Annotated in this window: 62 protein-coding genes; 56 read left to right on the top strand and 6 right to left on the bottom strand. The window is 56.2% G+C overall.

Going from position 1 to position 51,410, the window contains the following annotated elements; genetic code table 11:
* Positions 1–422: 422 nt before the first annotated feature.
* A protein-coding gene (locus ACWKX3_RS20535; RefSeq protein WP_454542355.1) for an IS3 family transposase occupies positions 423–1,531 on the bottom strand; the annotation gives its coding sequence in 2 pieces (ribosomal slippage) (positions 423–1,279 and positions 1,279–1,531; 1,110 coding nt in all).
* Between the two features lie 89 nt (positions 1,532–1,620).
* Between ACWKX3_RS20535 and ACWKX3_RS20530 the strand changes: the two genes are divergently transcribed.
* The gene (locus ACWKX3_RS20530; RefSeq protein ID WP_454542354.1) at positions 1,621–1,782 is read left to right on the top strand and encodes a hypothetical protein; all 162 of its coding nucleotides are present in this window, start codon (positions 1,621–1,623) and stop codon (positions 1,780–1,782) included.
* 66 nt (positions 1,783–1,848) lie between these two features.
* On the opposite strand, the gene ACWKX3_RS20525 is transcribed toward ACWKX3_RS20530, so the two are convergent.
* Both ACWKX3_RS20525 and ACWKX3_RS20520 read right to left on the bottom strand, forming a co-directional pair.
* Positions 1,849–2,826 (bottom strand): Rpn family recombination-promoting nuclease/putative transposase, encoded by a 978-nt coding sequence (locus ACWKX3_RS20525; protein WP_454542353.1) that lies wholly within the window; start codon positions 2,824–2,826, stop codon positions 1,849–1,851.
* Between the two features lie 115 nt (positions 2,827–2,941).
* Complete coding sequence (locus tag ACWKX3_RS20520; RefSeq protein WP_454542352.1) at positions 2,942–3,544, bottom strand: recombinase family protein; 603 nt, start codon at positions 3,542–3,544, stop codon at positions 2,942–2,944.
* Between the two features lie 364 nt (positions 3,545–3,908).
* Here ACWKX3_RS20520 and ACWKX3_RS20515 point away from each other — a divergent pair, with 364 nt between their 5' ends.
* Both ACWKX3_RS20515 and ACWKX3_RS20510 read left to right on the top strand, forming a co-directional pair.
* Complete coding sequence (locus ACWKX3_RS20515) at positions 3,909–4,529, top strand: ParA family protein (RefSeq protein ID WP_017694172.1); 621 nt, start codon at positions 3,909–3,911, stop codon at positions 4,527–4,529.
* A gap of 52 nt (positions 4,530–4,581) precedes the next feature.
* A complete protein-coding gene (locus ACWKX3_RS20510) occupies positions 4,582–4,812 on the top strand; it encodes a plasmid partition protein ParG (RefSeq protein ID WP_454542351.1) in 231 nt (76 codons plus the stop codon).
* A 32-nt stretch (positions 4,813–4,844) separates the two neighbouring features.
* On the opposite strand, the gene ACWKX3_RS20505 is transcribed toward ACWKX3_RS20510, so the two are convergent.
* Complete coding sequence (locus tag ACWKX3_RS20505) at positions 4,845–5,045, bottom strand: hypothetical protein (protein WP_454542350.1); 201 nt, start codon at positions 5,043–5,045, stop codon at positions 4,845–4,847.
* A 497-nt stretch (positions 5,046–5,542) separates the two neighbouring features.
* On the opposite strand from ACWKX3_RS20505, the gene ACWKX3_RS20500 reads away from it, so the two are divergent.
* From ACWKX3_RS20500 to ACWKX3_RS20415, 18 genes are all read left to right on the top strand, one after another.
* The gene (locus ACWKX3_RS20500; RefSeq protein ID WP_454542349.1) at positions 5,543–6,220 is read left to right on the top strand and encodes a DNA methylase; all 678 of its coding nucleotides are present in this window, start codon (positions 5,543–5,545) and stop codon (positions 6,218–6,220) included.
* Positions 6,220–6,441 (top strand): hypothetical protein, encoded by a 222-nt coding sequence (locus ACWKX3_RS20495; protein ID WP_022652245.1) that lies wholly within the window; start codon positions 6,220–6,222, stop codon positions 6,439–6,441. Before ACWKX3_RS20500 ends, ACWKX3_RS20495 begins: the two co-directional genes overlap by 1 nt.
* Positions 6,442–6,451: 10 nt before the next feature.
* Complete coding sequence (locus ACWKX3_RS20490) at positions 6,452–6,871, top strand: DUF1380 family protein (RefSeq protein ID WP_454542348.1); 420 nt, start codon at positions 6,452–6,454, stop codon at positions 6,869–6,871.
* A 52-nt stretch (positions 6,872–6,923) separates the two neighbouring features.
* Entirely contained in the window at positions 6,924–7,703 is a 780-nt protein-coding gene (locus tag ACWKX3_RS20485) for a hypothetical protein (RefSeq protein WP_454542347.1), read from the top strand.
* A 404-nt stretch (positions 7,704–8,107) separates the two neighbouring features.
* Positions 8,108–8,614 carry an antirestriction protein ArdA gene (locus ACWKX3_RS20480; protein WP_454542346.1) on the top strand — a complete coding sequence of 169 codons (507 nt, stop codon included), beginning with the start codon at positions 8,108–8,110 and terminating at the stop codon, positions 8,612–8,614.
* Positions 8,598–8,963 carry a hypothetical protein gene (locus ACWKX3_RS20475; RefSeq protein ID WP_454542345.1) on the top strand — a complete coding sequence of 122 codons (366 nt, stop codon included), beginning with the start codon at positions 8,598–8,600 and terminating at the stop codon, positions 8,961–8,963. Before ACWKX3_RS20480 ends, ACWKX3_RS20475 begins: the two co-directional genes overlap by 17 nt.
* Before the next feature lie 458 nt (positions 8,964–9,421).
* Positions 9,422–9,652: a DUF905 domain-containing protein gene (locus tag ACWKX3_RS20470; RefSeq protein WP_008324190.1), complete on the top strand. Its 231-nt coding sequence runs from the start codon at positions 9,422–9,424 to the stop codon at positions 9,650–9,652.
* A gap of 73 nt (positions 9,653–9,725) precedes the next feature.
* Positions 9,726–11,735: a ParB/RepB/Spo0J family partition protein gene (locus tag ACWKX3_RS20465; protein WP_454542344.1), complete on the top strand. Its 2,010-nt coding sequence runs from the start codon at positions 9,726–9,728 to the stop codon at positions 11,733–11,735.
* Positions 11,736–11,777: 42 nt separating this feature from the next.
* Positions 11,778–12,209 carry a conjugation system SOS inhibitor PsiB gene (psiB, locus tag ACWKX3_RS20460; RefSeq protein ID WP_096968534.1) on the top strand — a complete coding sequence of 144 codons (432 nt, stop codon included), beginning with the start codon at positions 11,778–11,780 and terminating at the stop codon, positions 12,207–12,209.
* Positions 12,206–12,934 carry a plasmid SOS inhibition protein A gene (locus ACWKX3_RS20455; RefSeq protein WP_454542343.1) on the top strand — a complete coding sequence of 243 codons (729 nt, stop codon included), beginning with the start codon at positions 12,206–12,208 and terminating at the stop codon, positions 12,932–12,934. The genes psiB and ACWKX3_RS20455 overlap by 4 nt, the downstream gene beginning before the upstream one ends.
* Positions 12,931–13,167, top strand: a complete 237-nt coding sequence (locus ACWKX3_RS20450; RefSeq protein WP_454542342.1) for a hypothetical protein — start codon at positions 12,931–12,933, stop codon at positions 13,165–13,167. The genes ACWKX3_RS20455 and ACWKX3_RS20450 overlap by 4 nt, the downstream gene beginning before the upstream one ends.
* A gap of 2 nt (positions 13,168–13,169) precedes the next feature.
* A complete protein-coding gene (locus ACWKX3_RS20445; RefSeq protein ID WP_200114527.1) occupies positions 13,170–13,667 on the top strand; it encodes a MucR family transcriptional regulator in 498 nt (165 codons plus the stop codon).
* Positions 13,668–13,736: 69 nt separating this feature from the next.
* Positions 13,737–13,871, top strand: a complete 135-nt coding sequence (locus tag ACWKX3_RS20440; RefSeq protein WP_454542341.1) for a hypothetical protein — start codon at positions 13,737–13,739, stop codon at positions 13,869–13,871.
* Positions 13,872–14,294: 423 nt separating this feature from the next.
* Positions 14,295–14,690, top strand: coding sequence for an ammonia monooxygenase (locus tag ACWKX3_RS20435; RefSeq protein WP_454542340.1), 396 nt, complete (start codon positions 14,295–14,297; stop codon positions 14,688–14,690).
* A 60-nt stretch (positions 14,691–14,750) separates the two neighbouring features.
* A complete protein-coding gene (locus ACWKX3_RS20430) occupies positions 14,751–15,044 on the top strand; it encodes a hypothetical protein (RefSeq protein ID WP_454542339.1) in 294 nt (97 codons plus the stop codon).
* Positions 15,045–15,090: 46 nt separating this feature from the next.
* On the top strand, positions 15,091–15,435 hold the full coding sequence (locus ACWKX3_RS20425) for a hypothetical protein (protein WP_454542338.1): 345 nt from the start codon (positions 15,091–15,093) through the stop codon (positions 15,433–15,435).
* Between the two features lie 85 nt (positions 15,436–15,520).
* The gene (locus ACWKX3_RS20420) at positions 15,521–15,784 is read left to right on the top strand and encodes a hypothetical protein (RefSeq protein WP_454542337.1); all 264 of its coding nucleotides are present in this window, start codon (positions 15,521–15,523) and stop codon (positions 15,782–15,784) included.
* A 156-nt stretch (positions 15,785–15,940) separates the two neighbouring features.
* Positions 15,941–16,657, top strand: coding sequence for an N-6 DNA methylase (locus ACWKX3_RS20415; protein ID WP_454542359.1), 717 nt, complete (start codon positions 15,941–15,943; stop codon positions 16,655–16,657).
* A gap of 195 nt (positions 16,658–16,852) precedes the next feature.
* On the opposite strand, the gene ACWKX3_RS20410 is transcribed toward ACWKX3_RS20415, so the two are convergent.
* Positions 16,853–17,023, bottom strand: coding sequence for a hypothetical protein (locus tag ACWKX3_RS20410; RefSeq protein ID WP_165586833.1), 171 nt, complete (start codon positions 17,021–17,023; stop codon positions 16,853–16,855).
* A 249-nt stretch (positions 17,024–17,272) separates the two neighbouring features.
* Between ACWKX3_RS20410 and ACWKX3_RS20405 the strand changes: the two genes are divergently transcribed.
* Complete coding sequence (locus tag ACWKX3_RS20405; protein WP_454542336.1) at positions 17,273–17,803, top strand: antirestriction protein; 531 nt, start codon at positions 17,273–17,275, stop codon at positions 17,801–17,803.
* Between the two features lie 46 nt (positions 17,804–17,849).
* On the opposite strand, the gene ACWKX3_RS20400 is transcribed toward ACWKX3_RS20405, so the two are convergent.
* Positions 17,850–18,326 (bottom strand): transglycosylase SLT domain-containing protein, encoded by a 477-nt coding sequence (locus tag ACWKX3_RS20400; protein ID WP_273908413.1) that lies wholly within the window; start codon positions 18,324–18,326, stop codon positions 17,850–17,852.
* Between the two features lie 430 nt (positions 18,327–18,756).
* Between ACWKX3_RS20400 and traM the strand changes: the two genes are divergently transcribed.
* The 34 genes from traM (at position 18,757) to ACWKX3_RS20230 (ending at position 51,322) form a co-directional block, all read left to right on the top strand.
* A complete protein-coding gene (traM, locus tag ACWKX3_RS20395; RefSeq protein ID WP_454542335.1) occupies positions 18,757–19,149 on the top strand; it encodes a conjugal transfer relaxosome DNA-binding protein TraM in 393 nt (130 codons plus the stop codon).
* Positions 19,150–19,337: 188 nt separating this feature from the next.
* Positions 19,338–20,027, top strand: a complete 690-nt coding sequence (locus ACWKX3_RS20390) for a PAS fold family protein (protein WP_454542334.1) — start codon at positions 19,338–19,340, stop codon at positions 20,025–20,027.
* Between the two features lie 86 nt (positions 20,028–20,113).
* Positions 20,114–20,338 (top strand): TraY domain-containing protein, encoded by a 225-nt coding sequence (locus ACWKX3_RS20385; protein ID WP_008324165.1) that lies wholly within the window; start codon positions 20,114–20,116, stop codon positions 20,336–20,338.
* Positions 20,339–20,394: 56 nt separating this feature from the next.
* Positions 20,395–20,745, top strand: a complete 351-nt coding sequence (gene traA / locus ACWKX3_RS20380) for a type IV conjugative transfer system pilin TraA (protein ID WP_090393214.1) — start codon at positions 20,395–20,397, stop codon at positions 20,743–20,745.
* A 150-nt stretch (positions 20,746–20,895) separates the two neighbouring features.
* Entirely contained in the window at positions 20,896–21,201 is a 306-nt protein-coding gene (traL, locus tag ACWKX3_RS20375; RefSeq protein ID WP_454542333.1) for a type IV conjugative transfer system protein TraL, read from the top strand.
* Between the two features lie 14 nt (positions 21,202–21,215).
* A complete protein-coding gene (gene traE / locus ACWKX3_RS20370; protein ID WP_454542332.1) occupies positions 21,216–21,782 on the top strand; it encodes a type IV conjugative transfer system protein TraE in 567 nt (188 codons plus the stop codon).
* The gene (gene traK / locus ACWKX3_RS20365) at positions 21,769–22,512 is read left to right on the top strand and encodes a type-F conjugative transfer system secretin TraK (protein WP_259143129.1); all 744 of its coding nucleotides are present in this window, start codon (positions 21,769–21,771) and stop codon (positions 22,510–22,512) included. Before traE ends, traK begins: the two co-directional genes overlap by 14 nt.
* Positions 22,499–23,893, top strand: coding sequence for an F-type conjugal transfer pilus assembly protein TraB (traB, locus tag ACWKX3_RS20360; protein WP_090393208.1), 1,395 nt, complete (start codon positions 22,499–22,501; stop codon positions 23,891–23,893). The genes traK and traB overlap by 14 nt, the downstream gene beginning before the upstream one ends.
* A 21-nt stretch (positions 23,894–23,914) precedes the next feature.
* Complete coding sequence (traV, locus tag ACWKX3_RS20355; RefSeq protein WP_454542331.1) at positions 23,915–24,454, top strand: type IV conjugative transfer system lipoprotein TraV; 540 nt, start codon at positions 23,915–23,917, stop codon at positions 24,452–24,454.
* 119 nt (positions 24,455–24,573) lie between these two features.
* Positions 24,574–24,798, top strand: coding sequence for a TraR/DksA C4-type zinc finger protein (locus ACWKX3_RS20350; protein ID WP_454542330.1), 225 nt, complete (start codon positions 24,574–24,576; stop codon positions 24,796–24,798).
* A gap of 3 nt (positions 24,799–24,801) precedes the next feature.
* Entirely contained in the window at positions 24,802–24,984 is a 183-nt protein-coding gene (locus tag ACWKX3_RS20345; protein ID WP_337258545.1) for a hypothetical protein, read from the top strand.
* Positions 24,968–25,372 carry a hypothetical protein gene (locus ACWKX3_RS20340; protein WP_454542329.1) on the top strand — a complete coding sequence of 135 codons (405 nt, stop codon included), beginning with the start codon at positions 24,968–24,970 and terminating at the stop codon, positions 25,370–25,372. The genes ACWKX3_RS20345 and ACWKX3_RS20340 overlap by 17 nt, the downstream gene beginning before the upstream one ends.
* A complete protein-coding gene (gene traP, locus ACWKX3_RS20335; RefSeq protein ID WP_280030571.1) occupies positions 25,362–25,925 on the top strand; it encodes a conjugal transfer pilus-stabilizing protein TraP in 564 nt (187 codons plus the stop codon). The genes ACWKX3_RS20340 and traP overlap by 11 nt, the downstream gene beginning before the upstream one ends.
* Positions 25,918–28,548, top strand: a complete 2,631-nt coding sequence (gene traC, locus ACWKX3_RS20330) for a type IV secretion system protein TraC (protein ID WP_454542328.1) — start codon at positions 25,918–25,920, stop codon at positions 28,546–28,548. The genes traP and traC overlap by 8 nt, the downstream gene beginning before the upstream one ends.
* Entirely contained in the window at positions 28,545–28,892 is a 348-nt protein-coding gene (gene trbI, locus ACWKX3_RS20325; protein WP_454542327.1) for a type-F conjugative transfer system protein TrbI, read from the top strand. The genes traC and trbI overlap by 4 nt, the downstream gene beginning before the upstream one ends.
* Positions 28,889–29,539: a type-F conjugative transfer system protein TraW gene (gene traW / locus ACWKX3_RS20320; protein ID WP_454542326.1), complete on the top strand. Its 651-nt coding sequence runs from the start codon at positions 28,889–28,891 to the stop codon at positions 29,537–29,539. The genes trbI and traW overlap by 4 nt, the downstream gene beginning before the upstream one ends.
* A gap of 2 nt (positions 29,540–29,541) precedes the next feature.
* On the top strand, positions 29,542–30,522 hold the full coding sequence (traU, locus tag ACWKX3_RS20315) for a conjugal transfer pilus assembly protein TraU (RefSeq protein ID WP_454542358.1): 981 nt from the start codon (positions 29,542–29,544) through the stop codon (positions 30,520–30,522).
* A gap of 15 nt (positions 30,523–30,537) precedes the next feature.
* Positions 30,538–31,167 carry a type-F conjugative transfer system pilin assembly protein TrbC gene (gene trbC, locus ACWKX3_RS20310; RefSeq protein WP_454542325.1) on the top strand — a complete coding sequence of 210 codons (630 nt, stop codon included), beginning with the start codon at positions 30,538–30,540 and terminating at the stop codon, positions 31,165–31,167.
* Entirely contained in the window at positions 31,164–33,017 is a 1,854-nt protein-coding gene (traN, locus tag ACWKX3_RS20305) for a type-F conjugative transfer system mating-pair stabilization protein TraN (RefSeq protein WP_454542324.1), read from the top strand. The genes trbC and traN overlap by 4 nt, the downstream gene beginning before the upstream one ends.
* A 31-nt stretch (positions 33,018–33,048) precedes the next feature.
* Complete coding sequence (gene trbE, locus ACWKX3_RS20300; protein WP_090393185.1) at positions 33,049–33,237, top strand: conjugal transfer protein TrbE; 189 nt, start codon at positions 33,049–33,051, stop codon at positions 33,235–33,237.
* A gap of 30 nt (positions 33,238–33,267) precedes the next feature.
* Positions 33,268–34,017, top strand: a complete 750-nt coding sequence (traF, locus tag ACWKX3_RS20295) for a type-F conjugative transfer system pilin assembly protein TraF (protein ID WP_454542323.1) — start codon at positions 33,268–33,270, stop codon at positions 34,015–34,017.
* 16 nt (positions 34,018–34,033) lie between these two features.
* Entirely contained in the window at positions 34,034–34,282 is a 249-nt protein-coding gene (traQ, locus tag ACWKX3_RS20290) for a type-F conjugative transfer system pilin chaperone TraQ (RefSeq protein WP_454542322.1), read from the top strand.
* Positions 34,272–34,826, top strand: a complete 555-nt coding sequence (trbB, locus tag ACWKX3_RS20285; RefSeq protein ID WP_071667443.1) for a type-F conjugative transfer system pilin assembly thiol-disulfide isomerase TrbB — start codon at positions 34,272–34,274, stop codon at positions 34,824–34,826. Before traQ ends, trbB begins: the two co-directional genes overlap by 11 nt.
* Positions 34,819–35,247, top strand: a complete 429-nt coding sequence (locus ACWKX3_RS20280; RefSeq protein ID WP_454542321.1) for a conjugal transfer protein TrbF — start codon at positions 34,819–34,821, stop codon at positions 35,245–35,247. The genes trbB and ACWKX3_RS20280 overlap by 8 nt, the downstream gene beginning before the upstream one ends.
* Positions 35,234–36,604, top strand: coding sequence for a conjugal transfer pilus assembly protein TraH (gene traH / locus ACWKX3_RS20275; RefSeq protein ID WP_096198068.1), 1,371 nt, complete (start codon positions 35,234–35,236; stop codon positions 36,602–36,604). The genes ACWKX3_RS20280 and traH overlap by 14 nt, the downstream gene beginning before the upstream one ends.
* Positions 36,604–39,468 carry a conjugal transfer mating-pair stabilization protein TraG gene (gene traG / locus ACWKX3_RS20270; RefSeq protein WP_454542320.1) on the top strand — a complete coding sequence of 955 codons (2,865 nt, stop codon included), beginning with the start codon at positions 36,604–36,606 and terminating at the stop codon, positions 39,466–39,468. Before traH ends, traG begins: the two co-directional genes overlap by 1 nt.
* A 22-nt stretch (positions 39,469–39,490) precedes the next feature.
* Positions 39,491–39,922, top strand: a complete 432-nt coding sequence (locus tag ACWKX3_RS20265) for an entry exclusion protein (protein WP_454542319.1) — start codon at positions 39,491–39,493, stop codon at positions 39,920–39,922.
* A 74-nt stretch (positions 39,923–39,996) separates the two neighbouring features.
* Positions 39,997–40,797, top strand: a complete 801-nt coding sequence (locus ACWKX3_RS20260) for a hypothetical protein (protein ID WP_454542318.1) — start codon at positions 39,997–39,999, stop codon at positions 40,795–40,797.
* A gap of 118 nt (positions 40,798–40,915) precedes the next feature.
* Positions 40,916–43,075, top strand: a complete 2,160-nt coding sequence (gene traD / locus ACWKX3_RS20255; protein ID WP_454542317.1) for a type IV conjugative transfer system coupling protein TraD — start codon at positions 40,916–40,918, stop codon at positions 43,073–43,075.
* On the top strand, positions 43,075–48,315 hold the full coding sequence (traI, locus tag ACWKX3_RS20250) for a conjugative transfer relaxase/helicase TraI (RefSeq protein ID WP_454542316.1): 5,241 nt from the start codon (positions 43,075–43,077) through the stop codon (positions 48,313–48,315). Before traD ends, traI begins: the two co-directional genes overlap by 1 nt.
* A gap of 1 nt (position 48,316) precedes the next feature.
* A complete protein-coding gene (gene traX / locus ACWKX3_RS20245; RefSeq protein ID WP_454542315.1) occupies positions 48,317–49,054 on the top strand; it encodes a type-F conjugative transfer system pilin acetylase TraX in 738 nt (245 codons plus the stop codon).
* Positions 49,055–49,120: 66 nt separating this feature from the next.
* Entirely contained in the window at positions 49,121–49,804 is a 684-nt protein-coding gene (locus ACWKX3_RS20240) for a fertility inhibition protein FinO (protein ID WP_454542314.1), read from the top strand.
* A gap of 33 nt (positions 49,805–49,837) precedes the next feature.
* A complete protein-coding gene (locus ACWKX3_RS20235) occupies positions 49,838–50,629 on the top strand; it encodes a DsbA family protein (RefSeq protein ID WP_454542357.1) in 792 nt (263 codons plus the stop codon).
* 147 nt (positions 50,630–50,776) lie between these two features.
* Positions 50,777–51,322 (top strand): phospholipase D family nuclease, encoded by a 546-nt coding sequence (locus tag ACWKX3_RS20230; protein ID WP_454542313.1) that lies wholly within the window; start codon positions 50,777–50,779, stop codon positions 51,320–51,322.
* Positions 51,323–51,410: the final 88 nt, after the last annotated feature.

The raw sequence follows: 51,410 nt of genomic DNA, 5'->3' as shown, positions 1-51,410 counted from the left end.
CAGCATACTTTAGATTTATAATTCATTGATAAAAAAGTAAATGACCATTTAAATTGACTGCTAAACAGCCTTTACTGTTCCGTTACTCCCCAAACCCCTATTTCAACAAAAAATCCATTTTAGGTTTTCTTTCTGACAAATAGCTTTCCTGCCACATTAGTTGATCAACTAATGTGGCAGTTACCTTGTGGGAACTGATGAAACGCTGTGCCCGGTAGATCATCAGTGCCGGCTGAACTTTGTTACTGTGTCTTAAAATTTGCGGAAACCGGCCTGGCCGGAGGCCTACCGATAAAGGGTCGGTTTGGATATAGAGAATTACTGTACGGTAAGCCTGAGTTTTGAACAGACTTGCCTGTGGAAATAGGGGGTATCCCCGCGCTATAGGGTGCTACCAAGGGATTGTGTAGTCCCTCCGGTTTTTAGTACCATCGCCAGTTAGAGTCTCCGGCCAGTTTTTGCCTTGCATAGATAACCGGCGGTAGATTGCCAAGTGAACTATGTGGGCGTTCCTCGTTGTATTCCGTCCGCCAGTTTTCTGTTAATTCTCGCACTTCAGACAGCGTTCGGAACAGATACATGTCGAGTATTTCCGTTCGTAATGTCTTATTAAACCGTTCGATAAATCCGTTCTGCATTGGCTTACCCGGCTGAATAAAATCCAGTATGACTCCATGCCGTTCGGCCCATTCCGACAGGGCTGCGGCGGTGAGTTCCGGTCCATTGTCGCTTCGGATAAACGCCGGGTAACCTCTTTCTGCGCTGAGTCGTTCCAGAATGCGCACTACGCGATGCGCCGGGATATTTAAGTCCACTTCGACTGCCAGCGCTTCCCGATTAAAATCATCGACGACATTAAACAATCTGAATCGCCTTCCATCCATCAGCGCGTCACTCATAAAATCCACTGACCAACAGTGATTCATGTTAACGGGGACCGCCAGAGGCTGCGGATTCCGGTTGGGTAAGCGTTTTTTACCCTTGCGTCTGAGGTTTAGTTTTAACCAACGATATATTCGGTAAACGCGTTTCTTATTCCACGATAACCCCGTCTGGCGCAGTTTGTTGAACATCAGGCCAAATCCATAGGCCGGATAATGATGCGCCAGGTTTTGTAGCGCCTCGATGACCGGAATATCCCGTTCGGCATTCGGGCGATAATGTAAAAGGCTTCGGCTAATACCGATAATCCGGCACCCGCGTCGCTCGCTGGCCTGATGTTCCGTCATGACATAGTGCACCAGTTCGCGTTTATCGGGGACCGTTAAAGTTTTTTTGCGATGACGTCCTTGAGGATCTCATGGTCCAGGCTCAAAGAGGCGTACATCTGCTTTAATCGCCGGTTTTCCTCTTCCAGCTCTTTCATGCGTTTGATATCCGAGGACTCCATGCCGCCATATTTGGATTTCCAGTTGTAGTAGCTGGCTTCTGAAACCCCATTCTCACGGCAAACATCCTTCACATGTCGACCGCCTTCAACTTCTTTCAGGACTCGCAGGATCTGGGATTCGGTGAAACGTATTTTCTTCATAGCGCACCTCCATTGGTTGTATTTTAACCAGAGGACTCTATTAAGCGGTAAGACTAAATTCTGGGGGGACTACACAGCCATCGGCGTCGGTGAACAGCATCTGTCTGCTGAAAAGCGCGCTGGATATCGGTTTTAATGATGACGGGACGCAGGTTGTGCCAGTGCCGGTCAGAATTGGCGGCCGCGCCGAGGGACTTAATGCGCTACTGAAAAGCTGTGGCTGGGAGGCCGTCAGTAACGACGATCACTAGAAACTGGTGACCATCAGCGCTGGTTGAGCAGTAAAGAACGGGTCGCCAGCAGGCAACCCGGTAGTGTCAGTGGGTGATGCGCTGCAGATCTTCTTCAGTCAGACCGGTCATGGCCATCACTTTATTGCGATCGATGCCGCTCTGCAGCATCGTACGGGCAATTTTCAGGGTCGCTTCGCGCTCGCCTTCAGAGCGTCCTTTCTCGATGCCGCGCTGTTCGCCAAGCTGGATACCCTTCTCGAGGCCTTTCTCGAGGCCTTTCTCCAGCCCTTTCTGTTCCAGTCGTTGTGCAATAGTCATTAAAATCTCCTCGTGTTGCGGTGACCGGCGGGCCAGTTCCTGCAGGAATGCCTCGGGTCTGGCCGTGTCTCCCGTCTGCAGCATCCAGTTCATCAAAGTGACCAGTTGCTCATCGGTAGTGTAACCCGCAATCAGCAGGGTGACCAGATGTTCGGTCAGCTCAGCCAGGTCGCGGGTTTGTGCGTGCTTCAGCATCAGTTCCAGCAGGGCCATCCGGCGGTGCTTCATGATTTCATCGTCATCGATAGCGCCAACATCGATGAGGGGAAAATCACCGGTATACAGTTTTTGTGCTGTTCCCGGGCTGGCAAACAGCTCCGTCCAGTTCAGCGTATATGGCCAGGGGCTGCCACGGCCGTGTGAAAACAGCAGCGGAATAACCAGCGGCAGCTGCTCATGACCGGCATCCAGGTGTTTCTGCATGGCGGCAATGGAGTACCGCATGAGTCTGAACGCCATATGCCTGTCCGGGCTGCTCTGGTGCTCAATGAGCGTATAAATGTATCCCTCACCCCCGGTGGTCTTCAGGGAGTACAGCACGTCGGCAAAATAGGTTCGCAGGTTTTCCTCAATAAAGGAGCCAGACTCCAACTGCAGGGTGGTCAGGTCGCACAGCTGCAGCAGTTCTGCGGGCAGATGCAGAGCCAGAAAATCCCGGGCGGTATCTGTATGGGTCAGGAAGGTTTTAAACAGCCCGTCATGGGGAACTGGTGACTTCCCGCCCTTTCCTTTTCTGCCTGACATTCCGCGTCTCCGTTGGTTTAAGTGTGGTCATCTGGCAGTATTATACCGGAGCTGAGGTCCTGGTACCTTCTGTTTCACAGGGGGCCGTTCCGGGGTGGTTCGGCCCCCTCTCCTGTTATTCCGGTGACACCGGGCTGACCGCATCGTCACGCAGTCGCATGATGGTCTGCCTTGAGGTTCCAAACTGGCGGGCAACGGCGCTGATACTGGCCCCTGCCTTCAGTTGCTCAAGCGCGGTCTGTCGCTGTTCGTTATTCAGCGCCGGTGGCCGACCAAACCGTTTCCCGGCGGCCCTGGCCCTTGCCCTTGCCAGGCCGGAATGCGTGCGCTCAATCAGCAGGTCCTTCTCAAACTCCGCTACCGCCGAAATGACCTGCATGGTCATCTTTCCGGCCGCGCTGGTGAGGTCCACGCCGCCCAGCGCGAGACAGTGTACGCGAATATCCGACTCTGCCAGCTGCTCCACGGTCTTCCGCACGTCCATTGCGTCACGGCCCAGGCGATCAAGCTTGGTCACTATCAGCACATCGCCATTTTCCATGCGGTCAAGTAACCGGTCAAAGCCGGGCCGTTCACTGGCGGCAACCGAACCGCTGATTTGTTCCTCAATCAGGCGCTGGGGTTTAACGGTAAAACCGGCTGCTTCAATTTCCCTGCGCTGGTTTTCAGTTGTCTGTTCCAGTGTGGATACACGGCAATAAGCAAAAGCTCGTGACATGGCGTAATCTTCTGTACGAAATGGGTGTACGAATTATAACCCATGTACGAAACTAATTTCACTAAGTTTTGGACAGGTACTGTAAGGGGGGTACGAAAACGGTCATTTTTGTACATGCCGTTAATACTGCCAGACAACCGCAAAAGCTGTAGCGTACTTTCATAGCCAAGACATCCCTTCAAATTTTGATATATCGTAAGTTTTAGTTGTTTTTACTCATTTGAGTTTTTTACTCAGCAATCGTCAAAGTGAGTAAATGAGTTTTTGTGTAAATGTGTGTTTTTGCTTTTACTCATTTAACTGAGATGGTAAACTCAAAAACTCAGAAGAGTAATTAAGTAAATACACAAAGGAGTTTTTGAGTATGAAGGTGATTTCTTTTCTTAACCCTAAAGGCGGTTCAGGTAAAACCACGGCAGTAATCAATGTGAGTACTGCAATGGCTCGAGCGGGATACAACATCGCAGTTGTGGATACAGATCCTCAGATGAGCCTGACAACCTGGAGTAAATCTGGGAAGGCTGCATTTGATGTGTTTACAGCCGCTTCTGAAAAAGATGTATATGGCATTAGGAAAGACCTTACTGAATATGATTTTGTCATCGTTGATGGTGCCGGTTCGCTTTCCGTTATTACATCTGCTGCGGTAATGGTCAGCGATCTTGTTATCATTCCGGTTACTCCCAGCCCGCTTGATTTTTCTGCAGCAGGAAGCGTTGTCACTGTCCTTGAAGCGCAGGCATATAGCCGGAAAGTTGAAGCTCGTTTTCTCATTACCCGAAAAATCGAACAGGCAACCATGCTTAGTGTTCTAAAAGAAAGCATCAGGGACACTGGAGTTAAATCGTTCCGCACGGCTATTACCCAGCGTCAGATTTACGTCAAATCGATTCTTGATGGTGACAGCGTGTTCGAGTCTAGTGATGGAGCTGCTAAAGGTGAAATCGAAATCCTTACAAAAGAGATAGTTAGCATTTTTGAGTAATTGTGTTTTTACTTATATACTCAAATGAGTAATTGATGATGGGAGTAAATATATGGCACTTGAAAAAGCCCATAGTGGTAGCAAAAAAATGACATTCGGTGAGAACAGAGACCTCGATAGGGTGGTTTCTGCGCCAGTCCTATCAGGAAAAGTTAAGCGTGTTAACGTCAATTTTGATGAGGATAAACACACCAGATTTAAAGCCGCCTGCGTGCGAAATGGAACTTCAATAACGGATGTCATCAACCAACTTGTAGATGGTTGGCTTAAAGAAAATGAATAACCGCCATTTAAGCAGTAATGTACATCGGACTGTCAGTGTCGAGGGATACTGCTGGTGTCCTCTTCAGGCTGTGGGGCGCGACCAGGCGCATTGAACGTGATGGTGATGATCTTTCTGGCCAGCCCCTCATCGGAAAGAGCATCATCCACACTGACATCACGAATCAGTGGACTTTCTTCTTCTATATGTTGGGCAATATCCCGCAGCCACTCTGCCAGCATTTGTCTGTCCATCCTTTTTCGCTCCGGTTGTCTACAGTCAGCACCAACATACCACATCAGGAAAAGTGAAGTTTGCGCGGTGATTAAAAAACAACCACTCTATCAGGTGCGCTGTCATCCGTGCAGGTAGCGACCTGGGCGGAATACCCCCATTTTATACACAGGATTGCCCACCGAAATTGTGGACAGCGACGATGATAATAACGATGTCGCTGCGCTCCTCATTCATGCCGTTCAACGGTGACCGCCGTGCCGCTACTGTAGCCGGGCCGCTGTGCAGAAAAGGGAGGCTTCGCCACCATCCTCACCCGGTCGCAGTGATTTCAAAATGCATTTTCCGCTGTCTTCCCGTCGTTCTCCGGCTCAATTTTCGCCGTCAAACCGTCCAGTCAGCGTCAGCTTTTATCTGCGCTGCGGCTTGCGGTGGTGCCCTTGTCTGCTCCGCTTTTCGCCCGGCTGTCGTATCGGCACGGCGTAACTGGCGCCGCATTTGAGAAAGGAGAACTACCATGTCCCGATTTATCCAGGGTAATTGCGTCCATATCATGTCCGGCTTTCCGGATAATGCTGTCGATTTCATTCTGACTGACCCGCCATATCTCGTCGGTTTTCGTGACCGTCAGGGGCGTACCATCGCCGGCGATAAAACCGATGAATGGCTGCAACCTGCCTGCCATGAGATGTATCGCGTGCTGAAAAAAGACGCGCTGATGGTGAGCTTCTACGGCTGGAACCGCGTCGATCGCTTTATGGCCGCCTGGAAAAATGCGGGATTCAGCGTTGTTGGTCATCTGGTTTTCCCTAAAACCTACACATCGAAGGCCGCATATGTGGGCTATCGCCACGAGTGCGCCTACATCCTTGCAAAAGGCCGTCCGCCCCTGCCGCAAAACCCGTTGAATGACGTGATTGCGTGGAAATATTCAGGCAACCGGCACCACCCGACAGAAAAACCCGTAACCAGCCTGCAACCGCTGATTGAGTCCTTCACACATCCCGGCGCGATTGTGCTCGACCCCTTTGCCGGCAGTGGCTCCACCTGCGTGGCCGCCCTCCAGGCTGGCCGCCGCTACATCGGTATTGAACTGCTGGAGCAGTATCACCGTGCCGGACAGCAACGTCTCGCCGCCGTCCGGCGCGCCATGCAGTACCCGGCCGCTAACGACGAGTTCCCGGAGGCCGCGTAATGAACTATGCAGGACACGAAAAACTCCGCGCAGAAGTGACGGAAGTCGCCAACAGCATGTGTGACCTGCGGGCGACGCTGAACGGGATGGAGCACCGCTATCGCTTTGATTCTGATGTGCTGGCCGAACGCCTGACCCGTCAGACCCTTTTTCGCATTAATGCCCTGTTTATGGCGGCATACAACGAAATTCTTGAGCTGGATGCCTGCTTTAAGGACTAAGGAGAAAAACATGTACGGAACCTGTGAAACCCTCTGCCGGTTGTTAGGTGAGCTGTATCCCGCAGAAACCCCGCTGAACCTCATTGTCTGGTCCCCGGCGGATATCGAAGCGCTGGCCGACGGAATGGAATATGCCGTTTCGGAACAGGACACAAGGGCGGTACTGGCGCGTATGGACGCCATACCGGAAGAACAACAGCTTGAGTCGGGCGTGTCTGCCAGTGCGGTGATGGATCTGATTGAACAGGTGAAACAGGCCGTTCCGGCGGTAATGGTGCCTGCTGACCTGCTTGAAACCCTGCTGATAACCGCTGAACAGGCGTTGTGGCACAGGGAATGGTCCGCCCGGGATGAGAACCATCCGTTGCCGGAAAGTGTTACCCGTCGGCTGGCTGATGCGGCGAAAGTTCGCGCCTTACTGAAAAACTGAAATCTGCACGCCGCCCGGGCGGCGTGTACTGACCCCGTTCAGAGGACCCATTATGCAGGAAACCACCACGTTAAACGCCCTTGTGATGCGCCGTGCGCGCGATTTGATTGCTGATTATGGATGGCCTGACCATACCGATGTTGATCAGCGTGATCCGGTCAATAAACCGGGCTGGATAAGCATTTATGCCCGTCTGGATGCGGCAAATATTGTTCATCTGCTGCCTTTGCTTTGTACCGGTGACGTACCCGCAGAGCTGCAAAGTGCCATGACAAAAATAGCCGGGACGCCAGCGCAGATTATTTTATCCGGCAGCCGCTATGCCGACGCGCCGCAGCTTCCGGAGGACGGAACACAGATAGCGTTCCCCTGGACCGGGGAATGGCTGACGGAGCCGGAGATTCAGGCTGTAACGGATTGCCTGTCTCGCGCCGTGCGGGATGTCTCCCGGCAGGTATGGGAGGATGCGCGCCGGATAAAGGCGGCGCTGACCACGCGCGGGGAAACGCTGTTTTATCGCCAGACCCGAAATTTCCGTCTGGTTGTGAAGGAAAACGATATGCCCTGCTGGCTGGACGATGACGACAATTTACCGGTGGTGCTCGATGCCATCCTGAACAAAGGGGCACGCTACAGCAGCGTCGAGATCTTTGTTATCAGCGACAAAGTGGATCAAATCCTGGCATGTGGCCAGATGTGCGATGTGCAGCGTATTCCGGGCGAGCCTCCGCGCCGGTGGATGGATTTAACCCTGTTACATGAGGTCATGGCAGAAGCGCGTGCAGAAATAAGTCTTGTCCGCAATGCCCTGTCAGCAATCCGGCCAGTGTAGCGAACAGCAGGGGGCGGCGGCCCCCTGAATCAACATCGAAGGATAATGATGTCGCTGGCTCCGCTTATACGGCTCTTCCTCCACGTTGTTCCGGCTTCGCGGTGAGTAGTGTCCGATGCGGCCTGCGGCAAACGCCGTGCCTCTACTGTAGCCGGGCCGCGGCTGATGCAAGGGAAGCGTAAACGCCGTCACCTTCACCCGGTCGCAGTTTAATTCATACGTTATCCGCCGTCTTCCCGTCGTTTTCCGGCTCATTTTTCGCCGTCAAACCGTCCAGCCTGCTCCTGCTTTTTTACTGCGCTGCGGCTTCGGTGACGCCCTTGCATCCTCCGCTTTTCGCCCGGCTGTCGTGTCGGCACGGCGTAAGCCGGAACTCAGACAACATCGACTATGGAGGATTTTTTATGCGCACTACGATCACCACACCGGCTGTTTATGTGGGTACGTATCACAAATACAACTGCGGCAGCATTTTTGGCAAATGGTTTGACCTGACGGAGTTTGACGGCAGGGAGGATTTTTACGAGGCCTGCCAGGCGCTGCACGCCGATGAATGGGACGCAGAATTTATGTTCCAGGACTGGGAGGGCATTCCGTCGCAGTTCGTCTCTGAAAGCTCCATTGACTGGGATTTTATCGCCGCTTACAAACGCGCCGAAGAAGAGGGCAGGGAAGCCGCGTTTATCGCCTGGGCGGAGTATACCGGCGAGTGTGACTATGACGCGTTTGATGATGCGTATCGCGGCGAGGCGGAAAGTGAGGAAGAGTATGCGCAGGAGATGGTTGACGATAACGGCCTGCTGAATGAGGTGCCGGAGCCGCTGCGCAGCTACTTCGATTTTGAGGCGTATGCCCGGGATTTGTTCAGCAGCGGCTATGTGTTCCATGACGGTTATGTCTTCAGTGACTGATTTTCCCCGGCAGGCGGTTCAGCCGCCTGTCAGTCCGCGCGCAAAACCCTGGCAGGCTCTGCCTGCCGGCGAAGTACGCCGCGCCTGCGGCGCCGCGTATCTCCGCCAGTGTCTGATGTACCTGTGGTGTCAGGGCATGAATACCGGTGTGCTGCAGCTGGTCGGCGTTATTTCTGTTCCGGTGATAATTTCTGCGTTGCCGTTGCCGTTGCCGTTGCCGTTGCCAATAGTGGTCATACCGATGGCGTACTGGCTGATATTGCTGTTCTGTCGGTATTTCTTCCTGTTGTGTCTGCCTGTGGGCGACTTCCCTGACGGGAACCGGCGCTGTCGTAAACGGAGCCGGTAAACCGTCTCCGCCCTGTCGGGCTTCCATCGCACTGCCGCAGGGTCAACATCACGCTTGCGGCATCCGTAAACGGATGCGCCGCTCTCACCAGCCCGGCGGTAATGCTGCCGGGCCTCTTCGGGGCAACGCCGTTTCGCGCCCGCGCGTTCCGCCGTTGCGGCGGGTTCCTGCTCATCTTCTCCTGGTCATTTCACCCCTCTGAGTCCTTTCGCCGGGGCTGAGACAAGCACAGTCGCTGTCAGTTGTCCAGGGTAAATGGCACGCGGTAAACCGCGCCCTGGACATCCGCCATCGCCCGCGCTGGTTTACGCCCCTGCGGCGAACGGCTCTCAAACGGGTGAAGGTAACAACCAGCGGGAGCGTTCAGCAGGTCCCCGCAAAACGTCAAAACCGCGGCCCCGGCAACTCAACGGGTGATGGTTTTTTAAAAGCAAAACAGATTCTGAAGGAGGATCAACATGAGCGAGGCGCTGGCGGTTTTACCCGACGACACCTTTACCCGCGAACAGGCTGAGGTCGTTGCGGCGCAGTACACCAACGTGGCAATTGAGGACGATCAGGGTACACATTTTCGTCTGGTCGTTCGTCAGAACGGCGTAATGGTCTGGCGCGCGTGGAATTTTGAAGCGGATGCCGGGAAATGGCTCAACCGTTACATCGAACGTTACGGTATTCGTAAACAGCAGTAAATAAGAAGGTGCCCTGCCGGAGCGCGAACTCCGCAGGGTCGGACAATCATCAATATCCAGTGAGGTATCAACTATGTCAGTAACCGATGTTAAAGCAAAAGCACCCAAAAAAGCGAGCAGCAAAAAAATTACGAAGGCACAGGAGGCTGCCCTGAAGGTCGCCCTTGAGGCCGCTGCGGTCGAGTACGTTCCGCTGTCCGATCTCGTTAAATCCCCGCTGAACGTGCGCACCATCCCCTATTCCGTGGACAGCGTTCGCGGTCTGGCCGACTCCATCGAGACGCTCGGACTGCTGCAGAACCTGATTGTTCACACCCTCGCGGACGGACAATCCGGCGTGGCCGCAGGTGGCCGCCGCCTGACTGCCCTGCAACTGCTGGCGCAGGAAGGGCGTCTCGCTGCTGACCATACCGTTATGGTGAAGCGTGTTTCCGACGACATTGCCGCCCTTGCCTCCGTCGCCGAGAACGAGCAGCGCGCCGCCATGCATCCCGCCGAGCAGATTGCAGGTTTCCGTACGCTGGCAGGGCAGGGCAAAACCCCCGCGCAGATTGGCGACGCGCTCGGCTTCGGCTCCCGTCACGTGCAGCGCATGCTGAAGCTGGCAAACCTCGCCCCGTCCCTGATGGAGAAGCTCGCGCAGGACGAACTGACCGTTGAGCAGTGTCAGGCGCTCTGTCTCGAGGACGATCCTGCCCGTCAGGTTGAGATATTTGAAAGCGTGAAGGCCAGTTGGTCGAACGCGCCCGCACACCTGATTAAACGCGCCATTACCGAAACCGAGATGCGCACCGACAACACCAAATTCCGGTTTATCGGGCGCGAAGCGTATGAGGCGGCTGGGGGTTACGTCCGTGAAGATCTGTTCAGCCAGGACGAGGGCGACGGTACGGCTGACAGTGTGCTGGTTGAGCGTCTGGTGCAGGAAAAGCTGGAGCGTATCGCGCAGGACATTCAGCAGCGGGAGGGCTGGGCATGGAGTCGCGGACGCGCAGCCCGCATCTGGTACCACGGCGAAGACGGTAAGGAGTTCGTGCAGCCTGTTGAACCCGATCCGGTGTACACCCCTGAGCAGCAGCAGCGTCTTGATGCGCTGCGGGAGCAGTACGATACATATGACAGCGTTTGCGACGAGTCGGATGCGATCGAAGCGGACATCCTAGCCATTCAGGCGGCGGCAGAAGCCAGCGCGTGGACTGACGACATGAAGTCAGGCGCGGGAGTGATGGTCAGCCTGTACGAAGGGCAGGTGTATGTGCAGCGCGGTGTGCGCCTGAAAGCGGATATGCCGGAAGAAACCGAAACCAGCAGCGTAACGGTGCCGTTCACCTCGCGCCAGCCCGACGCCGCAGAGGGGATCAACGTTCCGCTGCTCACGAAAATGACCTCCGAGCGTACGCTGGCAGTACAGGCGGCGCTGATGCAGCAGCCAGAAAAGGCGGTGGCGCTGATGGTCTGGCGCATGTGTACCTGCGTATTTTCAGGCTGTCTGAACACGACGCACCCGTTCCGCATCAGCCTGACCGTGTCCCACGGCAGCCTGACGGAGAACGCCCCGTCCGGTAAGGATGGCGCAGCGTTTAACATCCTGATGACCGAACGGGCAAGGCTGAAAGCCCTGCTGCCGGAAGGGTGGGAGAAGGACTTCACCACCTTCTTTGCCCTTGACGGCGGGGTATTGATGTCGCTGATGGCCTTCTGCACGGCCTGTTCCGTTGACGGGGTACAGACCCGCGATATGGGGCACACCTCCCGCAGTACCCTCGATACGGTCGAGGCGGCAATCGGCTTCCACCTGCGGGACTGGTGGCAGCCGACGAAGGACAATTACTTCGGCAGCCTGAAACATCCGCAGATTGTCGCCTCCCTGAAAGAGGCGGGGCTGACGGGCGCGGCGGGTGACGCGGATAAGATGAAGAAGGGCGACGCCGCAGCACATGCGGAGCACTTTATGCAGCACACCCGCTGGGTTCCTGCGTGGCTGAAAGGACCGGAGCCAGCGACTGAATCCGGTGCTGACGACGCTGTTTCCGATACCGACAGCACTGACAACGAGACCACCAACACGGCACACGCCGCCTGATAACGGAGAGCCGCCCTGCGGGGCGGCAATAAGGAGATACCCATGCAAACTGTTCTGACCCCCGATGTGCTGAAGACCATGTCCCCTGACGAGATGGAGGACTGGCGCGACAGCGGCGAGGACTACCGCCGCGAACTGACCCACGCCGTGATGCGTGACCTGTCCTGCCCTGAAAACTGGGACATGAACGGCGAGTACCGCAGCGAGTTCGGCGGGTTCTTCCCCGTACAGATACGCTTTACCCCCTCGCACGGCAATTATCATATTGCGGTGTGCAGTCCCGGTGCCATCAGTCCCGTCTGGATGGTGGTGTTCGTTCCCGCCAGCGGTCGCCCGTTCTCCGTCATTCGTACCCTGAGCGGCTACCAGCCGGAGCTTGTCAGCCACACCGTCAGCCTGACGGCGCGTCTCGATGCGGACGGATACAGTCAGGCCAGCATCATCAGTATTCTGGCAGCGGAGGGGGCAGCATGATACCTGCGAACCTGTCACTGGTTCCCTTCAGCCCCGAGCGCCGCGCCGCGATGGAGGCCATCGCTGAGGTTGAACGCCGGCGGTCGCGCGGCGCGGTGTCCACGATGTATCCGTATGCCAGCGCCTTTTTCCGGCGACTCACGGGCAGCACGCGCATCACTATCAGGGAAATCCATTATTTTGCGCCGGTGCTGACTGCGCGGGAGCTGCGGGGCAGCAGGGACAGCTGGCTCAGTGCCATCGATGCGCTGATTGAAAGCCGCGGGACGTGTTGCTGGCTGCCGCTTCCTGTCGGTGCTGGTCAGCGCCTCTTTCCGGAGGTGGCCTTTCAGCAGACCGAGCGGGTTCGCTGTCAGGACGCGCTGCGGGATGAAAAATACACCCGCCAGCGCCGAAAAGAACAGTGTCAGCGTGAGCGGGCGTACCAGGCGCTGGCGGGGCAGGCGGAGATTGAGCTGGCCTTTCATACCCCGGAAACGGTCAGTAGCTGGAGCGCGCGGTGGTCGGGGACTGAACTGCGCCAGTACGACCTGGAGGAGATGTTCTGGCGCTGGAGTGAGCGCTTTCCTTCCCTGTCGGCTCTGGATCGGGATGAATTTGCCCGCGAACCGCTCTGGAGCATGGTGTTCGAGGCCGGATTGCTGACCGATGAGGCTTCCATTCCCGTACGACAGCTGGAGCACTGGATGGTACCGAACAAGCTGACGTTCCGGGAGGGGACATGAGCAGGAGAGCAAATCCGTACGGGCAGGAGCTGAAAATTGCCCGCAGTCAATGTAAACGCCTGAAGACGATGATAAACAAGCTCACCGATATGTCGGTTGAGTGGGATGGCCTGAGTGGTGGTCTGGAGTGCGACTTCAACATGCTGGCCGAAGAAGTGGAGAAGCAGCTGGACGTACTTGATACGCAGATTACCGACTGGGCTGAGGGATACGGCGACGGCAGGGAGGTGTAGTGATGGCAACAGAACGGAATACGCGGGGGAACATCGTCTGCAGGGAGTGCGGCAGGGCGTTTTCTTTCCTGGCTCCGCATCTGCGTATGACGCATGAGATGTCGGTAAGCGAATATCGCGAGCGCTGGGGTATAGCGAAACATGTCCCGCTTGCCAGTGCCGAACACTCAGCCAGATGCCGGGACAACGTTATCAGACGTATCCGGAGCGGTGAACTGGACCCTGACCTGCAGGTCAGGATGATGGCGGAAGGGTACGCCAGGAAAAAAGACCGAAGCAGCCCCTCAGCACTACAGCAAAAGTCGTCCTCCAGAACGGCGACCATAAACCGGATATGGGAAACCTCCCCTGCCGTGAAAAGGGTCAGCGCAGAGATCCGGCGGGAGGCCGTGCGCAGAATGAAGACCCGCAACGAAACGGGTGAAAAGGTGCGGAGTATTGCCGATGAACTGAACCTGTCCCTGAGCTGTCTGTATCGCTGGCAGGCTGAAGATGGCTGACGACCTGTCGGGATTTTTTTGCACACATGCTTTTCGGATAACATCATTAAATGTCTGCGCAGAATGCCGGTGCTGGACACTTTTCTGGTTAACAGCTTGCTGCTGCGGGTTGATGTGCTGGATAAAAAGCGGTATACGCTGGCGGGTCTGGCTAATGAACTGGCTGTTTTCACCGAAACAGCAGCACACGGGCGTCGTCCCTGACGGGACACGGCTGTCGTGAACAGAGCCAGCAAGCTGTCTCTACCCTCCGGGCGTCCATCCTGACGCAACGTCAACCCCCTGCGCTTGCTGCGTCCGTAAACGGACGCGCCGCTTCACCCTGTCGGCGGTAAAACTGCCGACAGTCCTCTGACGCCCCGTCGTTCCGCCGTGTCGGGTGTGTTCATCCTCTCCTCATACCTCTGGTGAGCCCTCTCCCGTTAAGTCCCCGGGCGGAGGGCTTGTCGTAGCACCGTCGTGTCGTCATCCGAAGGGTGAAATGAACTCCGCCAAAACTTTTTGCGAAGGACCGCAAAAACTTTTGTCTCCGCCCTTCTCCTGCCGCCCCGCCGTTGCTTCTTTGCCCTTTGCCGCCAGGGAACTCACCGAGAGATGGATTAACCACCAGACAGGAGGAAAAGCAGGATGAACACACTGAACGTCAACGTCAAAACCGCCACCAAAGAATCTTCCGAAAGATGGGGTTCAGACCCAGAAGCGCGTCTGGCCTGCGTTATTGCAGAGCAGAAGTCATTCCTGCTGGAGCTGTGTCAGGTCTGGAACCTGCAACTGTCAGAGGACGACGAGGCGGAAGAAGTCTGCAACATCCTGTGTGCCATGAGCAAAAACGTCTGGAACGAGGGTGTGATGGACTGGCATACCGACAAGCCCCTTCTCTCATTCCACATTGTCCAGCCTTGGCTACAGGCTAAGGCTCAGGCGGTGCGGTTATACGGAGAAACAGGACGGGCGGCATGGGCGTATGCAGACAAGAGCCTGAAAGACTGTATGGCCTTTGAATGCGCCATGCTCTGCGAGTAAGCACCCTTAAATGTCAGCCACGGCGGCAGGGGATGCCGCCAGTCACAACGGAGAAACATCATGAACATCAGCAACGGTAACATGAACAGCACATTCAGCTTCGACGCATGGGAGAAAAGCGCGCTCAGCGAGCTTGATACCCTGCAAAACCTCGTCAGTAAAGCCCTCATGAAATACCAGAGCAATACCGACAAAACGGCGCTGGGCGAGTCTGCAAATCGCTATATGGGCGAACTCAGAACCGCTGTAACACGCATCCTGAAAGCCACGCCAGCCATTCAGCAGAAAGTCGATGACATTGCCGACATGCTGCACCTGATGGCGCATTTTTCCGGCATCACGTTCGACGAATAACCACCACGGCGAAACATTAACGCCATTAACCAGAAGGAGATAAATCATGCACTTGAATCTGACCGAATCCAGCGCAGAAGCGGGTATTTACGCGACCAGTGAGGCGGAACGCGAATACTGGCTGAGCCGCGAAAGGTCATACGTAACCGCGCCCGTCGAAATCGACGTTCACGCCTTCCATGATGCACTGGGGCTGATGTACCCGATGAACTGGCGCAGCAGTGAGAATGGCGAGTGTGAAACCTTCATGCTGGCGGAAATGGTCTGCGGCAATGTTACCGAAATCTACGCGCGGATCGGTATCCGTTATTACCGGATGCGTGACTACAGCAACCTTGACCACGCGGAGATTCTGGCACGCGTTAAGGAGGGAGAGCAGCGCCAGAAATGAGAAAAGCAGGCTTTCGCCTGCCTTGACCCGCCGGATTAGACGCCTTGGAACGATTAATCCGGCCTTCACCAAAAGGAACAAACCAATGCAATTCAGTGAAGTTTCGATTGTTACACCGACTGCCCTGTATGTCCAGATCTGCGAGGCGGAAAATCAGCCGCCTAAAAAGCAGGTGCGGATTAAGCGCGGCGAAATCGCACCAGAGGCACTCAGCACAGAAATGCGGGCGCTGGGGAGACATATCGCAAAGTGCCGCAGAAAGGGGCGTGCCGTTCGCATTCCTGCCATGCGCGGAAGCGAGTGGGGGCAGGTGTTACGCACGCTCGAACTGAAGCGGGCATTTAACTGATAACTGAGCCGCTCCTTACGGGGCGGCATTTAAGGAGGAACGATGTCTCAACTCAGTTTTGCCAGCTTCTTTGACCAGGCGAGAGAAGCCGCACCCTTAACACCCGCTAAACCCTTATTGCCCACCGTGAATGCGCAGCCGATACCGCACCGGATGATGACAATCGACCAGGCACGCCGCAAGTTTATCAGCGTGTTCAGGGATACCGCCCGCAGCCTGCGCCGCTGGGAGGTGTTCAGCGACTTTATAACGCTGGCCGCCAGCGAGCTGGATATGGCGCGGATAAGAACGCCGGAGAATATTGAGCAGAGCCGCAAAATCTGCGCGAAGTACAGCGAGAGCGATATCAGCAACCTGCATACGCTTTTCTGCCTGATGGTCTGCGCACTGGAGGCCAAATTCCACGACTTCCTCGGCGCGATCTTCATGGAGCTTGAGCTTGGCGACGACCGCAACGGACAGTATTTCACGCCGTATCACGTCCAGTCACTGCTGGCGAGGCTGCTGATGCCGGACGTCGACGAAACGATACGCCGTGAGGGGTTTGTGACAGTCAGCGATCCGGCAAGCGGTGCGGCGGGAATGATTGTGGCGTATGCGGAATATCTACTGGAGGCGGGCTATAACCCGTCTGAACATATGTTCGGAAGCTGCATTGATATCGATCCTGTTGCGGCCGATATGGCGTTTATTCAGCTTTCCCTGCTGGGTATTCCTGCCGAGGTGGTCACGGGCAATACGCTGACGATGCAGTTAAACAGGGTGCGGTATACGCCGGTGTACTACATCAACAACTTTGGAAAGCGGCTGGACGATCAGCGCCGTATCAGTGCCATGCGCGAATTTTTGCGCGGTATAAATGAAGCTGCATAACCATCCAGAAGGGCAGGGAAGTATCCTGCCTTTGGTGGCATCAAAGGCCGCGCGCCTGCGGCGCAGAACAAGCAGGCTGCGCTGTCGCGCTGCCTGCGTTATTCCGGCGCGAGGTTGTCTGAAGTTCCTGTCTTTTGGTCAGCTGATTACTATTCTTCATTCTCCTGCTGGCGATGGTCTTTATTATTCTGGATATTATCCTTTCTTCTCCGGGCGTCGTCCCTGAAGGGACACGGCTGTCGTGAACGGAGCCGGTAAACCGTCTCCGCCCTTCGGGCGTCCATCCTGACGCAAATTCAAATTCACGCTTGCTGCATCCAGAATGGATGCGCCGCTTTCACCGTGGCGGTAATAAATTACCTCCACTCTGAAGCCCGTAACGGTAATTCGTCTTACGCCGATTTTCCATTACGGGATGTGTGCATTCTCCTGGTGTGACTATCGCCCGATTTCATCAGTTCGCGGAGGGCTGCTTTTAGCATCAGCCAGAAAGGAAATAAAGGGGTATATAAACGCTGCGCGCCCCTTTATTTCCTTTCTGTCAGCTGCTCATTGCCCTTCGCCGCTCAGTGATGAAGTCGAACGATGTAATAACCCAATGAGGAGAAAACCAGAATGCACACATTAAACGTCAAAACCGCCACTCGTGAATCAGCCGAACAATTTAAAATCGATGAACGCCAGCGCTACTCAGTTACAGATGGCGATGAGCGTCTTGATTTTATTCCTGCGCTCTTTTTTACGCCTTATGCTGATAACATGATTGCCAGCTGGTTACTTCAGCATTCAGATTATGATGGCGGTTTCTGGAATTACTGGATTATTCCGCAGGGCACTGGCGGAAACGTGGCTCCGAACTGTGTCAGATTCACCACCGCACAAACAGGATATATCGCACCGGAAGGAGAACAGCGCTATAACATGGTTGTTCCTGGTAATTACTTTGAAGCAGAGGTCAGTGCTGATGCTGCCGGAATTATTGCCACACTGATGATTATGAACTGGTTGTCCTGGCAGGTCGCAGATATGGGGCCTGAATATGCGAAAGTCTGTAAACACCTCGTCGCTCGTCAGGATGCACTGAAAGACTACATCAGTATCATAAAACACCCTGAAGCTCATTTGATTTACCGGGCTATTGATTGACGGGTTAAAGACAGGATGGAAAAAAGACCTCAATACGAGGTCTTTTTTATTGTTTTGAGAGAGTCTGCCCTGAGTCTTTATTCTTCTTTATCGCCCGGTATGTTGCCTCAATTTTTCTGGCATAGACATATCTTCTCTGCGCCTGTTCTTCTGTTTTCCGGAAACCTGCATTATACGCTCCCACGGCCTGCCAGTTGACTCCCCACTTTTTGAATGCAATTGCAAGATAGTAGGCCCCTGTGTAGATATTCATACATGGGTCGGAAATAAGATGCTCCGGTTTTATTCCATAACGAGCCAGTTCGTTAAAATGCTGGGAGTCCACCTGCATAAGTCCTGAGCCATAGCCCGAAACAGGATTGTAGCCTTTAACATCTGTACGGAAGTTCGATTCATTCCAGGATATTGCCCGAAGCAGATCTGGATCTATATGATAATCCCTCCCTGCCAGTTCAAAACAATCAGCAGCGTTCAACATTCCAGAAAAAGCCAGCGTTAAAAACGTAAGAGCAATCCGTTTCATTTCTTCCCTCCGGGCACCATGCCGGAAATACGTTAACCCATCCCAGAACCAGACTCAACTAATATGCACTCCTCACCACCAAAAGCAGCACACCCCACGCAAAATTAAAATTTTGCTGATTGGCTTTCTAAAAGAGTAGGTTAGATAAAAAGTAATGTGAAATAATTTATTTTAATGTGTGTAAACGACTCGGTAGGGAGTTTTATTCGACTCGATAAAAACTCTAATGAGAGTCATTTGTGACTATTTTTAATAAATCCATTGAGTTATGACTACGGCGAGTCTATATTCGACTCGTGAGTTTTTACAGTTTGTGTCGGCATTCGAGTCGTCTGTTTTCCGGCAGAGAGTCTGTGCCGAGTCGTGCATTTTTAGCTTTCCTAAATATTCTGATGTACAAAATTTTGGATGTATAAATAAGGAGAAAGTTATGGCCAGAGTTCAGGTCTATGTAAGCGATGAAGTGTCAGAGAAAATAAGAGTAATCGCTGAAAAACGTCGCGCTGAAGGAGCGAGAGATAAAGATGTAAGTTTTTCGAGTATTGCATCAATGCTGCTCGAACTTGGTCTTCGTGTTTATGAAGCGCAAATGGAAAGAAAAGAGTCTGCCTTTAATCAGGCGCTCTATAATAAAACCATACTTGAAAATGTAATGAAAACTCAATTTATTGTCAGCAAGCTTCTGGCGATGGAGTCGCTGAGTCCGCATCTCGCAGGAAATGAAAAATTTGATTTCAGGGAGATGGTTACGTGTATACGTGAGGACGTGCAACAGATTGTTGGAAACTTCTTTCCGCAGGAGGAAGATTCTCAAGAAAATTAGCTGAAAATATTTGATAAATAGGATTTAGATCTGCTGTTTTTGAGTGACTTTGGCGTCAATGATTGATATATATTATGCAGACATAAGTAAAATTTGATGCCCGCCATTTTGTTTGGCGGGTCGCCGGTACACCGGGCTAGACCCCCGAGTGTACCGACTATACACAGAAACCTGATAAGGAGGCTTCAATGCACCCGCGCGATCCTAGAGATCTCTCCGAACCAAGTCAATCACTAGATGATATTGTTAAGCGTTTTGATGCGCTCTATAAGTACTCACCTTTGCCTTTTTGCATTCGAGATCAATCCAGAAACCCCATATATAAAAATGATGCATATTTAGATTTTTTTCATCCATTATCAAAGTGTTTTTCAGGTGTCAGTTTTGATCCTGATGAAGTTGAGCTTGATTTGTCGACAATTGAGTTGGAGGCCTTTGTTATGGGGCCAGATACAGCTATTTGTAGAACTTTTAATTTTAACGGTGAGTTTTATCAGTTACGTGTTGAAATTCGTATGGTAGATAATGAATTATATGCTTTCTGGTTTATTAATTACTTCCCGGATTATCAAGCTTTATTCAATACTTCGAATAGGCTAAAAAGTGATGAGTTTGATTTTGATGTTTTTTTATCAGGGTTGACTAATAAAAAGATGATTACATTGTGTTTTTCAATTCTTGGTTTTCAACTTCATACGATGGCGCAATATTTAGGTGTCTCTGAAAAAGCAATTTCAAGCAGGCTTTCTAGTGTGAAGAATGAGCTTGCGAAATATTTTACTGATTATGATGACTTCAGATTCTACTGCATGAGAATGGACGTATACAGAAAGGTGAGAATGGTTGTTCTTAAAGTTTTGAATGTTAAATTTATGTAAAAAATATAGTGGAATTTTTCGCGTATTGAATAAATTGTATTCAATGTGTCACTATCCTGACGCAGGAATATGTTGAGAGGGAAAACATGATTAGACGTCACAGGCTTCGTGGCCCAACCGTAACTATGTCGATCTACCTTGACCCACAAACCGATCTTCTTATTTTGAAGGCGAAAGACAGAAGTGGTCGTTCTAAATCAGCTGAAGCGCTGATTCGGTTACGTGACCACCTGGAAAAATTCCCTGATTTCTATAACTCTGAAATGGCGGAGGTGATCCCAAACAATCTTGAACCCAAGTCACAAAACTAGTTTTTAGGATTTTTATTTCAACAAATCTATCCGGTGTAATTAAAGGATTAATGAATATGACTGATGTGTCTGTTATTAACGCTGTACCCGCGACCCCTGCAAAGAAAAAATTCAGCAAAGTCGCGTTACTCAAAGCGCTGAAGTTTGCCCTGCCTGTCGCAGCCATTGCTGCGTTTTTCCCTGAAACGGTTCTGGCCTCGACTGCGGGTAAAGATCTGATGTCCAGCGGCGATGCAACCGTTAAAGGAACATTTGGTAAAGATTCCAGCGTGGTTAAGTGGGTTATTCTTGCCGAAGTCCTGGTTGGGGCCGTGATGTATATGACGACCAAGAACCTCAAGTTCCTGGCGGGCTTTGCGATCCTGTCCGTATTCGTCACTGTAGGTATGTCTGTCGCAGGATACTGATATCCAGAGACAGCCGTTCAGAGCCACTTCCGACTATTAAATTCCGGTTTAATTCTGAATGCCCTTCACGAGCATTCACGGGAGGGCTTTGCCTGTAATCCGGCTGGCAGGTATTTCCATACTGCCAGCTGTACCGGAGACGGAACATATATGGCGAATGAATCTCTCAAAAAATATCGCTTTCCTGAAACCCTGACGAATCAGAGCCGCTGGTTTGGCCTTCCTGTGGATGAACTTATTCCGGCCATTGTCTGCCTGGGGTGGGGATTCTGGACCCTGCATTATATCCCCGGAATTATCGCTGCCGTACTGGCCTATCTCGGAATAAAAAAGCTCAAGAAAGGGCGGGGCAGCTCATGGCTGCGGGACCTGGTCTACTGGTATATGCCGACCTCACTGCTGAGGGGGATATTCCATGATGTACCCGACTCATGCTACCGCCAGTGGATTAAATAGACAGGAATAATCAGATGGAACACGGAGCACGATTAAGTACACAGCGGGTTATTGCCATCGGCTTTATTGCCATGGGGGTGGTTATTCTGGGGAGTATCACCACCAACGTTATTCAGGCCGTCAACAACTACCGCCTTCAGAATGAGCAGAAGTCTATCGTCACGCCAATGCTTTTCAACGCGCCGTTTGCCGTGTCGCAGAATCAGGCGGATGCCTCCTACCTGCAGCAGATGGCCCTGTCGCTTATCGCCCTTCGCCTGAATGTCACCCCGGAAACCGTTGATGCCTCTCATGAGCAGCTGCTGGCCTATGTCAAACCCGCGGCGCAGAACGAGCTGAAAATCAGGCTTGCCGAGGATGCGCAGCGCATTAAGGACAACAACGTCAACTCGTCTTTCTATATGACCAGCGTGAAGGTTTATCCGGCAAGCAGCCGCGTGGACGTGCGCGGTCAGCTGAAAACCTGGATAGGCGACTCGAAACCGTATCCCGAGCTGAAACAGTACGTTCTTAAATTTGAGCGCGAGGACGGCATCAGCTGGCTCAGCCACTTCGGAGAAATCACCGATGAACAAAAATAGTCGCCGTGCGCTGCTTGCGTTGATGATGCTCGCTTCCGGTCAGACGGTCGCCGCACCCACTGCGCTTTCCGCCACGATTGTTCCGCTGACGAACGGCGGGCAGGCCAGCATCGCGGTCAGCAACACCGACCCGAACCTCTTTACGGTCGCAGGTGACCGCGTGACGGCCCTGACCAGCCTCGACGGTGAGCTGACGCGGCAGGAGCAGACGGCAAGCGGCGGTGTGATTGTCAGCACCCTCAACAAAAAGCCCTTCACGTTCATTCTGGAAACCGAACGCGGCCTCAACTTCTCGGTACAGGCCGTGCCACGTGCGGGCGCGGGGCGAACCATCCGGCTGGTCAGCGAGCTGTCCGGTACGGGCGAAGCGGCGCGCACCTGGGAGGAGTCTTCTCCCTATGAGGCCACGCTGGTTTCCCTGAGCCAGCATCTGCTTGGCGGGAAGCTGCCGTCCGGCTGGCAGGCTATTCCCGTCACGCATGAAGCCCTCGTCGCGCCCGCCGGACTTTCTGCAGTCCCGGAGCGCGTCTGGGTGGGCAATCACCTTAAGGTGGTGCGCTTTCGCGTCACCAACAATACCGGGATGGCCCGTAACATCGCGGAAAGCGACTTCTGGCAGAGCGGTATTCGCGGGGTGCTGTTCGGTGAAGCCTCGCGTCAGCTGATGGCGGGCGGTGCCCTGCAGGTCTTCATTATCAGCAGCGGAGGTGCGGCTGATGGCCAGCATTAATTCAGTGGTGAAGCGCAAGCAGTTTATCTGGCTGGGTATTGTGCTGGCGACCGTGGGTGTGGTGGGCGGCGGCGGCTGGTATCTGGCGGATGCGCGTTACGAGGGGAGCAGCGATGCGGCAGCAGCCGACGAGCCTGCGCCCGATATGACCGGTGTGGTGGACAGCACCTTTGACCAGAAGGTACAGCAGCATGCCACGACCGAGATGCAGGCTACCGCCTCCGAAATGCAGAAGCAGTATGCCGAAATGCGCCGCGAGCTTGAGCTGCTCAGTAAGGGGCAGGCAGGCTACCAGCACCAGATAGACAAGCTTAACCAGGACAACGCGGCGCTTTCCGCTCAGGTCAGCGCGCTGGGGGCAAAACCCGTCACCGCATCGGGTGAGCCGGCACCGCAGCCGCCGTCTCCTGCACCGGGTCCTGAGGGTGAGCCGCAGCCGACCGGTTTCCCGCCGCAGACGGGGGCCGTCCCGCCGCCGACGGCGTTCTACCCGGGTAACGGCGTCACGCCGCCGGCGCAGGTGCAGTACCAGCCCATCCCCGTGCCCAACCAGCTGCGCCGGCAGTCTTTTGCCCGCAGCGACGAGAGCAAAGGTCCGTCCCTGCCGTACATCCCGTCAGGCAGCTTCGCCAAATCGATGCTGATTGAGGGGGCTGACGCCAACGCTTCCGTAACCGGTAATGAGTCCACGGTGCCGATGCAGCTGCGCATTACCGGCAGGGTGGAAATGCCCAACAGCAAAAGCTACGACCTCACCGGCTGCTTCATCGGGCTTGAAGCCTGGGGCGACGTGTCCAGCGAGCGCGCCATCGTGCGTACCCGCAACATCAGCTGCCTGAAGCACGGCGTCACCATCGACCAGCCCATTGCCGGACACGTCAGCTTCCGGGGGAAAAACGGCATCAAGGGCGAGGTGGTGATGCGAAACGGCAAAATCCTCGGCTGGGCATGGGGCGCTGGTTTTGTTGACGGCATCGGTCAGGGCGTGCAGACCGCGTCCCAGCCCTCGGTCGGACTCGGCGCTACGGCATCCCTCGGCGCGGGTGACGTGATGAAGATGGGGATTGGCGGTGGTGCCTCCAAAGCCGCCCAGACTCTCAGCGACTACTACATCAAGCGCGCAGAGCAGTACCACCCCGTCATCCCGATTGGGGCGGGTAACGAAGTGACCGTTGTCTTTCAGGACGGTTTTCAGCTGAAAACCATTGAAGAGCTGGCGCACGAGAATGACAGAAGCAAGGCGGAGGGCGACGAACGCAGTCCGGTTCCGCCACCGTCAGTCCCGCAGGGCGGCATGAATGGGTTCAGTACCGACCAGATGCTCAACCAGCTGGGCAGACTTAACCAGAGCCAGTTTATGCCGAAGGCCGACTCACAGTAACCCCACGTAAAGGAACCGCAAATGAACAAGACAGTGCCTGTTGCGCTCACGCTGGCCAGTCTCCTGACGCTGTCGGGATGTGCCGGTACAACGAGCGATTTTGAGTGTAACGCGACGACATCCGATACCTGCATGACCATCGAGCAGGCCAATGAGAAAGCCAAACGACTGGAGGAGGCCAGCGCGGTAAAGCCGGGGGCGACATCGCTGCCACGCCTGGCTGAGGGTAATTTCCGGACCCAGTCCGTGCAGCCCCTTACGCTGGCGGCTGAACCGGTGCATGCCGTCGCATCCAGAAATACACCGCTGGCGGGTACACCGACTCTCCCCCGCCCGCAGCCGCATTCGGCCTCGCGGGCGCCGCTCTCCACGGTCACGCCGGTTGTTGCGCCTCCGCCAGGGCGCGAGTCCATCGTGGACCCGAGGCCGCTTCGCGTCGGTGAAAAGACGGCCGGGCTGTGGATCGCGCCCTATATCGATACGCAGGACGTTTATCACCAGCCGACGCGGGTGTTTTTTGTTGTGAAACCGTCAGCGTGGGGAGCCCCGCGCGTTAACTGAGTCCTGAACCGCCACCGCGTGTGGCACCCATTTTAACAATCTGTCGTTATCACGCGTGCCCTGAAACGTGAAAAGGGATGGGCGGTAGCGTGTCCGGACAGTGTGAGCAGGGAGCGTTGATGGCAGACGAACTCGATCTCCTGCAGCAGCAGGACGAATTGCTGAACCAGCTTCATATACAGGCCGCGAGGCAGCGGTCCTGCCTGCAGGGAAAAAGCCGCAACCGGTGCGAATGCTGTGGTAATCGCATCCCCCTCAGGCGGCAGCAGGCCATCCCGGGCGTGCAGACCTGTACGGAATGCCAGCGGGCTTTTGAAATACGACAAAAACAGTATCTGAGGTGACCGATGAGTAAAGCAATCACTGAGCAGGGCAATTTTATGGTCCCGGGCTGTACGGGAAGCGGTAAGACGGTTTTCTGCGCTCAGATGGTACAGGCGCTTCTGTCAGGACAGCGTTCTGACGGCGGGCGCAAAGGCATTGAGAAAAATGACAACGATTCAGGAGAGCGCCATGACAACCAGGGATAACGGTGGTCCGGGGAAAACCCGTCACCTTAACGATATCGCGGCCAGCTGCGAGGCGCTGGGGATGCGTGTCATCTGTGTTAATGCCGCAGAACGCGACTTCTGGCTGTCAGCGTCTCAGCAGTGTGCTACCGCCCTCGACGGGAAGGCAGGGATTTTTCAACACATAATGCAACGGCAGCGTGGGCACTGTCTGTTCCTGGGTAAAGCAGGTTCAGGTATGAGCGTAACAAAACAGCAGATGACCCGGATTTTTCTGGCGAAATCTGACGTCAGCCAGATTAAGGCGCTGTACAGCGATGAGGACGGGGAGAGGCTGGCGGAGGCTATCAGAAACAACTGCAGCGTCTGGTTTCCGCTGAATCCCGGAGGTAACGGGAATGATGCTTAAGTTTCTGTCCGTTCTGCTGTATTGCCTTCGATGGCTTGCCTGGGCTTTTCACTATCTGATTGTCTGGCCTGCCGCCACGCTGATGCTGCTGGTTGCCATGCTTTTGTGGATGGAGAACACCACGCCCGGAGAGGCGATGGCGCAGGAGATTATGTCCGTCACGCACAGCGTCAGCAGTGGCGAGTTCCGTATTGCCGCCTGCCTTGATGAACCTTTACAACCCGTTATACCGGCTACCCCGCCGGACAAGCCTGTGCAGATTTTTGCAGGTGGCCCTTCTGCCGTTTGCCAGGACAGAGGCAGCGACATCACCGATGCTAAAGGATATGCCGCTCATGTTGACGGGGCGCTGAGTCCGCTTAAGTTGTTGTGGATTGTGATGGCCATTGTGTTTTCAGGGGCGGCGCTGCTTATGGGATGTCGTCCGTATTTCTGCCTGTACGGTCAGATGCGCTCAGCGCGTTTTCGCTACGGTATCCCCGCCAGCCGCCCGGCCCCTGCGACGGAAGCGGTAAAAACGGCCGACAATAAAAAGGAGGGGGATCATGAGTAATCCGCTGGACTCCGTCACCCGCACGGTCAACTCGCTGCTGACGGCGCTGAAGATGCCCGATGCGTCCTCTGAGGCGAACGATGTCCTCGGGCAGATGCGCTTCCCGCAGTTCAGCCGCGTGCTGCCGTACCGCGACTACGATGCGGAAACCGGCCTCTTCATGAACGAGAAGACGATGGGCTTTATGCTGGAAGCGCAGCCCATCAACGGCGCAAACGAAACTATCGTGTCGTCGCTGGAAAACCTGATGCGCACCAAGCTGCCCCGCGAAGTGCCGGTGGCCGTTCACCTGGTGTCCAGCCATCTGGTGGGTCAGGATATCGAGTATGGCCTGCGCGAGCTCTCCTGGACGGGGGAAAAGGCCGATACGTTCAACGCCATCACTCGAGCCTACTATCTCAGGGCCGCAGAAGAAGGGTTCCCGCTGCCCGATCACCTCAACCTGCCGCTGACCCTGCGTAACTACCGGGTGTACATCTCCTGCTGCGTCCCCCGCAAGCGCGGAAGTAAGGCCAGCGTGATGGAGATGGAAAACCAGGTCAAAATCATCCGCGCCTCGCTGCAGGGGGCGCAGATAGCCACCCGCAGCGTGGACGCGGATGCCTTTATCCGCATTGCGGGTGAAATGATTAACCACAACCCGGATGCGCTGTATCCCACCGAACGGGAGCTGGACCCGCTCAAGGATCTGAACTACCAGTGCGTGGACGATACCTTTGACCTGAAGGTGAAGGCCGACCACATGACGCTGGGGCTGCGCGGTAACGGTCGCAACAGCACCGCGCGCATCATGAACTTTCAGCTGACCAAAAATCCGGAACTGGCCTTCCTCTGGAATATGGCCGACAACTACAGCAACCTTCTCAACCCGGAACTGTCCGTTTCGTGCCCGTTTATCCTGACGCTCGTCCTCAGCGTGGAAGACCAGGTGAAGGCGCAGAACGAGGCCAACCTGAAGTTCATGGATCTTGAGAAGAAGTCCAAGACCAGCTACGCCAAGTTCTTCCCGGGCGTGGCGCAGGAGGCGAAAGAGTGGGGCGATCTGCGCCAGCGCCTGTCGTCCGGGCAGTCCTCGCTGGTGAGCTATTTTCTGAACGTGACCCTCTTCTGCCGCGATGACCAGGAAACCGCGCTGAAGGTCGAGCAGGACGTGCTGAACAGCTTCCGTAAAAATGGCTTCGAGCTGATTTCCCCGCGCTTTAACCATATGCGCAACTTTCTCGTGAACCTGCCGTTTATGGCGGGCGGCGGCCTCTTTAAACAGCTGCGCGAGTCCGGCGTGGTACAGCGTGCCGAGAGCTTTAACGTCGCCAATCTGATGCCGGTGGTGGCGGACAGCCCGCTGGCCACTTCCGGCCTGCTGGCTCCGACCTACCGCAACCAGCTGGCGTTTATCGACCTGTTCAGCCGCGGCATGGGTAACACCAACTTCAATATGGCGGTCTGCGGGACCTCCGGTGCCGGGAAAACCGGGCTTATCCAGCCCCTGATACGCAGCGTCATCGACTCCGGCGGCTTCGCCGTGGTGTTCGACATGGGAGACGGCTACAAGTCCCTGTGCGAGAACATGGGCGGGGTCTACCTCGACGGCGAGACGCTGAAGTTTAACCCGTTCGCTAACGTTACTGACGATACCATCGATGAGATGGCCGAACGCCTGCGGGACCAGCTGTCCGTGATGGCCAGCCCCAACGGCAACCTGGACGAGGTGCACGAAGGTCTGCTGCTTAAGGCGGTGAAGGCCACCTGGCTTACGAAGAAAAACCAGGCGCGCATTGACGACGTGGTGGACTACCTGATGATGGCCCGTGACAGCGAAGAATACAGCGGATCGCCGACCATCCGCAGCCGCCTCGATGAGATGGTGGTGCTGCTGACTCAGTACACCCGCGACGGGGTGTACGGCAGCTACTTCAACTCCGACGAGCCGTCCCTGAAGGACGAAGCCCGGATGGTGGTGCTTGAGCTCGGCGGACTGGAGGACAGGCCGTCCCTCCTGGTGGCGGTGATGTTCTCGCTCATTCTCTACATTGAGAACCGCATGTACCGCACGCCGCGCAGCCTGAAGAAGCTTAACGTGATAGACGAAGGCTGGCGCCTGCTGGACTTCAAGAACAACAAGGTCGGGGCGTTTATCGAGAAGGGCTACCGTACCGCCCGCCGCCATACCGGTTCGTACATCACCATTACGCAGAACATCGTCGACTTTGACTCGGAAACAGCTTCCAGCGCCGCCCGCGCGGCATGGGGTAACTCGTCCTACAAAATTATCCTCAAGCAGTCGGCTAAAGAGTTCGCCAAGTACAACCAGCTGTACCCGGACCAGTATTCGCAGCTGCAGCGCGACATGATTAAAGGTTTCGGCAGCGCGAAGGACAACTGGTTCAGCAGCTTTATGCTGTCGGTTGAGCACCTGACGTCCTGGCATCGCCTGTTCGTCGATCCGCTCAGCCGGGCAATGTACTCCTCGGACGGTCCGGACTTTGAGTTTCTGCAGCAGCGACGCCGGGAGGGGCTGAGTATTCACGAAGCCGTCTGGGAGCTGGCGTGGAAAAAATCCGGGCCGGAAATGGCCGCGCTGGAGCGCTGGCTTCACGAGCATGAAGGGAAGACCATCTCATGAAAAAACACGTACTCATTAACGCCGCGCTGATTGCCGGCACGCTGGCTGCTAGCGCAGGCGTCAGCTGGCTGGTCTGCCAGCTGAACCGTCCTGTGGTTGTGGCCTTCAACATGAAATCCACGGTGGATGCCTTCTTTGACAGCGCCGGTCGCCGTTCGCTGGACGAGGCGCAGACGAAAGCACTCTCAGACCGCTTTAACGCGTCACTGGAGGCCAGCCTCCGGGACTGGCAGATCCGCCATCGTGCCCTCATCCTTGTCGCACCTGCCGTGGTGCAGGGGGCACCGGATATTACCCGGGAGATACAGCAGGACGTTGCCCGGCGCATGAAGGCGGGCTCATGAAAACCACCCTTGCCCTGAGCCTGACGCTGCTGACCGGCAGCGTGACGGCCGCTGACCTCGGGACGTGGGGCGATCTCTGGCCGGTGGCGGAGCCGGATATGCTGACCGTTATCGAAAGCCGGCTGCAGGCGCTGTCGCAGTCCGGCGAGATGGACAAAAAAATGGCGGAGTTTAAGGCGCGCGTGGTGCGCAACAGCCAGCGTCCGCCTGCCGTTGAGGGAATAACCCGCGCGGTGCGCTACGAGCGGCGCTGGTTTGACCCGAGCGTGCGGGTGGACAAGGCGCTTGCCGACGAGAAGGGCAATGTGTTTGCTCAGGCGGGGCAGGACTTTAATCCTCTTGATGTGGTGCCGTTCAACGAAACGCTGCTGTTTATCAACGGCGACGATGCGGATCAGCTCGCGTGGGTACAGCGACAGAAGCCTGACACCCTGATCACCCGCATTATTCTGGTGCAGGGCAATATTCCGCAGACGTCGGAGGCGCTCGACAGCCGCATTTTCTTCGACCAGAACGGGGTGCTGACCGCCCGGTTCGGCATAAGCCAGGTGCCGGCGCGGGTGACAGCGGCACCCAGCGGAAAGCGCCTGCAGGTGGAAATCATTCCGCCCGATATGGCGCAGCATGACGCAGGAGGTGCCCGGTGAAAATGCTGACCATTTCTCTGTTCGGGCTGCTTCTGTGGGGTAACAGCCACATGGCGGCGGCGGACGCCGCCTGCGAAGGGCGTTTCGTCAATCCGATCACCGATATCTGCTGGCGCTGCATGTTCCCCCTGTCGCTCGGCAGCACAAAAGTCACGGGCGGGGATTTACCGGACACGTCCAATCCCGGAAGTCCCATCCAGATTTGCCCGATGACGCCGGTGGCGCGCATTGGCCTGGCAATAGGGTACTGGGAGCCGATGGCCATGACCGATGTGGCGCGTTCCCCGGGCTGCATGGTGAACCTGGGCGGATTCACCATTAATCTCGGAAAAATGGGAATGGGCACCGCCAAAAAAGATGATAAACAGGTCAGTGGCGCGTTCTACCACGTGCACTGGTACAAATATCCGCTGACGTACTGGCTCAATATCATCACCTCCCTCGGGTGCCTGCAGGGCGGTGACCTGGATATCGGATACCTGTCTGAAATCGACCCGACATGGGGGGACAGCGCCCTGACCTCCATTCTGAATCCGGAGGCGGTCATTTTTGCCAACCCCATCGCGCAGGGCGCATGTGCGGCCGACACGGTGGCCAGTGCTGCAAAAACGTCGGTTGACGCGCTGTTCTGGTGCGCAGGGTCGCAGGGGTCAATGTACCCCTTTAACGGCTGGGTCAGCAATGAGTCCAGCCCCCTGCAGTCCTCCGTTCTGGTCAGCGAGCGCATGGCGTTCAAGCTGCACCGTCAGGGTCAGATAATGGAGAGTATCGGGGAGGACAAGAAGGTCTGCTTCGAGTATCCGTCACCCATTATTCCCAAAACGCGCTGGCGCTATCAGATGGTGAATATGTATCCGGACGTGGCGCAGTGCCACCCCTTCGGCCGCACGGTCATGCGCTGGGAAACGGGGCGCAACCCGCCGAATACGAAGAAAAACTACGGCTATCTGCTCTGGCGCAAGCGTAACTGCGTCTTCCTCTGAGAAAAGGAACCTTCAATGAAAACTCTGTCCGGTCTGACGGCGGCGCTGCTGCTGTCAGCATATTGTTGCACTGCGCTGGCGTCAGGGGCTGATGATGCGAACCGCGATTTTATTCGTCAGCAGGAGTCTTTCAGCCAGCAGCTGAGGGGGCAGGACAACGCGCCGCTGCGCCAGATGCTGGAGCAGCAGGTGCGCCAGAACCCTCTTTCGGCAGACGACGCGCGCTTTATCGGGGAACTGAAACAGCGCCAGCAGGAGGCTCAGCAGGATAAGCCCACGCACGGCGCGCTGTATTTCATCTCCTTTGCCATCCCGCAGGCGGGGCTTAAGCGCATGCTGACCGAGGCCCGCCGATACGACATTCCCGCCACCCTGCGGGGCATGGTCAACAACGACATGAAAACGACGGCAACCGCCGTGATGGCGCTTGTTCAGGATGATTCAGCCAGCGGCGTGGCCATCGACCCGACCCGCTTTCGCGAGTACGGGATCACCGGCGTGCCGTCACTGGTGGTGTACTGCGAACGTGGCCATGACGTTATCCGTGGAAATCTTCATCTGAAGCAGGCGCTGGAAAAGGTGGTGGAGAAGGGCGAGTGCAGGGATGAGGCGCAACAGCTGCTTAATAAAGGAGAGGCCCGATGAAAAGAGCAATACTGATGCCGGTGCTGGCTATCGCCACCACGATGGCGGGCGTGAATGCATTTGCCGATGCTGACGCGCAGTACAGGGCGGGGGCTGATTTTGCCCGTCAGGTACAGGGGCAGGGGGAGAGCAGCCTGAAAAACTTCAACCCCTCAGCGTCCATCCCTAACTATACCGCCTCACCCGGTGAGAAAAAGTACTATGGCGGCGTGACGGCGACCGGTGACGGTGCGCTGAAAGCGGACGGTACCACGGGCTGGACTACTAATGAGGCGACAAAAGCCGTCACTGACTCGTTTGTTAACAACCCGAAGGAGCCTATTTCACCCGACGCGCCGTTTATTAAGACCAGCCAGGATGTTCAGTCCCGCGCCGATACCATCATCGGAAAAACGGGGCAGACGCAGTGTGAAGCGCAGAACATCAGCCGCAGTGAGTTCACCAACTATACCTGCGAGCGCGACCTGCTGGTTGAACAGGCCTGTACGCGCACGGCCAGCATTACCGGCCACTATGAAGATACATCTGAAACAAAACAGATTGTTATCCAGTCTCAGAATATTTCGTTTGCTTCCTCCGAAGCAGGATACACAGGAACATGGACTGCCCCGGTGACAGGGAAGGTTGTTGCTGCAACAGCTACCTATTCCTGGAATAAACGTCTGGCGTTCAGTAATCCTAACTGGTTTATGCGGGTAACCACGCCTTTCGGGTTGATTTCCATGGATAACGATACTGGTAGCCTGGCGCTGAGTGGTGGCATGCAACTGAAGAAAGGTGCCGGGATGGTGTTTTCCATTCGTACTAGGAGAAACAACCCCACTACAGATTCAATCTGGAAGCACAGCAATATGCGCTACAGCTTCACCGTTACGCTCCAGATTGAAATTCCCGCCAAAAAATGGGTGCCGGACGTTGTCTGGAACGAATCCTGCCCGTTCAGCAAGAGCGAGGGTACGCTCAAAAAGACCGAATGTATTGAGCCGGGGAGCACAAAAACGGTGGTGGTTGACGGCGTGTCATACCCGGTCACGCAGGCCTGCTGGAAGTACAAAGACACATATATGACCCAGGCTGCTGACAATGGCACCTGCAAAACCTATATGAACAATCCGGCCTGTACGCTTGCCTCACGCACCTGCGCCTTCACGGCAGAAGACGGCAGCGGCTGCCTGCATGAATACGCGACGTACTCCTGTGAAACTCGTACTTCCGGCCAGGTGATGATATGCGGCGGCGACACCTTCTGTCTTGATGGTGACTGTGAGCGGGCGCAGAACGGTAAAAATAACGATTTTGCACCTGTCGTTTCGGCACTCGCCGCGCTGGCCGCTGCGGGCAAGGACGTGACCGCCATTAACAGCGTTAACGTGCGCGCCTTTACCGGCAGCGCGAAGTTCTGCAAGAAGTTTGCGGCAGGATTCAGCAACTGCTGTAAGGACGGCGGCTGGGGCCAGGACGTCGGGCTTGCCAGGTGCAGCAGCGAGGAGAAAGCGCTGGGCAAGGCCAAAGAGAATAAGCTCACGGTCAGTATCGGTGAGTTCTGTTCAAAAAAAGTGCTCGGCGTCTGTCTCGAGAAGAAGCGCAGCTACTGTCAGTTTGACTCTAAGCTTGCCCAGATTGTGCAGCAGCAGGGGCGTAACGGTCAGCTTCACATCGGCTTTGGCAAGGCCAGCAGCCCGGACTGTCGCGGCATCACCCAGACCGAGCTGCAGCAAATTAATTTTGAAGCGCTCGACTTCTCGAACTTTTTCGACGATCTGCAGAAGAACAAGAAAATCCCGGATAACGACACCCTGACGAAGCGCGTCCGCGAGGAAATCGCCGCGCAGCTGAAGAACAAACAGTAAGCCACTCATCACTCACTCAGGACTCTCCATCATGAAAATTAAAGGATTTATCGTCCGCCTTATCATCAGCCTGATTGTCGCCTCGCCGGTGCTTTACTGGTGCGGAAATATCGTTGATGAAACAACCCGCATCGATGTGTTTTTTATGGCACTGATGGTTGTGCTTTTCGTGGCGGGAGTTCTGCTGGCGTGGCTGTTAAACCCGCTTTTTAAAAGATAACCGACCTGCTTCGGGATAAGGAAGGTTCCAGTGAAAAAGAGAAAGACAGCGTTAGCGCTGCTGCTTCTTGGCAGCGTTTTTTCCGCCACAGGAAAAGATGCAGGCTGGCAGTGGTACAACGAATCGCACAGAACGCCGGAGGATGACAAATCCTCTTCAACACAGCCTCAGCAGGCCTCGCCGGACATCATGGATAAGCTCGCCACGCTCCAGCAGGCCACGAAGCGGGCGATGTACGAGGCCATTCTGTATCCGGGTGTGGAGAACTTTACCCGCTACTTCCGCCTGCAGAACTACTGGACGCAGCAGGCCGGGCTGTTCTCGATGAGCGCCAAAAAGGCGATGCTCGAACACCCCGAACTCGACTACAACCTGCAGCACAGCCACTATAACGGTACCGTGCGCAACCAGCTGGCGGCGGACTTTGCCGACCAGCGCCGCGCCATTGAAACGCTGGCTCAGCACTATGGCGTGATGTTCTTCTACCGCGGACAGGACCCGATCGACGGCCAGCTGGTTCAGGTCATTAAAAACTTCCGCGAGACGTATCACCTCAGCGTCATTCCGGTCTCCGTGGACGGTATCGTGAATCCACTCCTGCCGGATACCCGAATGGACGGTGGACAGGCCAGCCGGCTGGGTATTCGTTACTTCCCGGCGCTGATGCTGGCCGACCCTAAAAGCGGGACGGTCAAACCCGTCTCGTATGGCTTTATCAGCCAGGATGACCTGGCGAAGCAGTTCCTCAACGTTTCCACAGATTTTGCCCCCAACTTTTAATACAGGGAGAGTTCGCATGCGCAAATTCCGTTTTCGCCTGCCCGAGTTCGACGTGCCCGGATTATGGGTGCTGAGCCTCGGGATATGGTTTCACATTGTTTCCCGCCTGGTCCGGCGCGAGCCGGAGATGGCCATTCTTCTGGCGCAGATAATCGGCGTCTCGATGGCGCTCTGGGGGGGATACCGCATCATCAACCGCTGGATAGATGCCGCCCGTGAGGCCGAAAAGGTCCGTGATGCCGGAGGATGCCGACATGAACCTTAGACATACCGTGTTTACCGTGGCGCTCATGACCCTCAGCCTGACCACGCAGGCTTCCACAATGGACGAGATCAAATCGTTATGGCATCCACAGGGGGCGCGAGCGTCGGGATCTCTGCCTACATCCCCGGAAGACCCTGAAGCTAAGCCACTTCCGGCGAAGCAGCCGGTCTGGTACCGCCTCAGCAACGGTCGCCAGGTCAATCTGGCCGACTGGAAGGTCGTGCTGTTTATGCAGGGACACTGCCCGTACTGCCACCAGTTTGATCCGGTCCTGAAGTCGCTGTCGGCACGGGTGGGGTTTGGGGTGATGGCCTACACCATCGACGGTCAGGGGGATGCGTCCTTTCCCGATGCGCTGCCCGCGCCGCCGGAGGTGATGAAAACCTTTTTCCCCAACCTGCCCGTGGCCACGCCAACCACCTTTCTCGTCAACGTAAACACCCTTGAAGCCCTGCCTCTGCTGCAGGGCGCGACCGACGAACAGGGCTTTATGGCCCGCATGGATACGGTCCTTCAGATGCGCGGAGTGGGTAACAATGGCTGATCAGAACAATGCAAAGGAACACGACATGATGATTTCCGGGATGCTTCAGAGAGCTACGACGCCAGAGTTAATCACGCTCAGGGCACGGAAAGATGACGCACGGTTCGGCGTTTATGCTGAGTGGGCGGGCATATTGCTCATTGCTGGCGTGCTGTCGCGCGTCTTTATGACATACGTTTTCCATGCCTGCGTCGGTGACTGGATCAAGAGCGGTCACCTGCAGCTGAAAGATTTGTGGAACGTGTTGATGTACGCCATTCCACTGATCTTTATCGCGCTGAGCGGCGGGCTTGCCGTTGCAGGTGGCGTTTATGCAATCCTGAACTTGCTTTATACGAAAGGGCAAATGTTCATACTAAAACGAAAAATGGGAAAACTCGCCCAGCAGGCGAGCCGGGAGGGTGCCGATGTTCGTCCGTAAACCTCTCTCCATGCTGTGTGGCATCCTTCTTACGTGTTCAGCGAGCGTGAGTGCCGACGTGAACAGTGATATGAACACCTTCTTTAATAAACTGGGCTTTGCGTCCAACACCAGCCAGCCACAGGTCTGGCAGGGGCAGGCTGCGGGCTACGCCACGGGCGGCTCACTCTACGCGCGCACGCAGGTGAAAACCGTCCAGCTTATCTCCATGACGCTGCCCGACATCAACGCCGGCTGCGGCGGCATCGATGCCTATCTGGGCTCCTTCAGCTTTATTAACAGCGATCAGCTGCAGCGTTTCGCCAAGCAGATTATGTCCAACGCGGCGGGCTACTTCTTCGATCTGGCGCTGCAGACCACGGTACCGGAAATCAAGACCGCAAAGGACTTCCTGCAGAAGATGGCCAGCGACATTAACAGCATGAACCTCAGCTCCTGCCAGGCGGCGCAGGGGATTGTCGGCGGTCTGTTTCCGCGCACCCAGGTTTCCCAGCAGAAGGTCTGCCAGGACATTGCCGGTGAGAGCAACATGTTTGCAGACTGGGCGGCATCCCGTCAGGGCTGCACCGTGGGCGGCAGCCTCGACAAGGTGCGCGACAAGGCAGGTACCGCCGATAAAGAGCGCATCACTAAAAACATCAATATCATCTGGAATGCGCTCGGCAAGAACGGCATGTTCAGCGGAAATAAAGAACTCAGGGAGTTCATCATGACGCTCACCGGCACCCTGATTTTTGACGAGAAGGGTAACATCACGCCGCTGCCTGCCCGCACCACAGATCGTGACATTATTAAGGCAGTGATGGAGGGCGGCACGGCGAAAATTTACCACTGCAACGATAGCGAGAAGTGCCTGAAGGTGGTGGCCGACGCGACCGTCACCATCACCGAAAAGAACGCGCTGAAGAATCAGATCAAGGACATTCTCTCCAGCATCCAGAACAAGGCTGCAACCGATACAAAGCTGACCGAGAAGGAAAAGGGCTTTATCTCCGGCACCACCATTCCGGTTTTCAAGTACCTGGTGGACCCGATGATGCTGGGCGTTTCTGACAGCCTGGTCTATCAGCTGACGGACTATATCGGCTACGACATTCTGCTGCAGTACATCCAGGAGATGGTCCAGCAGGCGCGCGCCCTGATGGCAACGGGCAACTATGACCAGGCCGTTATCGACAGCATCAATAACAACCTCAACGAGGCCACGCGGCAGATAGCCTCCTTCCAGGCGCAGGTGCAGGTGCAGCAGGACGCGCTTCTGGTTGTTGACCGCCAGATGAGCTATATGCGCCAGCAGGTTTCGGCGCGGATGTTGCAGCGCTATCAGAACAACTATCACTTCGGGGGGGCGCGCTGATGCAGGCGATTTACGTTATCGCGGGCGGCGACTGGCTGAGCCAGACGCTGAACGCCATTGTGGCTTTTATGAACACGGACAACTGGGTCATTATCCGCCGGATCGTGACCGCGCTGTCTGTGCTCGTCGTGGCCATCACCTGGATACGCCGTCACAACGTGATGGATATGCTGGGCTGGATAGGTACCATCGTCCTGATGTCTCTTCTGGTAAGCGTGCGCACGCCGGTACAGATTATTGACAACAGCGATCTGACGAAGGTGTATCAGGTGGATAACGTGCCCGTCGGACTGGCGTTGCCGGCGTCGCTGACGACCACTATCGGGCACGCGCTGGTGCAGGGCTATGAGATGGTCTTTTCTCAGCCGGACAGCGTTACTTACAGCAAGACCGGGATGCTGTTCGGCGCGAATCTGGTCGCGCGCAGCACCGACTTTTTGTCAAAAAACCCTGAAATCACCACGCTTTTTGCGGACTATGTGCAGAACTGCGTGATGGGCGATATTTTCCTCAACGGGAAGTACACCCTGGACGAACTGATGAACAGCACCGACCCCTACACCATTATCTTCTCTAAACCCAGTCCGCTGCGTCAGGTGCAGAACTATAAGAAGTTTACGACCAGCGGTGATAACGGACAAACGGAGATAAAGGCGTTTTTATCCTGTGAAGAGGCCGCAGTGATCCTTAAACAGAAGCTGGGCCTTGATACCCAGACCGGAGGGAAAAGCTGGAGCTACTACGCCCGCTGGCTGTTTGGCGGACGTCCGAATCCCGACCTGCTCCTGAGCCAGATGCTCGGCGAAAGCTATAACTATTTTTATAACTCCGGGCAGAGCGCTTCGCAAATTATCCGCCAGAACGTGACGATGAATGCCCTGCGCGACGGTATCATGGGCTATGCGGCCCGTAACGGTGATACCTCAAGCCTGCTCAACATCGCCACCACGTCATCAATGGAGAAGCAGCGGCTCGCGCACGCAACGGTCGGGCAGGTGGCCCTGCGCTCGTTGCCCATGTCCCAGACGCTGATAGTCGGACTGATTATCGGGATATTCCCCCTGATGGTGCTGGGCGGGATGTTTAACGCCGTCACCCTTAACGTGCTGAAGGGGTACGTGCTGGCCATCATGTGGGTGCAGAGCTGGCCGCTGCTTTACGCCATCCTCAACAGCTGCATGACCTTCTATGCGAAAGCCAACGGCTCGCCGGTTGTGCTCTCTGAGCTGTCGCAGGTGCAACTTAAATACTCGGATCTGGCCACCACGGCGGGCTATCTGTCGATGCTTATCCCGCCACTGGCATGGGGAATGCTGAAAGGTCTGGGCTCCAGCTTCTCGAATCTCTACAGCCACCTGGCGTCCTCGGCCATCAGTCCGGCGGCAACGGCGGCGGCAGGTTCAATCGACGGGAACTACTCCTACGCTAACATGCAGACCGAGAACGTGAGCGGCAACAGCTGGAATACCAACAGTTCGACCATGTTTGGCCAGATGAGTCACCAACTTGCCAACGGAGCGACGTCCACACAGATGCGCGACGGTAGTACGGTGACTGACTCTACCCAGGCAGCGAGTAAGCTGCCCGTGAGCATTAATTTTGCCCGTCAACTGGCTTCAGCGCAGCAGGAGATGGCTCGCGAGGCCCAGACGCAGTCACAGAGCGCGATGCAGAGCTTTAGTAGCAGCATGTCAAGCACGTGGCAGACCCTCAGCCAGTTTGGCACCAACCGGGGGAGCAGCGACTCGATGACTCAGGGTGCCGACAGTACCATGAGCGCGCAGGACTCCATGATGGCCAGCAAGATGCGCAGCGCGGTGGAAAGCTACGCGAAGGCGCATAACATCAGTAATGATCAGGCTACTCAGGAGTTGGCGACCAGAAGCACACGCGATTCACTTGGGTTATACGGCGATGCGAATGCTAAAGGAAGCATGGGACTCAAGGTTTTAGGGAATGGAGTTGAATTAAGCGGCCAGGCTGGTGTTAAGACCGGTGTTGATTTTACTGATGATGACATGCATCAAGCAAGCAGTAGTTCACGTTCAAGTCAGGATGCCCGTCATGATGTAGATGCTAAAGCTTCTCAGGACTTTAAAGAGGCCAGCGATTACTTTACTAGCCGCAAGGTCAGTGAGTCCGGGAGTCATACGGATAACAACGCCGCCTCACGTGCCGACCAGCTATCTGCATCACTTAGCTCTGCAAAACAAAGTCTCGAGCAGTACTCGACCAGCCAGGCACGCAGCAAAGAATATGCTGAAATGGCGTCCCGTACCGAAAGCATGAGTGGTCAGATTAATGAGGACCTGAACCAGCAATTTGCACAATACGTTCGCAAACAGGCACCGCATGATGCCGACACGCTGCTGACAGATACGGCTTCACCTGAAGTGGCTAATAAGCGCAGAGAGCTTGCTTGGTCGTTCGTTCAGGAGCAGGTTCAGCCAGCTGTTGATACAGCATATAACTCAGGACGTTCGGAAATTGGGACCTCAATGCAGGGGATTTCATCGGGCGGAAACAAAGAGACTGTTATGGCTGACCACCAGTCCCACCGGGACGCAATAGAGGAACGCACAAGGTCCAGTGGAATAACTGACAACGTTAAAGAGAAGGTGGACAACATGGTCTCTGTTAATAATCAGAGCATCGACGGAACGCGCGTTCAAATCACTGGAAAATCTGAAGATATTGAAAATGAGTACGGCACCTTAAAAAACCATCATAAAAAAGAGGACATGGCGCAGGATAAAAAATATACTACTGAAGTAAGCGCGCAGAAAAGTTTACCCGGTGCAGACAGCCCTGAAGAGTTGATGAAAAAGGCTGAGGAGTATCAGAAAAAGTATCGCAAAGATTAGTGGGAAATGGGGAGAGGAATAAATGAGGAGTGTCTTTCAGATCTGTCTGGTGACCGTTGCAATGCTTATTGCATGTGTCATCGCTGGCTGGGAACTGCCAGAAACAGTTTTCATGGCTTCGTTTGTTTTTATCTGGCAAATTCTTTTTATTTTATTAATGATGAAGATTCGAACGAGACGACATGTTACTAAAGGTGCAGGTTACGCCAATTTTTTCTGGTTATTAATATTTCCACTTTTCGCTATCTTTTCACCTTTATTGGTAATGATGGTCTTTGTTGCTGGGACGATCTGGGATTTATGCAAGTCTCAAGGAAAAATTAGTTTAAGTGGTTGGGTTGAAAGAATGAAGGATGAGGAACCTTCTTCAATTAACCAAGATTCAGTATCGCCATCTTTTGAAAGAATAAATTACAATAGCGAAAATAATTATCCTATGGGATGGAAGATTTAGATGAGTAATTTACAGGCTAGATCGTTATTAGGAATATTCGAAAACATAACTAAGTAGATAACAAGGAAATCAGGATGAAGTTAAATAAGTATACTTCTGTTATTTTATTAGGTGCAATTCTCTCCCTCTCAGGGTGTAGCAGTATCAGGGATGTTGAGTATATAGATCCGAAAGGATATTCGGATGTGGCAAGTTATTTAAGTGAAACTTTTGAAAAATCGAATTGTATAGGCACAACTTTCTCGTCTCAAGGGCGGAAATTCATAAATTCAGATGGCTTAAACTATCAATTGGGCGGGAAAAACCTAAGTTGCTATGTAGCCTCAATTGAAGAGTCGATAGAAAGATATTGTGTCGCTAAACAAGGAAATATGGTGCAGGGAGGAACATGGTGTGTAGTTAATAAAATGCCATTGTTTCATGTAAATTATAGCCCAGATACCTCGTTAACTAAAATAGGGCTTGGATCTAGGGTTTTCTCTACAGTAGAGCCGCCAAAACCTCAGGCGAGACAGCAATGGTTGAGTTCGGCGGAGAGACTTGGATATATTAGCGAGCGGGTTCAGCGACGGATTGATATGGATAAGGAAGTTGACTTGGCCAATGAGAATGCTGAAAAAAAGAGAAAAGCTATAGAGATGAATGCTGAAGTTGATGCCAGTGTTGGCGATTTGATATGTCGAGAGGATTACGAGGCAAAACCTTATCAATATCCAGGGGTTGCATACTACAAGGCATACGTGGAAAAAAAAGAGAAAAATAAACTACAGTTGCGGTTGGTTTGGCACGGTGGTGATGGGTTTGTAGTTAACGATATAACCAATGTGAATAACATAATCTGGTCAAGCCCTAAAGGGTGGCGTCATTGCAATTGAGTTTATAACACCTCTTTAATAATTAAGCCCGCATGTTCGGGCTGTTTCTTATACTTGCCATTCTGAATGTTCATCCTGAATACCGGGTCTACGTATTCTAAACCTCAATGAGGATAATATGAGTTTTAATGCTAAGGATATGACCCAGGGGGGTCAGATCGCGAGCATGCGCATCCGTATGTTCAGTCAAATTGCCAATATTATCGTTTACTGTCTCGTTATTCTCTTCGGCGTAATTGTTGCTCTGACTCTGTCTATTAAACTGACCTGGCAGACGTTTGTTAATGGCATGGTTTATTACTGGTGTCAGACGCTGGCCCCCATGCGCGATATTTTCAAATCCCAGCCTGTCTATACCATCCGTTATTACGGCCATGAGCTGAAGTACAACGCGCAGCAAATACTGCAGGACAAATATATCCAGTGGTGCGCAGACCAGGTCTGGACGGCCTTTATTCTTGCCGCCATCATCGCGGCCGTGGTGTGCGTTATTACCTTCTTTGTCACCACCTGGATTCTGGGCCATCAGGGTAAACAGCAGAGTGAGGACGAGATAACGGGGGGGCGCCAGCTGACTGACGACCCGAAAGCGGTGGCGAAAATGCTCAGGCGCGACGGTCTCGCATCCGACATCAAAATCGGTGAGCTGCCGCTTATTAAGGACTCGGAGATCCAGAACTTCTGTCTGCACGGCACCGTCGGGGCCGGTAAATCAGAAGTTATCCGCCGTCTGATGAACTACGCCCGCCAGCGTGGCGATATGGTCATCGTGTATGACCGCTCCTGTGAGTTCGTTAAAAGCTACTATGATCCGGCCACGGATAAAATCCTTAACCCGCTGGATGCGCGCTGCGCCGCATGGGACCTGTGGCGGGAGTGCCTGACGCAGCCTGACTTCGACAACGTTTCCAACACACTGATTCCGATGGGCACGAAGGAAGACCCCTTCTGGCAGGGTTCGGGGCGTACCATCTTTGCTGAAGCCGCTTATCTGATGCGCAACGACAAAGACCGCAGCTACAGCAAGCTGGTCGACACGCTGCTTTCCATCAAGATTGAGAAGCTGCGCTCGTACCTGAAAAACTCCCCGGCGGCGAACCTGGTGGAAGAGAAAATCGAGAAAACGGCCATCTCCATCCGCGCCGTGCTAACCAACTACGTCAAGGCCATCCGCTACCTGCAGGGCATCGAAAATAACGGCGAGTCGTTCACCATACGCGACTGGATGCGCGGCGTGCGTGAAGATGGTAAAAACGGCTGGCTGTTCATCTCTTCCAATGCCGACACCCACGCTTCCCTCAAGCCGGTTATCTCCATGTGGCTATCCATCGCCATTCGCGGGCTGCTGGCGATGGGGGAAAACCGTAACCGGCGCGTGTGGATCTTCGCCGACGAGCTGCCGACCCTGCACAAGCTGCCGGACCTGGTTGAGATCCTGCCGGAGGCGCGTAAGTTTGGCGGCTGCTACGTCATTGGCATCCAGTCCTACGCCCAGTTGGAAGATATTTACGGGCAGAAGCCGGCGGAAACGCTGTTCGACGTGCTGAACACCCGTGCCTTCTTCCGCTCGCCGTCGCGCAATATCGCTGAGTTCGCCGCCGGTGAAATCGGTGAGAAAGAAATCCTCAAGGCATCCGAGCAGTATTCCTACGGCGTGGACCCGGTACGCGACGGTACTTCGGTCGGTAAGGACATGGAACGCGTCACCCTTGTGAGTTACTCCGATGTTCAGACGTTGCCGGATCTCTCCTGCTACGTCACGCTTCCCGGACCTTATCCTGCCGTGAAGATGGCGCTGAAGTATCAGCAGCGTCCAAAGGTGGCACCGGAATTCATTCCGCGCACCATCGACGCGAAAGCGGAGGAACGCCTGAATGCCGCGCTGGCTGCACGTGAACAGGAATCCCGCAGCATCGCCATGCTCTTTGAACCGGATGCAGACGTTATTGCGCCAGAGGGCAGTGCAGAGAATTCTGGTCAGCCACAGCAGCTGACGCCTGCGCCCCACGCTGCAGACACCGCATCCGCTTCGGCATCCGTGGCGGGTGCCGCAGGCACTGGCGGCGTGGAGCCTGAGCTGAAGACAAAGGCGGAGGAGGCTGAGCAGCTGCCGCCCGGCATCAGTGAAAGCGGTGAGGTGGTAGATATGGCGGCATGGGAGGCGTGGCAGGCGGAGCAGGACGAACTGTCTCCTCATGAGAGGCAGCGCCGTGAAGAAGTTAACATCAACGTTCACCGGGCGCCTGAAAAGGATCTTGAACCGGGAGGATACATCTGATGATGAGCATCGGATCGGTAAAATCCGCCGCCAGCGCGGGTAAATATTACACCGACAAGGACAACTACTACGTTATCGGCAGTATGAACGAGCGCTGGGCCGGAAAAGGGGCTGAAGCGCTGGGACTGATCGGCGGGGTGGACCAGAAGGTTTTTACGAAAGTTCTGGAGGGACGCCTGCCGGACGGCAGCAACCTCAGCCGGACTCAGGACGGGGCGAACAAACACCGTCCGGGCTACGACTTCACCTTCTCCGCACCAAAAAGTGTTTCCGTAATGGCGATGCTCGGTGGCGATAAGCGTCTTATTGATGCCCACAACCGCGCGGTAGAGACCGCCATCAAGCAGATAGAGGCGATGGCCTCCACGCGGGTTATGACGGAGGGCCGGAGCGAGACGCAGCTGACCGGCAACCTGGTGATGGCGCTGTTTAACCACGATACCAGCCGCGACCAGGAGCCGCAGCTGCATACCCACACCGTGGTGGCCAACGTCACGCAGCATGGCGATGAGTGGCGCACACTCAGCAGCGACAGGGTGGGTAAAACCGGGTTTATAGAGAATATCTACGCGAACCAGATTGCCTTTGGCCGCCTGTATCGTGCCGCGCTGAAGGATGACGTCACGACGATGGGCTATGAGACTGAGACGGTCGGCAAACACGGTATGTGGGAGCTGAAGGGCGTACCGACGGAGCCATATTCCAGCCGCAGCAGGACGATCAGCGAGGCGGTCGGGGACGACGCGTCCCTGAAGTCCCGCGACGTGGCGGCGCTCGATACCCGCCAGTCGAAGCAGAAGGTTGATCCCGAACAGCGCATGACCGAGTGGATGCAGACCCTGAAAGCGACGGGGTTCGACATCCAGGCCTACCGCGAGGCGGCGGACCAGCGGGTTATGCAGGGTAATATTCCCGTCACGACGCCTGAAGCCATTGATATTAACAGCAGCGTCGGACAGTCCATTGCGATGCTGAGCGACCGGCGGGCGCGGTTCACGTATTCCGAACTGCTGGCCACCACCCTCGGGCAACTGCCCGCGCGGTCGGGCATGGTGGAGATGGCGCGTGACGGCATCAATGCGGCGATAAAAAACGAGCAGCTCATTCCGCTGGACAAAGAGAAGGGGCTGTTTACCTCGAACATCCACGTGCTGGACGAGCTGTCGGTGTCGGCCATGACCCGCGATTTACAGCGGACGGGTCAGGCGGACATTTTTCCGGATAAGGGCGTGCCCCGCAGCCGGTCATACAGCGATGCCGTCAGCGTTCTTGCTCAGGACCGTCCGCCGGTGGCCATCATTTCGGGGCAGGGCGGGGCGGCCGGCCAGCGTGATCGCGTGGCGGAGCTGACGATGATGGCGCGCGAACAGGGGCGTGACGTGCAGATTATCGCCGCCGACAGGCGCTCACGCAGCGCCCTGATGCAGGATGAACGACTCAGCGGCGAGCATATCACCGACAGGCGGGGGCTGACGGAGGGGATGACCTTTACGCCCGGCAGCACGCTGATTGTTGATCAGGGGGAGAAGCTGACCCTGAAAGAAACGCTCACGCTGCTCGACGGTGCGCTGCGCCATAACGTCCAGCTGCTGATTGCCGACAGCGGCCAGCGCACCGGAACCGGCAGCGCCCTGACCGTCATGAAGGAGGCGGGGGTGAGCACGTTCGCGTGGCAGGGCGGTGAGAAGACGCGGGTCTCGGTTATCAGCGAGCCTGACCGGCGGCAGCGGTATGACCGCCTGGCCGCTGACTTTGCCCGAAGCGTCCGCGCAGGCGAGCACTGCGTGGCGCAGGTCTCCGGTCCGCGCGAGCAGGCGGTGCTCGCAGGTGCTGTCCGCGAGGCGCTGAAGGCGGAAAAGGTGCTGGGCGAGCGGGAGGTCAGCATCACCACGCTGGAGCCGGTCTGGCTCGACAGCCGCCATCAGCAGGTGCGCGACCACTACCGGGAGGGCATGGTCATGGAGCGCTGGAATGCAGAGGAGCGCAGCCGGGAGCGCTTTGTCATTGACCGCGTGACGGGCCGCAACAACAGCCTGACGCTGCGCAACGCGCAGGGGGAGACGCGGGTGACCCGCCTGTCAGAACTCAACAGCAGCTGGTCGCTGTACCGCACCGGCACGCTGCAGGTGGCCGAAGGCGACCGCCTGGCGGTGCTGGGCCAGGCGCAGGGGACGCGGCTAAAGGGAGGCGATACGGTGACCGTTAAGGCGCTTGGGGAGGCGGGGCTTGTCGTGAGCCTGCCCGGGCGTAAGGCGGACGTGGTCCTGCCCGCAGGCGACAGTCCGTTCACTGCCGCGAAGGTGGGGCAGGGCTGGGTGGAGTCGCCGGGCCGCTCGGTGAGCGACAGTGCCACGGTCTTTGCCTCGCTGTCGCAGCGCGAGCTGGATAACACCACGCTGAACAAACTGGCGCTCAGCGGTCCGGCGGTGCGGCTCTATTCCGCGCAGACGGCGCAGAAAACGACGGAGAAGCTGTCGCGTCAGTCTGCCTGGAGCGTCGTGTCTGAACAGATTAAGGATGCGGCGGGGCATGACAGGCTCGATGATGCTCTGGCGCACCAGATAGCCGGTCTGCACACGCCGGAGCAGCAGGCTATCCATCTGGCCATTCCGGTGCTGGAGGGTAACGGCCTGGCGTTCACGAAGCCGCAGCTGATGGCCGCCGCGAAAGAATTTGAGCAGGACAGCCTCAGCCTGCAGGCCATCGAAAAGGAGGCGGACCGGCAGATACGCAGCGGCGCCCTGCTGTCGGTGCCGGTATCGCCGGGAAACGGCCTGCAGCTGCTGGTCTCACGTCAGTCGTACAATGCGGAGAAAAGCATCCTCCGCCACGTTCTGGAGGGAAAGGAGGCCGTCACTCCGCTGATGGCGGGCGTGCCGGACGTGCAGCTGGCGGGCCTGACCGACGGACAGCGGAACGCCACGCGCATGATACTTGAATCCCGCGACCGCTTTACCCTGGTTCAGGGCTACGCGGGCGTGGGCAAGACGACGCAGTTCCGGGCGGTCATGTCGGCCATCGGCACGCTGCCGGAACGGGAGCAGCCGCGCGTTATCGGCGTGGCCCCCACCCACCGGGCGGTGAGCGAGATGCGCGATGCGGGCGTGCCGGAAACGCAGACGCTGGCCGCCTTTATTCACTACACTCAGCAGCAACTGCGCGGCGGCGAACGACCGGACTTCAGCAACGTGCTGTTTCTCGTGGATGAAAGCTCGATGGTTGGTAACGCAGACATGGCGAAGGCATACAGCCTGATTGCCGGGGGCGGCGGTCGCGCGGTCTCCAGCGGCGATGCCGACCAGCTGCAGTCCATTGCCCCGGGCCAGCCCTTCCGCCTGCTGCAGAAGCGCAGCGCCATCGACGTGGCGGTGATGCAGGAGATTGTCCGCCAGACGCCGGCGCTGAAGCCCGCCGTCTACAGCCTGATTAATCGCGATATCGGCAGCGCCCTGACGACCATTGAGAGCGTGGTGCCGGCACAGGTGCCGCGCAGGGCGGATGCCTGGCAGCCGGACAGCTCCGTCATGGAGTTCAGCCGCGAACGGGAGGAGGCCGTCGCGAAAGCCGTGGCGGCCGGCGACCTGTTCATCGACGGGCAGCCTGCGACGCTGCTGGAGGCCATCGTGAAGGACTACACGGGGCGCATGCAAGAGGCGCAGGCGCAGACCATCGTTATCACCGCCCTGAACGCCGACCGCCGCCAGGTGAACGCCATGATTCATGACGCCCGTCAGGATGCCGGCGAGGTGGGCGAAAAAGAGGTCACGCTGCCGGTCCTCACGCCTGCCAATATCCGCGACGGGGAACTGCGGCGCATGACAACGTGGGAGGCATCCCGCGACAGCCTGGTCCTGCTGGACAGCACCTATTACAGGATTGAGTCGCTGGACGGGGACGCGCACCTGGTGACGCTGAAGGATGCGCAGGGCAACACCCGCAGCCTGTCGCCCGCGCAGGCGGCGACAGAGGGCGTCACGCTCTATCGTCAGGACACCATCACCGTGTCGGAAGGCGACCGGATGCGCTTTTCGAAAAGCGACAACGAGCGGGGTTTCGTGGCCAACAGCGTCTGGACGGTCAGTGAGATAAAAGGTGACAGCGTCACGCTGTCGGATGGAAAGCAGACCCGTACGCTCACGCCGTCAGCGGAGCAGGCAGAACAGCACATCGACCTGGCCTATGCCGTGACCGTTGAAGGCTCACAGGGGGCGAGCGAACCCTTCTCCATCTCCCTGCAGGGCACGGACGGCGGACGTAAGCGGATGGTGAGCTTCGAGTCAGCCTACGTGGCGCTGAGCCGCATGAAGCAGCACGCGCAGGTCTATACCGACAACCGGGATAAGTGGGTGGCCGCGATGGAAAAATCGCAGGCGAAAAGTACGGCGCATGACATTCTCGAGCCGCGCGGCGACCGTGCCGTCGCGAATGCCGCCCGCCTGACGGCGACGGCAAAAGCGCTGGGTGAGGTGCCGGCCGGCCGCGCCGCCCTGCGCCAGGCCGGGCTGCAGCCTGAGGGCTCGATGGCGAAATTTATCTCGCCGGGGCGTAAATATCTGCAGCCGCACGTGGCGCTCCCGGCATTCGACCGCAACGGCAGGCAGGCGGGCGTCTGGCTGAGCGCCCTGACCTCCGGAGACGGGCAGTTGAAGGGGCTCGGCGGCGAAGGTCGCGTGATGGGCAGCGGGGACGCGGCGTTTGCGGGCCTGCAGGTCAGCCGTAACGGCGAGTCGCTGCTGGCGCGGGATATGGAAGAGGGCGTGCGGCTGGCGAGGGAGAATCCGCAGAGCGGCGTGGTGGTGCGGCTCGGGGGCGAGGCGCGACCGTGGAATCCCGGCGCCATTACCGGCGGACGCATCTGGGCTGACAGCCTGCCCGACGGCACCGGTACGCAGCCCGCAGAAACGGTTCCGCCGGAGTTGCTGGCGCAGCAGGCGCAGGAAGCACAGCAGCAGAAAGAGCTTGAAAAGCGGGCTGAAGAGGCGGTCCGCGAGATGGCCCGCAGCGGCGACCGGCCGTCCGGGGGCGCTGACGTCGCCGTCCAGGATGTGGTGCGGAATATGGAGCGGGTGAAAGAAACGCCGGTATCTCCCCTCACGCTGCCGGATGCGCCGGAAGAACGCCGCCGTGATGAGGCGGTGTCTCAGGTGGTGCGCGAGAACGTGCAGCGGGACCGCCTGCAGCAGATGGAGCGCGAAACGGTGCGCGACCTTGAACGTGAAAAGACCCTGGGAGGCGACTGATATGCGCGCTGAAAACCATCCGCTGTTTCCCCTTGTTGTGGTGGCCGACTGCTGGCTGCAGCGTCTGCTTGTGTGGACGCCGGGCCAGACTGACCTTATCAAAACCGTGGCGCTGCTCCTGATGGTTGCCGACCACATCAGCATGCTGTGCGGACTGGATAATGACTGGCTGCGTCTTGCCGGTCGGGGAGCGTTTCCGCTCTTTGGCCTGGTCTGGGCCATGAACCTCGCCCGCCATCCGCAGATTCAGCAGCGCGCCCTGAACCGGCTCTGGATATGGGCCGGGGTGGCGCAGGGCGGCTGGATACTGGCCGGGCTGCGCCCGTGCCTGGGCAATATCCTGTTTGCCTTTGCGGTCAGCGGACAGGCACTGGCGCTGATGCAGCGGCACGGGCCGTGCGCGTGGCCGCTGTCCCTGATGCTGGTCCTGGCCTGGCTGCCGTTTTCGGCGGGAAGTTACGGTCTGGCGGGAGTAGTCATGCTGATGCTGGCCTGCGGCGTCTGTATGACGGGCCGGCGCGCCACACGCACGGGGCTGGCGCTGTGTCTGGCGCTGGCGATACTCGCGCTGAATGCTGCGGACAGCGCCGCCTTTGCCATCGCGGGGCTGGTGATACCCGGAATAACCCTGACGGTGCTGAGCCGGACCTGCACTCTGGTGCCCCGCTTCTGGCCACGCGAATTTTTCCCGCTGTTCTACGCGGTACACCTGGCCGTCATCGGACTGATGGTGATGTGATATCTGCCGTGTCAGAATAAGGTCAGTCAGGGGAATACACGTGAAACAGATTTATCCGGAGGCAGGATGAAAGAGCAGGGGCGACCCACGCTGACGCTGCGCCGTAAGACGGAGCCAGAAGGTCAGCGTACCGTAAACAACGGCAGTGAACCGGACGGTGCGGGACCGGGCCGGGTCACGCGTAAAAAGACCGTGGTGGTGAATGCGACACCCGCCTGGAAGGTCAGGAAGCAGGCTGTGGATGAGAGCGCGAAAAAGGCGCAGGCGGATGAGAAGGCCGCCCGAAAAGCCGAAAAAGCCCGGCTGTGGGCCGAACGACAGGCGCAGGAGCGGGAGGCCATGCGTGCGGCCAGGCGCAAACCTGCCCCGGAGCCGGTTTACCGGAAGGTCATGCCGCTTACGGACGCGCTCGCGCTCTTGGAACGTTGCTGGCCAGCCCTGGTTACGGACGGCCAGCCGCAGCTCCTGGCGGTCAATATCCGGGAGGCGATGGTCAGTGACATTCGCCAGCGCAGGCTGGATGTCTCCGTGAAGACGCTGAAGCGCTGCCTTGCTGCCGTCACCCGCTCGGATGCGTATCTGGGTGCCATGACGGTGGGCGCGTGGCGTAAAAACCTTGCCGGTGAACCGGTCGCACCGGTGAGTGCGGAGGAGGCGGCGTATGCCGTGGAGCGCAGGGCTCAGGAGCATGCTAAACAACAGCGCAGGGCGATCAGGGAAGCACCCGCGCCCGCAGACGATACGAACTGATAACAACAGAGAAGAGAAAAACACAGTATGAACATGAATAAAACCCTTTCAGTCATGCTTGCCGCTGGCCTTCTGGTCTGCGGCGTGGCGGGGGCGGCAGAGAAACCTGCCGCGGCCTTTACCCCGGAGCAGGAAGCCCGCATTGGGGAAATCGCGAAAGACTACCTGCTGGCCCATCCGGAGGTGCTGGTTGAGGTCAGCCAGAAACTGCAGGCTCAACAGCAGGAGAAGCAGCAGCAGGCGATGACGGCCGCCGTGATTCAGAATCAGGCTGCGCTGCTCAACGATAAAGGCACGCCGTCATATGGGCCGGCCGATGCAAAAGTAACGGTCGTCGAGTTTTTTGATTACCAGTGCATCTACTGTGCCCGCCTCGCGCCGGAGCTGGAGAAGGTGATAAAAGCCAGCCCGGACGTGCGCTTTGTGTTCAAGGAATTCCCGATATTTGGCCAGCGCTGGCCGACATCGCTCAGTGCGGCGAAAACCGGACTGCAGGTCTGGAAGCAGAAGGGGGCCGACGCCTACCTTAACTATCACAATGCGATTTACGCCACCGGTCACAACGAGGGCAAACTGACCGATGGTGATATCAGCGCGGCCGCAAAAGCCGTGAAGTTCGATGCGAAGACAGTCCCTGACGTTCAGGGAACCCTGGATGGCATAAACACGCTCGCGCAGCAGCTGGGCTTCAGCGGTACGCCAGCCCTGGTGGTTCTCCCGTCAACCGGCGCCAGCGCTGATAACGTGACCGTTATCCCGGGATACACCAGTGCGGAGGTACTGCAGCAGGCCATCCGTCATGCAGCCGGCGATACAAAAAAATAATCAGGCATCCGCCACCTGATACCGCTAAAAGATACTGACGCCTTCGCCGTGCTCAGTTGTCCAACCCCGGAGAAGGGTAAAAGCAGGTTTTCCCCGTCTCCGGCGTTTCTGGTTAACACATCCGAACAGTATTTCTGAGGTTATTTAATGCGTAAGTTCACCTTTCGCCAGCTGGCCGTGTCCGGTCTGGTTTGCCTTTCGCTGAGCTGTATTCAGCCCGCAGTTGCTGCTCCCTCCGTTCAGGTCGGTTTTTCACCTGAAGGCAGCGCGTTGCAGCTGGTCCTTAAGACTATTGAGTCAGCACAGCACGACATTCGGCTGATGGGCTACTCATTTACGTCTCCGGAGGTGGTTAGCGCACTAGTCAGAGCAAAACACCGGGGTGTGGATGTGAAAATTGTGCTTGATGAGAAGGGAAACAAAAGCAAAGCCAGCCAGGCGGCGATGAACGTTGTGGTGAATGCCGGTATTCCGCTGCGTACCAACGGCCACTACGCCATCATGCACGACAAAGTCATTATTATTGATAATCATACAGTTGAGGCTGGTAGCTTTAACTACACTCGCTCTGCGGCATCGAGGAATAGCGAGAATGTGCTGGTTATTAATGAGGTGCCGGAAGTGGCACAAACCTACCTTCAGCACTGGCAGTCGCGCTGGGACGGGGGAACTGAGTGGCATTCTTCATACTAAGTCGCATCGTCATTTGATCCGCAATCTACATCTATCCTGGTGAACCATGCGCCAACATGGCTCACACTTACGCGTAAAGTTAAGTCGC

Source organism: Enterobacter sp. UPMP2052, from assembly GCF_053709675.1.
Note: the sequence above shows the minus strand (reverse complement) of the source record. Positions and strands in the feature narration are given on the sequence as shown.

Bases quoted from the DNA above. Each gene is read 5' to 3' on its own strand.
- trbE (WP_090393185.1), top strand. From the start codon at position 33,049: ATGAAAATTAAAGGATTTATCGTCCGCCTTATCATCAGCCTGATTGTC.
- ACWKX3_RS20475 (WP_454542345.1), top strand. From the start codon at position 8,598: ATGTCTTCAGTGACTGATTTTCCCCGGCAGGCGGTTCAGCCGCCTGTC.
- psiB (WP_096968534.1), top strand. From the start codon at position 11,778: ATGCAAACTGTTCTGACCCCCGATGTGCTGAAGACCATGTCCCCTGAC.
- ACWKX3_RS20425 (WP_454542338.1), top strand. From the start codon at position 15,091: ATGCACTTGAATCTGACCGAATCCAGCGCAGAAGCGGGTATTTACGCG.
- ACWKX3_RS20485 (WP_454542347.1), top strand. From the start codon at position 6,924: ATGCAGGAAACCACCACGTTAAACGCCCTTGTGATGCGCCGTGCGCGC.
- traX (WP_454542315.1), top strand. From the start codon at position 48,317: ATGCGCGCTGAAAACCATCCGCTGTTTCCCCTTGTTGTGGTGGCCGAC.
- ACWKX3_RS20435 (WP_454542340.1), top strand. From the start codon at position 14,295: ATGAACACACTGAACGTCAACGTCAAAACCGCCACCAAAGAATCTTCC.
- traH (WP_096198068.1), top strand. From the start codon at position 35,234: ATGTTCGTCCGTAAACCTCTCTCCATGCTGTGTGGCATCCTTCTTACG.
- ACWKX3_RS20385 (WP_008324165.1), top strand. From the start codon at position 20,114: ATGATTAGACGTCACAGGCTTCGTGGCCCAACCGTAACTATGTCGATC.
- ACWKX3_RS20470 (WP_008324190.1), top strand. From the start codon at position 9,422: ATGAGCGAGGCGCTGGCGGTTTTACCCGACGACACCTTTACCCGCGAA.
- traD (WP_454542317.1), top strand. From the start codon at position 40,916: ATGAGTTTTAATGCTAAGGATATGACCCAGGGGGGTCAGATCGCGAGC.
- ACWKX3_RS20240 (WP_454542314.1), top strand. From the start codon at position 49,121: ATGAAAGAGCAGGGGCGACCCACGCTGACGCTGCGCCGTAAGACGGAG.
- traQ (WP_454542322.1), top strand. From the start codon at position 34,034: ATGCGCAAATTCCGTTTTCGCCTGCCCGAGTTCGACGTGCCCGGATTA.
- ACWKX3_RS20235 (WP_454542357.1), top strand. From the start codon at position 49,838: ATGAATAAAACCCTTTCAGTCATGCTTGCCGCTGGCCTTCTGGTCTGC.
- traU (WP_454542358.1), top strand. From the start codon at position 29,542: ATGCTGACCATTTCTCTGTTCGGGCTGCTTCTGTGGGGTAACAGCCAC.
- ACWKX3_RS20415 (WP_454542359.1), top strand. From the start codon at position 15,941: ATGACAATCGACCAGGCACGCCGCAAGTTTATCAGCGTGTTCAGGGAT.
- ACWKX3_RS20390 (WP_454542334.1), top strand. From the start codon at position 19,338: ATGCACCCGCGCGATCCTAGAGATCTCTCCGAACCAAGTCAATCACTA.
- ACWKX3_RS20400 (WP_273908413.1), bottom strand. From the start codon at position 18,326: ATGAAACGGATTGCTCTTACGTTTTTAACGCTGGCTTTTTCTGGAATG.
- trbC (WP_454542325.1), top strand. From the start codon at position 30,538: ATGAAAACTCTGTCCGGTCTGACGGCGGCGCTGCTGCTGTCAGCATAT.
- ACWKX3_RS20405 (WP_454542336.1), top strand. From the start codon at position 17,273: ATGCACACATTAAACGTCAAAACCGCCACTCGTGAATCAGCCGAACAA.
- traV (WP_454542331.1), top strand. From the start codon at position 23,915: ATGAACAAGACAGTGCCTGTTGCGCTCACGCTGGCCAGTCTCCTGACG.
- ACWKX3_RS20495 (WP_022652245.1), top strand. From the start codon at position 6,220: ATGAACTATGCAGGACACGAAAAACTCCGCGCAGAAGTGACGGAAGTC.
- ACWKX3_RS20265 (WP_454542319.1), top strand. From the start codon at position 39,491: ATGAGGAGTGTCTTTCAGATCTGTCTGGTGACCGTTGCAATGCTTATT.
- traL (WP_454542333.1), top strand. From the start codon at position 20,896: ATGGCGAATGAATCTCTCAAAAAATATCGCTTTCCTGAAACCCTGACG.
- ACWKX3_RS20510 (WP_454542351.1), top strand. From the start codon at position 4,582: ATGGCACTTGAAAAAGCCCATAGTGGTAGCAAAAAAATGACATTCGGT.
- ACWKX3_RS20450 (WP_454542342.1), top strand. From the start codon at position 12,931: ATGAGCAGGAGAGCAAATCCGTACGGGCAGGAGCTGAAAATTGCCCGC.
- ACWKX3_RS20500 (WP_454542349.1), top strand. From the start codon at position 5,543: ATGTCCCGATTTATCCAGGGTAATTGCGTCCATATCATGTCCGGCTTT.
- trbB (WP_071667443.1), top strand. From the start codon at position 34,272: ATGAACCTTAGACATACCGTGTTTACCGTGGCGCTCATGACCCTCAGC.
- traM (WP_454542335.1), top strand. From the start codon at position 18,757: ATGGCCAGAGTTCAGGTCTATGTAAGCGATGAAGTGTCAGAGAAAATA.
- ACWKX3_RS20455 (WP_454542343.1), top strand. From the start codon at position 12,206: ATGATACCTGCGAACCTGTCACTGGTTCCCTTCAGCCCCGAGCGCCGC.
- trbI (WP_454542327.1), top strand. From the start codon at position 28,545: ATGAAAAAACACGTACTCATTAACGCCGCGCTGATTGCCGGCACGCTG.
- ACWKX3_RS20490 (WP_454542348.1), top strand. From the start codon at position 6,452: ATGTACGGAACCTGTGAAACCCTCTGCCGGTTGTTAGGTGAGCTGTAT.
- traI (WP_454542316.1), top strand. From the start codon at position 43,075: ATGATGAGCATCGGATCGGTAAAATCCGCCGCCAGCGCGGGTAAATAT.
- traE (WP_454542332.1), top strand. From the start codon at position 21,216: ATGGAACACGGAGCACGATTAAGTACACAGCGGGTTATTGCCATCGGC.
- ACWKX3_RS20260 (WP_454542318.1), top strand. From the start codon at position 39,997: ATGAAGTTAAATAAGTATACTTCTGTTATTTTATTAGGTGCAATTCTC.
- ACWKX3_RS20430 (WP_454542339.1), top strand. From the start codon at position 14,751: ATGAACATCAGCAACGGTAACATGAACAGCACATTCAGCTTCGACGCA.
- ACWKX3_RS20505 (WP_454542350.1), bottom strand. From the start codon at position 5,045: ATGGACAGACAAATGCTGGCAGAGTGGCTGCGGGATATTGCCCAACAT.
- ACWKX3_RS20465 (WP_454542344.1), top strand. From the start codon at position 9,726: ATGTCAGTAACCGATGTTAAAGCAAAAGCACCCAAAAAAGCGAGCAGC.
- traB (WP_090393208.1), top strand. From the start codon at position 22,499: ATGGCCAGCATTAATTCAGTGGTGAAGCGCAAGCAGTTTATCTGGCTG.
- ACWKX3_RS20340 (WP_454542329.1), top strand. From the start codon at position 24,968: ATGACAACCAGGGATAACGGTGGTCCGGGGAAAACCCGTCACCTTAAC.
- traN (WP_454542324.1), top strand. From the start codon at position 31,164: ATGAAAAGAGCAATACTGATGCCGGTGCTGGCTATCGCCACCACGATG.
- ACWKX3_RS20345 (WP_337258545.1), top strand. From the start codon at position 24,802: ATGAGTAAAGCAATCACTGAGCAGGGCAATTTTATGGTCCCGGGCTGT.
- ACWKX3_RS20525 (WP_454542353.1), bottom strand. From the start codon at position 2,826: ATGTCAGGCAGAAAAGGAAAGGGCGGGAAGTCACCAGTTCCCCATGAC.
- traW (WP_454542326.1), top strand. From the start codon at position 28,889: ATGAAAACCACCCTTGCCCTGAGCCTGACGCTGCTGACCGGCAGCGTG.
- ACWKX3_RS20230 (WP_454542313.1), top strand. From the start codon at position 50,777: ATGCGTAAGTTCACCTTTCGCCAGCTGGCCGTGTCCGGTCTGGTTTGC.
- traC (WP_454542328.1), top strand. From the start codon at position 25,918: ATGAGTAATCCGCTGGACTCCGTCACCCGCACGGTCAACTCGCTGCTG.
- ACWKX3_RS20445 (WP_200114527.1), top strand. From the start codon at position 13,170: ATGGCAACAGAACGGAATACGCGGGGGAACATCGTCTGCAGGGAGTGC.
- ACWKX3_RS20280 (WP_454542321.1), top strand. From the start codon at position 34,819: ATGGCTGATCAGAACAATGCAAAGGAACACGACATGATGATTTCCGGG.
- ACWKX3_RS20350 (WP_454542330.1), top strand. From the start codon at position 24,574: ATGGCAGACGAACTCGATCTCCTGCAGCAGCAGGACGAATTGCTGAAC.
- ACWKX3_RS20515 (WP_017694172.1), top strand. From the start codon at position 3,909: ATGAAGGTGATTTCTTTTCTTAACCCTAAAGGCGGTTCAGGTAAAACC.
- traK (WP_259143129.1), top strand. From the start codon at position 21,769: ATGAACAAAAATAGTCGCCGTGCGCTGCTTGCGTTGATGATGCTCGCT.
- ACWKX3_RS20420 (WP_454542337.1), top strand. From the start codon at position 15,521: ATGCAATTCAGTGAAGTTTCGATTGTTACACCGACTGCCCTGTATGTC.
- traG (WP_454542320.1), top strand. From the start codon at position 36,604: ATGCAGGCGATTTACGTTATCGCGGGCGGCGACTGGCTGAGCCAGACG.
- ACWKX3_RS20480 (WP_454542346.1), top strand. From the start codon at position 8,108: ATGCGCACTACGATCACCACACCGGCTGTTTATGTGGGTACGTATCAC.
- ACWKX3_RS20520 (WP_454542352.1), bottom strand. From the start codon at position 3,544: ATGTCACGAGCTTTTGCTTATTGCCGTGTATCCACACTGGAACAGACA.
- traP (WP_280030571.1), top strand. From the start codon at position 25,362: ATGATGCTTAAGTTTCTGTCCGTTCTGCTGTATTGCCTTCGATGGCTT.
- traA (WP_090393214.1), top strand. From the start codon at position 20,395: ATGACTGATGTGTCTGTTATTAACGCTGTACCCGCGACCCCTGCAAAG.